Below are 57,671 nucleotides of genomic sequence, written 5' to 3' on the forward strand. Positions count from 1 at the left end.
GCTCGCCGCTCTGCCTGATCGCGACCTCGGACGCGGACGGCGGCTGCGACGTCTCCCCGAAGGGCGATCCGCCGGGCTTCGCCAAGGTCCTCGACGACCGTACGCTCGCGATCCCGGACCGCCCCGGCAACAGGCGGATCGACACCCTCCGCAACATCCTCGCCAACCCGCGCGTCGGGTTGATCTTCCTGATCCCCGGCCGCGGCGACACCCTCCGGATCAACGGACGGGCCCGGATCGTACGGGAGGCGCCGTTCCTCGACGAGATGGTCGTACGGCGCAACCGGCCGAAGCTCGCGATCGTCGTCGACGTGGACGAGGTCTACCACCACTGCTCCAAGGCGTTCCTGCGCTCCGCCACCTGGCAGCCGGAATCCTGGGAGCCGGACGCGATGCCGAGCCGGGCCCGTATCGCCAAGGCGCTGGACCGTCCCGACGAGTCGCTGGAAGCCCTGGAGACGTACTACGGGCCGCGCTACGCGGAGAAGCTGTACGGCTGAGCCGGTCGGGTCGCCCGCGGGGCCGGGGCGACGGCTCCACGGGCCGGGCTCTACCGCTGGGGCGGGGCGCCGGGAGGTGGTTCCAGCAGGGGGAGGTCGGCCTTGGTGAGCGTCGTGGTCACGAGCAGGTCGGTGATCAGGTTGTGGTTGAGGGCGTTGCCGACCGGCTGCGGCACCTCGTCCTCGACCAGTCCCGGCACCCCGTGGTCCCGGCTCAGTCGGGCGCGGACCTTGGAGACGATGTGCGCGGCCCGGCTCGGCCCCCACTTCTCCCCCGGCCGCAGCCCGCCCAGTTCGAAGGCGGCCTGGGCCCACGTCAGGGGCTGCGGCTGCGGGTCGTTCTGGAGGTAGCGGCGGCCGAGGCAGACGAGTACGAGCCGTTCCTCCGGGGTGAGGCGACGTGGCTCGCGGTCGCTGGTGTCCTGCTCGTACGCCTCGGGCGCGCCCGCCGCCCCCGCCGCGCGCGGCTGCGCCGCGACGATCCGCACCTCCAACAGGTGCTCCTGGCGCGGGGAGACGACGAACAGCGGGGTGTAGCCGGACGTCAGCTCCACCCGGTCGCCGTTGAGCACGAGGCGCGAGCCGGGGAAGCGGATGGGCAGCTTCCCGGTGTTGGTGAGCACCCAGCGCGCGTACGTACGGCTGATCACGCCCTGGCGCCTGCTCACGCACGTGTCGCCGACGCCGACGCAGACGTGCACGTCGGGCTCGTTCCGGCCGAAGAGGAGGGTGAAGTCCGTACCGGGGGCGACGCTCATGCCGCCGTTCGCGCCGAGCACGAACAGCGTGCCCGTACGAGCCGGGGGGACCCCTCGGCTGAGCGTGCCGATGTCCTTCGGCAGAAGGCTCACCCTGTGCGCCGTACCGGCCATCGCGTACGTCCCTCCTCCCGGCCCGCGCACCCGCGCGGGGCCCGGTCGCCCCGGACCGCCGTACTCCCGGCGGCCGTTCCGACGCTAACCCGCGCGGCCCGCGAGGGGTCCCGGCCGTACGGCGTCCTCCTCGGTGGCGAGGCCGTCCTTGTCCACGTCGTACGGGTAGCCGGACGTGGGACCCGGCGGGTGGCTCTCGTCGCGGGTACGGACGCCGTCGACCAGGACCCGGTACCTGATCCGGCCCGAGTCGAGCCGCAGGCGGAGCCGCCACTCGGCGGCGCGGGCACCGCCCCGTACGCGGAACGTCCGGCGCCAGGGCAGCGGCACGTCCTCCAGCCGGGTGAAGCGGCCGTCGACCGCGTAGGCCAGGGAGGCGAGCGGGGCGTCGCCGGTGATCACGAACTCCAGCTCCACGTACGGCGGTTCGGCGGGTCCGGACGGGTCCGTCCACGGGTGCGGGAGGCGCCGGGCGAGGACGGCGGCGGAGGCCGCGAGGGCGGACGCCGCCGCGACGAGCAGCGCGCGGCGGCCGGGGCGGACACCGGCGCCCGCGCGCGGGGGCGGTGGCGGTGGCGGCGCGGGTGCGGGGGCGGGGGCGGGGGCGGGCGTGGGCGCGGGTGGAACGGGGTGGACGGGCGGGCGGGGCGGCGGTGGGTCGGCCGCCGCGACGGCCTCCGCCTCGATCGCCGCCGCCACGGCGCGCGGCAGCCACTCGGCGCCGGGCGGAGAGAAGGGCGGCGCGGGCGCCGCCTCCCACGCGGCGGCGAGCCGTACGGTCAACTCGGCGGCGGTGGGCCGTACTTCGGGGTCTGGGCGAGAGCAGGCGGCGAGTACGTCGCGGAGCGCGCGCGGCGTCTCGGGGCCGCCGGGGGCGGCCGTACCGAAGGGGGGCGGGGGCTGGGCGGTCAGCGCGTGGTGCAGTGTCGCGCCGAGGGAGTGGATGTCGCTCGGGGTCCAGGCGTCGCCCGCGACCTGTTCGGGGGACATGTAGTCCCAGGTGCCCGCGTGGGTGCCCACGGGCGCCGCCTGCCCGCCCCGCCCCGACCGCGCGCCGGGCCGCACCTGTCGGGCGCGCGCCGCCGGGCCCGCTCCCGGGCCCGCTCCCGGGCCCGCCACGGCCGCCGAGCCGAAGTCGACGAGGCGCGGTCCGGTGGCCGTCAGCAGCACGTTCGCCGGGTTGACGTCCAGGTGCGCGATCCCCCTGCGGTGGAGCTGGTCCAGCCCCTCCGCGAGCCCGGCGGCCAGCCGCAGCACCGTGCCGCCGGGGAGCGGCCCGAACCGTTCCACGGCCTCGCGCAGCGACAGCGACGGCAGGAACTCCGTGGCCAGCCAGGGCGGTTCGGCGTCCGGCGCCGCGTCCAGCACCGCCGGGCCGTACGTGCCGCCCGCCGCGCGGGTGGCGGACACCTCGGCCCGGAACCGTTCGCGGAAGTCCGCGTCGGACGCCCGCGCGGCGTGCGCGACCTTGACCGCCACCGCCAGCCCGCCCCGGGAGCGGCCGAGGTAGACGACGGCGGAGCCGCCGCTGCCGAGGCGCGCGAGGACGCGGTAGCCGCCGACGCGGCGCGGGTCGGTCCCGTCAAGTGCCTCCACGCGCGCCCCCGTTCGTCCCTCCGCCGCCCGCTCCCCCACCCGCGCCCGTACCGGTACCGGTGTCCCCGGCGGCGGGCGGGTCCACGGCCTCCACCTGCCCGCCCGCCGTACCGACCAACACCCGCCCGCCGACCGCCAGTACGCCCGCGCCGGAACGGGAGGCGGGGCGGTACGTCGCGTCCGCCGCGTACGTCCACAGCACGCGGCCGTCCGACGCGTCCAGCGCGTACACCCGCCGGTCGGGGCCGCCCACCCACAGCACGCCGCCGGACCGGCCGAGCAGGTACGACCCGCCGTGCGGGTCCCGCCCGCCCCGGCCGAAGCGCCGCGACCACGCCTCCGCGCCGTCGCGGGCGCGCAGCGCGCGTACCCGCCCGTCCGCCTCGTCCACGTGCAGCAGACCGCCCGCGGCGGGCCACACGGAGCTGCGGTAGTGGAGCGCCCGCCGCCAGACGGGGCTCCCGTCCCGGGCGCGGAGGGCGTACAGCGTGCCGTACGTGTCGCGGGCCGCGACCAGGTCCCCGCCCAGCACGGCCCGGAGGGGAGGCTCCTCCGTGGCGCGCGTCCAGCGGACGCGGCCGTCCTCCGCGTCCACGCCGGTCAGGACGCCGTCCCCGGCGGCCACCACGAGCCCGTCGTCGGCCGTCAGGTCCAGGCCGGTGACGCGCGCGGTCCAGCGCCGCTCCCCGTCCCCGGCGTCGAGTCCGGCGACCTCGCCCTCCCCGGCCAGGCAGAACACCGGCCCGGCGGCGACCCCGGCCCCTGCCCCGGGGGAGCCGGGCGGCAGCCGGTGGGTCCAACGGGTCGCGCCCGAGGCCGGTTCCACCGCGCGGAGGACCGCCGTCCGTTCCCCGTCGGAGCCGAGGAGGTACGCGGTGTCGGGTCCGACGGCGACCCGGCTCGCCCCGTCCGCGCCGCTGGGGCGGCGGGACCACAGCACCCGGCCGGTGCGGGGGTCGAGGGCGTGTACGCCGTACCGCGCGCCCTGCGCCGCCAGCACCACGCCCCCGGCCGCGTACAGCTCCGGGTTGTCGGGCGGCCCGGGGCTGTCGGACGGGCTGTCCGACGGTCCGCCCCCGGTGAGGACGCGCCGTCGCCAGCGGCGTACGGCCTCCGGGTACCGTCCGGCGTCCGGCACCTCGGCGCCGGAACCGCCGTCGTCCGTACGGCCGTCGCCGGTACCGTCGTGCCCGGGGAACGCCCGCTCCGCGAGCAGCGCCGCCCCCGCGCCCGCCGGTACGGCGACCGCGACCGCCAGCAGCCCGCGGCGGCGGGGCCCCGGGTCCGTCCCCGCGTCGCCCGGCCCCGGTGCCGGTGTCCCCACCGGCCCCTCGGTCGTCTCGTCGGACGGCAGGCCGCCGTCCCCTTCGGACGCCCGCGCGCCGTCCGTTCCCCGTTGCTCCGGCTGCCCCGATCCGCCCTCCCCCGGGGGCAGTCGGGCCAGCTCGGCGCGGCGCGCCGCGACCTCCGCGGCGACCGCCTCCGCCAACGGCGCGGGCAGCCAGCCGGTGCCCCGCACCAGCGCCTCGGGCCCCTCCAGCCGGTCGCGCAGCGCCGCGGCGCGCTCCAGCACCGCGGCGGCGGTGGGCCGCCGTTCCGGCTCCCGCCGCAGGCAGTCCGCGACGAGCGCCCGCAGCCCGGCGTCACCGAGCGCGCCGAGGTCCGGGCGGGCCAGCCGTACGCGTTCCAGCGTGGCGGCGCGGCTCCCGGCCGCGAACAGTTCGCGCCCCGTGGCCGCGTACGCCAGTACCGTGCCGAGCGCGAACACGTCGCCGGGCGGCCCGGCGAGGCCACCGGACGCCTGCTCGGGCGACATGAAGCCGGGCGTGCCGGGTACGGCGCCGGGGAGCGTGAACGCGGTGGCGTGCTCGGCGCGCGCGACACCGAAGTCGATCACGCGGGGGCCGTCGGCGGTGAGCACGATGTTCGCGGGCTTCAGGTCGCGGTGCGCGAGCCCCGCCCCGTACAGGTCGACGAGGGCCTCGGCCAGGGCGGCGGCCAGCCGGTACGCCGTCCCGACGGGGAACGGGCCGAAGCCCGCGACGGCCTCCCGCAGCGTCGGTCCCGGCAGGTGGGCCGTGACCAGCCACGGCACCGCCGCCTCCGGGTCGGCGTCCAGCAGCGGCGCGGTGAACACGCCGGTGACGCCACGCGCCGCCGCCACCTCGCGGGCGAACCGGGCGCGGTAACGGGCGTCGCGGGCGAGGTGCTCCCGTACGACCTTCACCGCGACCGTACGGCCGCCCGGCGAACACCCCAGGTACACGGTGCTCGTGCCCCCGGCGCCCAACCGGGCCAACAGGCGGTGGCCGCCCACCCGGCGCGGGTCCTCTGGCAGCAGCGGCTGCACGAACGTCCCTCTCGTCCCCGTGAGACGGGGCACCGCCGCGCGGGACCGCCGTCCCGCCGCCGTCCCCCGCCCTCCCCCTCACGTCACGCCCCACCCCGGGCGACGCGCACGACTGTAGTCGCACGGGGACGGCGCGCAGGCACACTCCGGCGCGGTACGGGCGGGCGCACGCGGGCTGTCGTACGCGGCCACGTGCGCGCGGGCGGACGTACGGGCGCGGGCGGACGTACGGACACCGCCTAGCCCGGCGTGGTCGGGCCGCCGGGGAGGAGGCCCGCCAGGCCCGCGGCCGCGCCGCCGAAGCGCAGCCGCGCGCGGTCCGCCGCCGCCTCCGCCCGCCGGGCGTTGTCCTCGCGGGGGTCCAACGGGAGCTGGCGGGAGGCGAGTTCGGCGGCGGTGAGGTCCTCGGCGCGCAGTTCGACCGCGCGTACCCGGGCCCGTTGGAGGGCGAACGCGTCGTGCAGCGCGTACGCGGTGGCGGCGAGCAGCGGGGTGTGCGCGGTCGGCTCCGCGAGGCGGCGGGTCCGGGTGAGCACGGAACGGTCCGCGCAGCGGACGGTGAGGGTGAGCGCGCGGGCGACGCGGCCCTCCGTCCGCAGCCGGAAGCCCAGTTCGTCGGAGAGCCCCAGCAGCGCGCGCCCGCGCACGCCCGCGTCCAGCTCGTCCCGGTCGAAGCGGCGCGCGGCACGTACCGAACGCGCGGGCGCGCCGGGCGTGACGGGTGTCGGGTCGACGCCGTGCGCGCGCTCCCGTACGAGGCGGCCGTGGGCCGCGCCGAGGATGCGCTGGAGGGTGTACGGGTGGGCGGCGGCGATCCGGCCGACGGTGTGCAGGCCGTACGCGGACAGCGCGCGGGCGGTCGCCGGGCCGATCCCGTACAGCGCGGCGGCGGGCTTGGCCGCCAGGAAATCCGCCGTCCCCGCCTCCCCCGGGGGCACGCACCGCACCGCCCCCGGCGGCCCGTCGTGCGCGGCCATCCTGGCGAGCAGCGGGTTGACGGCGACGCCGACGGTGCAGTCGGCGTCGTGCAGGGCGGCCGCGCGCAGCCGTACGAGCGCGGCGAGCCCGGCGGCGTCCCGGCGGAAGTAGCGCAGGGCGCCGCGTACGTCGGCGAGGGCCGCGTCGGGGGGCAGGGCCTGGACGACGGGGGTGATGTCGGCGAGCACCTCCAGCAGTTCCGGGTAGCGGGACGCGGCGCGGGCGCCGAAGTGGACGTACAGGACGTGGGGTTCGGCGCCCGGCTCGCACCCCGGCGCGGACGCGGGTCCGCGCCCCGGCGCGGGCTCCGGCCGGTGTTCGGGCGCGCGCTCCGGCGCGTCCGCCGGGTGCGGGTCCGGGTGGGGGCGCGGGCGTACGGGATCGGCCGGGTGCGCGGGGCGTACCGGGGGCACCGGGTCGGCGGGGTGCCGGGGGGCGCGTTCCGTCATCCCGCGCTCCCCGGGCTGGAGTGCCACATCCCGCGCGGGGTCTTCGGGGAACCACCGGCGGGACGGAGGTCGGCCCAGGGGTGCATGCGGTAGCCGTTCGGCATCTCGATGCGGCGCCCGCCGCCGGGGTCGCCGCCGTTCCCGCCACCACCGCCGCCGTCTCCGGGAGCACCGTCGCCGGAGCGGTCCCCCTCAGGGCCCGCCCCGGCGAGCCGGGCGGCGACGGCCTCCAGGCCGCCCGTACGCCGGAGTTCGGCCAGTTCGGCCAGGTCCCAGGCCGCCGCCCCGACCACGCTGAGGCTGCGCGGGCCGCGACGCTGCACCACACCCCGTACGAGCAGCAGCCAGGAGTGGAAGACGGTGTGCGCGCACGCGGCGTGCGAGTCGTCGAAGAAGGCGCAGTCGACGAGCCCCGTGCCGTCGTCGAGGGTGGCGAAGACGACCCGCCGCCCGCTGCGGATGGGCGGCGTCTGGGTGGCCGCCTTGGCGCCCGCGACCAGGACCGTCGCGCCGTGCGGCGCGGCGCGCAGGGCGCGGGCGGAGTACGCGTCCAGCTCGCGGAGGAACTCCGCGTGGTCGCCCATGAGATGGCGGGAGGCGTCCATGCCGAGGACGCCCAGCTCGGCGTCCAGCCGTTCGTCCCGGTCGAGGTCGGGCAGGCCCGCCGGGTCCGGCGCCGCCGCGTCGCCGAGCACCAACTGCCCCGCGCGCCCGCCCGGTCCGCGCTGCCGCCGGTGCAGCTCCGCGATGTGCAGCAGCATGTCCCGCCGGTTGCCGCCGAACGCGTCCAGCGCCCCCACCCGCGCCAGCCCCTCCGCGACGGGGCGGGGCGGCCGGGCCCGGCGCCACAGGTCGGCCAGCGAGTCGTACGGCTGGCCCGCGACGATCCGTTCGGCGTCCGCGGTGCTGATGCCCCGCACCCCACCGAGGGCGAGCCGTACGCCCGGCGCGCCCGCGCCCGTACCCGCGCGGCCCGCGCCCGCGCCCGCACCGGCGCCCGTCCCCGTATCCGCGCCCCCGTCCGTACCCGCGCGACCCTCGTCCCCGCCCGGGACCTCGACCCGGTAGCCGACCCCCGACCGGTTCACGTCCAGCGGCAGCACCGGCACCCCGCGCCGCCGCGCGTCCGCCAGCAGCAGCCGCTTCGGGTACATGCCCGGGTCGTGCTCCAGCAGCCCCGCGTAGAACGCCGCCGGGTGGTGCGCCTTCAGCCACGCCGACTGGTACGTGGGCACGGCGAACGCGACGGCGTGCGCCTTGCAGAAGCCGTAGCTGCCGAACGCCGCCACGATCTCCCAGGTGCGCGCCACCGTCTCCGCCGTGTGCCCGCGCCGTTCCGCCTCCCGCGCGAACCAGGCGCGTACCCGCCCCTGCCGCTCCGTGTCCGACAGCGCCCGCCGCGCCTCGTCCGCCAACGCGCGGTCGCAGCCGGTCATGACGGCGACGACGTCGATGATCTGCTCGTGGAAGACCACCACCCCGTACGTGTCGCGCAGCGCGTCCGCCAGGTCGGGGTGCGGGTAGCGCACGGGACTGCGGCCGTGCCGCGCCTCGATGAACGGCCGCACCATGTCGGCGGCCACCGGGCCCGGCCGGAACAGCGAGATGTCCACCACCAGGTCGTGGAAGTCGGCGGGTTGGAGCCGCCCGATCAGGTCGCGCTGCCCCGGCGACTCGATCTGGAAGCAGCCGAGCGTCTCCGCGGAACGGATCAGCCCGTACGTCTCCGGGTCGTCGCGCGGTACGTCGTCCAGCTCGACGTGTCCGCCGCCCGTCCGCGCGATCTCCCGTACGGCGTGGGCCATCGCGGACTGCATCCGCACCCCCAGCACGTCCAGCTTGAGCAGCCCCAGGTCCTCCACGTCCTCCTTGTCGAACTGCGACATCGGCAGGTGTTCACCGCTGGTCGGTACGACGGGGGTGCGGGCGCGCAGCGAGGCGTCGGAGAGCAGCACCCCGCAGGGGTGCATGGCGACGCCGCGCGGCAGCCCGTCCAGCGCCTCGACCAGCGACCAGAAGCGGTCGCCGTGGCGTTCGGGGTCGATCCCGCGCAGTTCCGGCAGCTCCGCCAGCGCGGTCCGCGCGTCGCGCGCGCGGATGTGCGGGAACGCCTTGGCGAGCCGGTCGGTCTCCGCCGGGTCCATGCCGAGTGCGGCGGCCACGTCGCGTACGGCGTGCCGTACGCGGTACGTCTCCGGCATCGCGACGGTCGCGACGCGCTCCGCGCCGAAGCGGTCGAAGACGGCGCGGTAGACCTCGATGCGGCGGGCGGACTCCACGTCGATGTCGATGTCGGGGAGAACGGCGCGACGCGGGGAGAGGAAACGTTCCATCAGGAGCCCGTGCTCCACCGGGTCCGCCTGCGCGACCCCCAGCAGGTGCACCACGAGCGACCCGGCGCCCGAACCGCGCGCCGCCACCCGTATCCCCAGCTCCCGCACGTCCTCGACGACCCGCGCGACGGTGAGGAAGTACGAGGAGAAGCCGCGCCCCTCGATGATCCGCAGCTCGTGCTCCAGCCGCCGCCAGCGCGCGCCGTCCCGGTCGTGGCCGCGGCGCACCATGCCCGCCGCGCACCGCGAGCGCAGCACGCGGGCGGCCGTCCGCCGCTCCGCGCCCACCAGCCGGGCCTCGGGGAAGTGCACCCGCCCGATGCCGAGGTCGTCCTCCGGGTCCACCCGGCACCCGGCGGCCGTCTCCTCCGTCAGCCGGAGCAGCCGGTGCGCGGCGTTCCGCCGGTGACCGGCGGCCTCCGCGACCCGTACGGCCGCCTCGGCCATCTCGGCCGGGCCCTTCAGCCAGCGCTCGCCGCCGTCCAGTCCCGCGCGCTCGTCGACCGGCACGAGGCGGCGGGCCGCGTCCAGCACGTCCGCGACGGGGCCCTGGCCGGGGTCGGCGTAGCGCACGGCGTTCGTCAGCACCGGGCGTACGCCCTCCTGCACGGCCAGCCCCAGCGTCCGCGCCGCGTCCCGCACCGGGCCGTGGGCGGGTACGGCCAGCCGCAGGTCCGCGCCGAGGACGTCCCGCCACGCGCCGAGCAGCCGCGCCGCCCGGTCGGGGCGACCGGCGGCGAGGGCGCGGCCGACGTCGGAACCGGCACCGAGCAGGACCGTCAGCCCCTCCGGCCCCTCGGCGCACAGGTCCCGCCACTCCAGCAGGGGGCGCCCGCCGTCGGGCGGTGACGTCGGGCCGTCCGGGTACGCCCGGCCCGCGTGCGCGGCCGTCACCAGGCGGCACAGTTCCGCCCATCCGGCGGCGCCGTCCCGCGCGAGGAAGACGACCCGTTGCGCCGACTCGTCGACGAAGGCGCCTCCCCTGGCGGGCGTACGGCGGCGGCGCACGTCGCTCCGCGGCTCCGCCCGCTCCCCCACGGCCAACTCCACTCCGTACAGGGGCCGCACCCCCGCGCGCGCGGTCGCCTTGGCGAACCGGACGGCGCCGGCGAGGGTGTCCCGGTCGGTCAACGCGACCGCGTCCATGCCCCGTTCGGCCGCCCGGCGGGCGAGCAGGTCGGGCGGCGAGGCGCCGTAGCGCATGGAGAAACCCGAGGTCACGTGCAGGTGCGTAAAGCCACCCATCCGCTGCTCCTCGCCCTCCGGCCTCCCCCCGGCCGTTCCGTCCCGTCCGGCTTCCGCCTCTCACCATAGACCAGAAGTCGAATATGTGTTCGACAAGGAGGGCCCGCCGAATCAGCGACGAACAGATACGGAGAGTGACGAAACGAGCGGAAGGGCGAGGGCGCACGGGAGTTGCCACCCCTCGCTATACACCTCGCGTATACACAGTGCGTATAGTGCTGCCCCATGACGGAGACGTACCTGCTGCCGATACGGACCGCGGCGATCCTCTTCCCCGTGCTCGCCCTGCTGACGTTCGTGCCGACGGCCGTCGTCCTCTACCGGCGGCACGGCATCATGACCCGCTGGCGCGTGCTCGCGGTCTACGGCGGCGCGTACTACGCGCTCTCGGCCTTCTGCATGACGGTCGTCCCGCTGCCCTCCCGGGCCGTGGACGTCTGCGCGAAGTACCCGACGTTCGCCGACCCCCAGTGGACGCCGGGGACGGCCTTCGCCGACATCTGGAAGGAGTCCGGCCACAGCGTCACCCTGGGCGCGCTCGTCCTGCACAACTCGGCCGTCTGGCAGACCGTGTTCAACCTCTTCCTGCTGCTGCCGCTCGGCGTCCTCGCCCGCGTCCACTTCCGCCGCGGCCTGCCCGCCACCGTCGCGGCCGGGGCCGCCTGCTCGCTCTTCTTCGAACTCACCCAGTACACCGGCCTCTGGGGCCTGTACGCCTGCCCCTACCGCCTCTTCGCCATGGACGACCTGCTGGTCAACACCGCCGGCGCCGCCGTCGGTTGGGCCCTCGCGGCGCCGCTCGCGCGCGCCCTGCCCGCGCTCGACACCCTCGACGACAGGGCCCTCGTACCGGGCCGGGCCCCCTTCGGGCGGCGGCTGGTCGCGCTGCTGCTGGACATGACGGGCGTGTTCCTGCTGACCGGCGTGCTCACGGTCCTCGCCATGGTCCTGCTCTCCCCCGGTACGGCGGAGTGGGCGCCGTTCGTCGCCTTCCTCCTCTGGTACGTCGTCGAGCCCCGGCGCACCGGCGCGACCCCCGGCAAGCGCCTCCTGCTGCTGCGCCTGGTCAGGACGCGGGACGGCGGACGGCCGCACCCCGCCGCGCTCACGCTGCGCGGGGCGCTGCTCGTCCTGCCGCAGCTGCTGCTGTGGGCCGTCGCCGGGCTGGTCCTGAGCCGCCTGCCCGGCGGCCCGGACACGGTCGTCACCGTCGCCGTACGGGGCGACACCGGCGACACGGGCCAGGCCGTACGGGACGCGGGGCTGAGCGGGTCGCGGGAGTTCCTCTCCACGCTGGCGAGCGACCCGGCCGCCGGGCTGGTCCTGCTCCTCGTCCTGCTCGGCTGCCCGGCCCTGGTGGCGGCCTGTGCCCGCGCGGTGCACCGGCACCCGGAGGGGCTGGGGCCGCACGACGTGCTGTCGGGCGTACGGAACGAGGCGCTGCCGCCCACCCGTACGCGCGCGGCGGACCGGGACGGCACGCGGGACGGGCGTACGGCGGCGGGCGGCGGCGACGCGCACGGGGACGGCGCGTACGGGGACGGCGGGGCGGGCGACGCGCTCGGGGACGTGCCGGACCGCGCGGGGGAACGGGCCGCCGCGCACGCGGGCTCCGGCGTCTGACCGGGGCGCCTCCGCGCCGGGCGGCCCCGGTCAGCGGACCACGGAGACCGCGAACGGCCGGAGGCCGTGGCGCCGTACGAGCGGGGGCACCACGAGGACCATCGCCTCCGTGGCGCGGGCGGTGGCGATGCCGCCGAGGTCCTCCAGCCACGCGGGCGGCCAGCCCAAGTCGCCGAGGAGCCCGGCGACCGTCCGCTTGGCGTCCTCGTCGTCGCCCGACAGGTACGCGGTCGGCGGGGTGGCGAGCTGCCCGGGGTCGGTCATCACCGTGAACAGCATGGTGTTGAGCGTCTTCACCACTCGCGTCTCCGGCAGCGCGGCCTGAAGCTCCTCACCGAGGCTGCCGCCGGGGTAGCACAGCTCACCGAGCGGGCCGTCGGCGGTGGCGCGGGTCGCGTTGGCGACGTCGACGAGGATCTTCCCGGCCAGTTCGGCGCGGAGGGCCGAGAGGCGTTCCAGGGAGGTGTCGCCGGGGGTCGTGTTGATCACGACGTCCGCGACGGCGGCGGTCGCGCGCTGGTCGGCGCGGGCGACGCGGGGGCCGTCCGCGGCGGCGTCGTCCGGCCCGTCGGGCGAGGGTACGCGGCTGCCGAGGGTGACGTCGTGCCCGGCCGCGGCGAGCTTGTGGGCGAGTGCGCCGCCGACGCGGCCGGAGCCGAGGATGCCGATGCTGATCATGGGTGCTGCTCCCTGTCGGGGTGGGTGGTCGGTCCGTGGGTGGGTGGTCGGTCCGCCGACGGGTGATCGCCGGACACGGCGGTCATGGTGCTCGGGGTGGTCGGGCGTCAGGCGAGCGGCGCCAGTACGGCGCGGGCGGCGGCGTGGACGCCGGGCGCCGCGGCGAGGAAGTCGCGGGACGCCGGCGTCCAGGGCGCACCGGCCAGGTCGGTGACGGTGCCCCCGGCCTCCGAGACCAGCAGCGCGCCCGCGACCAGCCCGGACCGTACGTCGGAGAACTGCCAGAACGCGTCCGTCGAACCCGCCGCGACATGCACCAGTTGGAGCGTGGCGGGGACCGAGACCCGTACGACGAGCCCGTTGAGGAGCATCGCCGTGACCGAGTCACCGATCCGGCGGAGGGTGCGCGCGTCCTCCCCCGGCTTGGCCTGGCCGGTGCCGGTGAGGGCGGCGGCGAGGTCCGTACGGGCGGACACCGTCAGGGGCCGCCCGTTGCGGCGGGCACCGCCACCGGCGGTCGCGGTGTACGTGTCGCCGGTCAACGGCAGGTGCACGACGGTGAGTTCGGGCCGGTTGTCGCGGACCAGGGTGGCGGTGACGGCCCAGTCCGCCATGCCGTGCACGTGGTTGATGTTGCCCTCGGCCGGGTCGACGACCCACCACTCGCCGGGCGGGAGCGCCCCGCCCGCCAACTCGTCCTCGGCCCACCGCGATCCCGGGCGCGCCTGGAGCAGGGGCTCCCGCAGTACGGCGAGCACCGCGTCGTCGTTGGCCTGGAGCGCGCCGACGACCTCGGCCAGGCTGACGCCGCGGGCGTGCCGGGTCCAACGGTCGCGGAGGGTCGCACCGGCGTCCTCCACCGCGCGGGTCACGGCGGACAGCAGCGCCGCGTCGGCGGCTTCGGGTACGGGGACGGGCGCGGAGAGGGCTGCGGACACGGGTACGGGCGCGGCTGAGGACATGTTCGGCTCCCTGGGGGTGGTGGTCGGCGCGGCGGGTGGCGCCGCGTCCGTGCCCTTCACGCTAGGCAGCCCGACCGTTAACGACAAGTGCATGCTTCTCACTCGTAGAGTTACTCGCATGCAACTGGATCTGAACCTCCTCACCGCCCTCGACGCGCTCCTCGAAGAGGGCAGCGTCGCCGGTGCCGCCGACCGGCTCCACGTCACCCCGCCGGCGATGAGCCGTTCGCTGGGCCGCATCCGCAAGGCCACGGGCGACCCGATCCTGGTCCGCACCGGCCGGACCATGGTGCCCACCGCCCACGCGCAGGCGATCCGCGCGCAGGTGCACGACGTCGTACAGCAGGCCCACCACCTGCTGTCCGCCCAGCGGGAACCCGAACTCGCCACGCTGGAACGGGTGTTCACGGTGCGCCTGCACGACTCCCTCACCGCCGCGCGCGGTCCGGAGCTGATCACCGCCGTGCACACGCGGGCCCCCGGCGTACGGCTCCGGCTGACCGGCGAATCGGGCACGGACGGGCCGGAGTTGCGGCGCGGCGAGGTCGACCTCGCGTCGGACACGGCCGCGCCGTCCCTGCCGGACCTCCGGCACCGGCTGGTGGGCGAGGACCGGCTGACCGTCACCGTACGGGCGGGCCACCCGCTCACCGAGGGCGGCGGCGAGGGGGACGGCGGCAGCGGCGCCGACGACCTGGCGCGGTACGCCGCCGCCGAGCACGTCACCGTCTCGCGGCGCGGACTGCTGCGGGACCCGGTCGACGCCGTACTCGCCGAGCACGGGCTCACGCGCCGTGTCGTCGCCACCAGCCCCACCACCGACACCGCGCTCCGGCTCGCCCTCGGCACCGACCTCGTCCTCACGCTGCCCGAGGCGGTGACCCGTACGACCCGTGCCCAACTCGGCCTGGTCACCGTGGCGTTGCCGGTGGCGATGCCCCCGGTGCCGCTGTACCTGGTGTGGCACGGACGCTACGACAACGACCGCGCCCACGCCTGGCTGCGCGACCGCGTCGCGGAGGCGCTCCAGCCGCTGTTCACGCCGACGGACGGGCCCGCGTAGGGAGTTGCCGCCCGCGCGCACCCCGGCCCCGGCCCCCGGTCGGCCGTCCGGCGCCCGGGTACGCGCGGGGTACGGGCCCGAACTCCCCTACTCCGTACGGCCGAAGCGCGCCACCGCGCCCGTCTCCAGCGCCGTCCACATCGCGCCGTCCGGTCCCGCCGCGATGCCGTGCGGCTCGGAGGACGGCGTCGGCAGGTCGTACTCGTCGATCCGGCCGTCCGGGGTGATCCGCCCGACGCGGTTCGCGCCCCACTCGGTGAACCACAGCGCGCCGAGGCCGTCCGGCGCGATGGCGTGCGGCCGGGCAGCGCGGTCGGGCAGCGCGTACTCGTCGACGCGCCCGTCGGGCGTCATCCGCCCGATCCGCCCGGCACCGATCTCCACGAACCACAGCGCGCCGTCCGTACCGCACGCGATGCCCACCGGCGCGGCCGGGACGCCGTCCTCCCGCGTCGGCAGCGGGTGGACCTCCACCTCGCCCGAGGGCGCGAGCGCGCCGATCGCGTCGACCCGGTTCAGCGTGAACCACAGGCGGCCGTCCGGGCCCGCCGCGATGCCCGAGGGGAACGAGCCGGGCAGCGGCACCGGGAACTCCGTGATCTCCCCGTCCGTGGTGATCCGCCCGATCCGGTCGGCACCGCCCTCGGTGAACCAGAGCGCGCCGTCCGGCCCCGCCGTGATCCCGAACGGCCCGGCGTCCCTCGTCGGCAGCGCGTACGACGTGACCTCGCCGCCCGTGGTGATCCGTCCGATGCGGCCGCCGCGGAACTCGGTGAACCACAGCGCGCCGTCCGGCCCCGCCGTGATGACCGACGGGCCGCCGTCGGCGGACGCGAGCGCGTACGAGGTGACCTCGCCGCCGGTCGTGAGCCGACCGATCCGCCCCTGGTGGACCAGCGTGAACCAGAGCGCGCCGTCCGGCCCGGCGGTGATCCCGTAGGGCCCGGCCTCCCGGTCGGACACGGTGAACTCCGTGCAGGATCGGCTCGGTCTGTGCGGCATGGCGGTTCCTCGGGGTGGACTGGCCGCGCGGACGGATGGGCCACGGCGGCGACGGGGCTGTGCTGCTACGAGCTGCGGTGTCGCGGGCACGGCCGGGCGGCGGAGGCGGGCCGTACCGCGACTGCGGATGCTAGCCGGGCCACGGCCCCCGCGTCCCCCGAAATCGCGGACCGGGCCGCCCGCCGCCGCCCCGGCGGCGCGTTCCGCGCGCCGAACTCCCCCGCTCCGTACGGGAGTCGGCCTCCCCCGCGCGCCCCGCGCCGTGGGGCGTGCCGGAGGGGTGGAACTCGGCGGCGTCGCCGCCGAGTTCGGTGGCCCGCGTGAGCAGGGCGGCGAGGCGTTCGACCGCCTTCCGGCCGGCCCGCTGCTTGATCAGGCCCTCCTTGGCCACACCGCGGAGGTGGACTCTCGTCCCCGTGTCACCGAGGGAGGACACCGTCATGGTGACCACGGCGGGGTTGAGGTTCAGCGCGCCCGACCCCATGACGAGGCGGACGGCCGCCCGCCCGCCCGTGGCCCCGGACTCCTCCACGACCTGGCCGACCGTGGCGACGAGGGCCCGGATCTCGACGAGGGTGTCCGCCATCGACGTGCGGCAGACCACTTCCCGCTCGTGGACGTCGTCGCCGAGCCGACGGGCGACCCAGGCGCTCGCCGGACCTCCGAGCGCACCCAGCTCCGATGCCAGCAGTTCGTCCTCGCCACCCGTCACAGCCCCCACCTTCCCGTCACGCGGGCACCCCGTCGACCCCGTCAGGACCAGGATCTCGCGCCCCCGGAGGTCCGGCGTCGGCGGCACCCCCGGTCCCGCCGCGCGGTCGGTACGGCGCGGGTCCTCAACTCCCGTACACGTACGGCGTCGTGGTGGCCAGCGGCACGAAGCCGAGCCGCCGCAGCACCGGGCGGCTGTCGTCGGACGCGTCCACGTGCAGGTGGGTGTAGCCGCGTGCGGCGGCGAGCCCGGCGCGGTGCGCGACCAGCGCGCGGTAGATGCCGCGCCCCCGCCACTCCGGGACGGTGCCGCCGCCCCACAGCCCGGCGAAACGCGTGCCGCGCGGCAGCTCCAACCGGGCCGCGCACACGGGCCGTTCACCCGCGAGCACCACGACCGCCTCCAGCGTCTCCGGCGCCTCCGCGAGCTGCCGGAGCAGTTCGTCGCGCAGCCGCAGGCGGCCCGCCCCGAACACCTCGTCGTGCGCCGCCGCCATCAGCTCCACGCCCTCGGCGTCGGCCACGCGCCGCAGCCGTACGCCCTCGGGCAGGACGACCGCCGTCGACAGCCCCGCCACGGCGGCGACCATCACCGTCTCGCGCGGCTCCGCCGTGAGACCGGCCGCCAGCAGGCGCCGGCCGAGGTCGGCGGGCCGGTCGTGGGAGTACAGCTTCCACTCGAAGCCGCGCCCGAGCCCCGCGTAGTGCCGCACCTGCGCGGCGATCGCCGCGTCGGCCGTCCCCGCGTCGAGGTCGGCCCAGACGACGCCGGTCCAGCCGCCGTCCGCATTGGTCTGCCGCACCACGCCGTACGCGTCGCGCTCGACCCGTACGCCCGGCCCGGCCCGTACGCCCCGCCGCAGCTCCTCGTCGTACGCCGCCAGCAGCGCCCCGCCGTCCACCGCCGCCACGCCCACCCCCGCGTCGTCCATGCACCCACCCGAGCAGGGTGGGGGCACGGCGGCAAGCGGGTTTCCACGGGGCGGCCCCGCGCGCGGCGACGGAGTGTGACCGACGTCAAGGGTTTGGCGCCCGTGACCGGCTCAGGGCAGGGTAGGGGGAGAGACGGAAAGCACAAGGACACAAGCAGCACGGACAGCACGGACACGTACAGCAGAAGGAGCCCCATGAGGATCGGGATCGTCGGAGCCACCGGTCAGGTCGGCGGTGTGATGCGCGGGATTCTGGCCGAGCGGAACTTCCCGGTCGAGGAGCTGCGGCTGTTCGCCTCGGCCCGCAGCGCCGGGCGTACGCTGCCCTGGCAGGGCTCGGCCGCCGGACTCGGCGCCGGGGACCTCACCGTCGAGGACGCGGCCACGGCCGACTACACGGGCCTGGACGTCGTCCTCTTCTCGGCCGGTGGCGCGACGTCCCGCGCGCTCGCCGAGAAGGTCGCCGCGCAGGGCCCCGTCGTCATCGACAACTCCTCCGCCTGGCGCCTCGACCCGGACGTCCCCCTCGTCGTCTCCGAGGTCAACCCGGAGGCCGCCCGGAACCGCCCCAAGGGCATCATCGCCAACCCCAACTGCACCACCATGGCGGCCATGCCGGTGCTCCGTCCGCTGCACGCCGAGGCGGGGCTGACCGCGCTGGTCGTCGCCTCGTACCAGGCGGTCTCCGGCAGCGGCCTCGCGGGCGTCGCCGAGTTGGACGGGCAGGCGCGGAAGGCGGTCGAGAGCGACGCGACGCGTCTCACCTTCGACGGCGACGCGGTGGACTTCCCGGCCCCGGACACGTACGCGCGGCCCATCGCGTTCAACGTGCTGCCGCTGGCGGGCTCGATCGTGGACGACGGCCTCGGTGAGACCGACGAGGAGCAGAAGCTCCGCAACGAGAGCCGGAAGATCCTCGGCATCCCGGAGCTGAAGGTGTCCGGCACCTGCGTCCGGGTGCCCGTCTTCACCAGCCACTCGCTCCAGGTCAACGCCCGCTTCGCACGCCCCCTCGACGCGCGCCGCGCGGCCGAACTCCTCGCGGAGGCACCGGGCGTGGAGCTGTCCGACGTGCCCACCCCGCTCCAGGCGGCGGGCCGCGACGCGAGCTACGTCGGCCGTATCCGCGCCGACGAGACGGCGGAGAACGGGCTGTCGCTCTTCCTCAGCAACGACAACCTCCGCAAGGGCGCGGCGCTCAACACCGTCCAGATCGCGGAGCTGATCGCGGCGGAGTAGGCCCGTACGCGCGCCGGGACCGTACGCGCCCGGCCGTACGTACGGGGCACGGAACGGCGGGAACCCCCCGGATCTCTCCGGGGGGTTCCGTTCTGCCTGGGTCGGACGCTACGTCGGTCAGCCGATCTCGGCGCCGAAGGCCTCCAGCGCCTCACCGACGGGCTGGAAGTAGGTCTCGCCACCGGCGGAGCAGTCACCGCTGCCGCCGGAGGTCATGCCCAGCGCCTTGTCCTCGGCGAACAGGGCGCCACCGCTGTCGCCCGGCTCGGCGCAGACGTTGGTGTGGATGAGACCGTCGACCGTGCCCTCGGGGTACGAGACGGACGCGTCGACCGCGAGGACCTCGCCGTCGTGCAGCTGCGTGGTGCTGCCGCTGCGCTGGACGGTCTGGCCGACCTCGGCCTCGGCCGCGCCGGAGATGGCCTGCGTGCTGCCGTCGTAGAGGTTGACCTCGCTCGGGTGGTCGGCGTCGCCGGTGTACTTCGCCAGACCGTAGTCGTCACCCGGGAAGCTGCCGTCCTGCGTGGTGGCGATCTCGCTGCCGCCCTGCGAGTCGGACCAGCTGTCCACCGCGTTGGTGCAGTGCCCGGCGGTCACGAAGGCGGCCTCGCCGCCGACGGTGACGTTGAAGCCGAGCGAGCAGCGGGAGCCGGAGCCCCAGATGGCGTCGCCACCGGCGATCTTGGTGGTGAACTTGCCGTCCGTGTGCTTCAGCACGGCCTTGCCGTCCTGCGCCGCGACCTGCTTCTTCAGCGCGGCGAGCTTGTCGCCCTTGACGGTGCTGTCGGCGGTGACGACGACCTTGTTGGTCTTCGGGTCGACGGAACGGGACGTGCCCACCACGTCGTTCTCCGTGAGCGACTTCTTCACGGTGTTGAGCTGGGCCATCGAGTGCTCGACGACCTTGGCCTCGGCACCCGCGGCCTCGACCTTCGCCTTGGCGCTCTCGTCGGTGACGTTCACGACGAGCTTCTTGGCGTCGGCGTCGTAGTAGGTGCCGCCATTGCCCTTGATCTCGGACGTGAGGTCCTTGGCGAGGGTGCTGGCCTTGGCCACCGACAGGGTGTCAGCGGTCGCCGGCTCGGACGCGTTGGCGTTCGACAGGGTCAGCGCACCCGTGACGAGGGCGGCGACGCTGGTGCCGACAACGGCCATACGGCGCTTGGAAATACGACGGTTGTTCGTCAACTCAATGCCTCCAGTGGGGGTTGGGCCCGCCCGAGTCAGAGCGGTCCCGGAGGAAGAACGGACACAGCCACCCCGTGAGGGGGAGTCGCGTCCATGCCAACTTGCCCGGCGAGTATTACGCGAACGTCAGTTGGCACACAAGGGTGCGAGGTCCGGCTGTCCCGTTATGCCCCGTCAGATGCAGGATTCCGGAGGGATTTCCCCTGAATCGCCCCGGTACGCCGGGCCCATATCGGGCATCTCGCCACGTCCCACGCGTCGCTCCTCCCCCGCCACACGCTCCGTCCCCACGTCCACGCGCCCGCCGTCCGGCACCGTCGCACCGGCTCCCACCTGCGGCGGCGTACCGGCGAGTACGGACCGCTCCGTACGGTCGTCCGCACCGCCACGGCCGCCCTCCTCCGAGCCGCGACCGTCCTCCCCCGGGTCACGTCCCGACGACTCCCGCGGCCACTCGACCGGTTCGCGCTGCGAACGGTCCAGGAAGCGCAGCAGCTCCACGGGGAACGGCAGCACCAGCGTGGAGTTCTTCTCCGTCGCGACCGACGCGACGGTCTGGAGCAGCCGGAGCTGGAGCGCGGCGGGGGTGTCGGACATCGCCTCGGCGGCCTGCGCGAGCTTCTTCGACGCCTCCAGCTCGGCGTCCGCGTTGATCACCCGGGCCCGCCGGTCCCGGGTCGCCTCCGCCTGCCGGGCCATCGACCGCTTCATCGTCTCCGGCAGGGAGACGTCCTTGATCTCGACCCGGTCGATCGTCACGCCCCACTCCACCGCGGGGCTGTCGATCATCAGCTCCAGGCCCTCGTTCAGCTTCTCCCGGCTGGAGAGCAGGTCGTCCAGCTCGCTCTTGCCGATGATCGAACGCAGCGCGGTCTGCGCCATCTGCGAGACCGCGAAGCGGTAGTCCTCGACGCGGATGATCGCGTCCGCCGGGTCGACGACCTTGAAGTAGACGACGGCGTCGACGCGCACCGTGACGTTGTCCCGCGTGATGCCCTCCTGGGCGGGCACCGGGAGGGTCACGATCTGCATGTTGACCTTCTGGAGCCGGTCCACGAACGGGACGACCAGCGTGAAGCCGGGCTGCTTCAGCTCCTGCCGGAGGCGGCCGAGACGGAAGACGAGCCCCCGCTCGTACTGCCTCACCACCCGGGCCGCCGCCGCCACGTAGAGCGCGCCACCACCGAGTCCCGCCGCAACCAACTCCACGACCATTACGGCCCCCAAAGTCCGTTATACGGACAAAGGTAAACCTCGTCCCGACCCGGGGTCGAGGGCCGCGCACGGGTCCGCGCGGCCGTACGTCGCGGCAGCGGTCGACGGCGCCTCAGCAGTCACACGAGCAACACTCGCAGCACTCGCAGCACTCACAGCCGTCGCAGTCGCACTTGTGGCAGCAGCCCTCCCGCGTCTTCCGACTCCACGGCCCCTCGTACTCGTCCTGGCAGCACATCCGGCACGTGCAGCACAGCGCGAGGAAGACGCCGCAGCCCGCCAGCAGCGACCGCTTGGGCGGCACGCCGCCCGGTCCGGGCCCGTGCCCGCCGCCGTACGGCCCGCCGGGTCCGCCCGGCGCCCCGCCGTAGGGGTTGCCGAACGGGTCGCCGCCACCGGGCCCGTACGGCGCCCCCTGCCCGCCACCGCCGTGCGGCCCGCCGTGCGCCCCGTGCCCGTGCTCCCCGGGTCCGCCCGCCGCGCCGTGCGCGCAGGTCGCGCCGAACGCCCGGTCCACGGCCCGCGGCAGCTCGTGCGCGAGCAGCACGTGCGCCAACCCGCCGTCGGTGAACTCCGCGTCCCGCAGCGCCAGCCGTACGCCGCGCACCGCGTCGTCGCACAGCCGCCGCACCTCCGCGAGCGGCGTCGCCGTGGCCACCACCGGGTTCCACGCGCCCGCCGCCTCATCCGCCGTCAGATCCTCGACTGCGTCCAGGAGATGCGCGAGACGGCCGAACAGTCGCCCGGCCTCCGCCAGCGGCGCCGCGTTCCCCGGCCGCCCGGCGAGGACCGCGGTGTGCGCGAACGCGGCGGCCGTCGCCGTCTCCGTCGGCTCCGTGACGGCGAGCAGCGAACCGCCCGGCCGCGCCGCCGCCTCCACCAGCGGCTGCCGGTCCACGGCCGCGGTCAGCACCGCCGTGTCGAAGCCGAGGTCCGCGCCCGTACGCGCGCCCGCCCGGTCCCAGCCCGCCGCCACCCGGCGCGCGGCGGCGGCGAACGGGCGGCGCGCCAGCAGCCCGTCGCCGTCCGCGACGTGGTCCCGCGTCTTGGCCGACGCCAGCACGAGCGAGACGGACGCGGCCAGCCGCGCCCCCTCCCCGCGCGCCACCGACGCGGTCCGCATCCCGCGCAGCGGGCAGGGCCCGGCCGTACGGCGCAACTCCTCCGCGCGCGGCGCCTGTGCCTCGGTCAGCACCGAGACCAGCAGCCCGTCGTAGTTGGTGACCACCCGCGCGAACTGCCCGTGGTCGCCGCGGAGTGCGAGGCAGAGCCCGCACAGGTGCGCCGTCCAGGACGTCAGCAACCCGTCGCCCAGCCGGTGGCGGCAGGGCCGCACGATTCCGAACACGCTTCCCCCGTTCCTTTGTGACGCCGGATCACGTTGTCCGGGTCACGGGTCCCTCACCCGTCCGTCAGCGCCGCCACCCGTACGGCGGGACGTGGCAGAACTTGCGCACCGTCACCACCCCCGTACGGAAAGAGCCCTGATCCGGCGCCATGCGCTCTGCACCAGAACCGTCACGAATCACGGCCTTGGTGGCAATCCGCTTGGCACAACGTCCGCATCATGCATGACCATAGGATTGCGGAACCCGCGGCGGTGCCGCTATCGACAGGTTATCGATGCCGCACGCAGAGGAGAGGAGGCGTCCAATGGGATCGGTGCGCAAGGCGAGTGCCTGGCTGGGCCTCGTCGACGACAGCGAGATGCGTTACTACGACGACGACTACGCCGAGGGGCCGGAGCCCGGAGACGCCGCACGCGAGCCGTGGGTGACGGACCCGCGGGTCCGGGTGACGGCCGAGGCCGCACAGGACCAGGGCGGCCGGATCGCGACGGTCACCCCGTCCGGCTTCCGGGACGCGCGCGGGATCGGAGAGATGTTCCGGGAGGGCGTCCCGGTGATCGTGAACCTCACCGCGATGGACTCGGAGGACGCCAAGCGCGTCGTGGACTTCGCGGCCGGGCTGATCTTCGGCCTCCGCGGTTCCATCGACCGTGTGGCGACGCGGGTCTTCCTGCTGACCCCCGCCGAATACAAGATCGTCAACGGTGAGGACCGCCGCACCGAGGGCGGCTTCTTCAACCAGAGCTGAGCCGGCGGCCTCTCGGCCCCGGCCGGAAGGGGACGGCGCCCGGCTCCTCGTACGGGACCGCCGTGCCCGGCCGCCGGGGTTCCCGCGCGCCCCGGGGGCGGGCGGGGCCGCCGGACCGGTGTGCCCTGCCGCCGCCCGGACCCGTCCGGCCCGGACGGTGCTACGGGCGCCCGCCGCCGGTCGGCACGAGCGACGCCCCGCCACGGCCCGTACGGACACCGTCCGCGCGGCCCGTCGGCACGTCCGCCGCCCGCCCCGGCGCGGCAGCCGTCGCGCCCGCGCCGCCCGGCCCGTCGTGGTCGCCCGGCCCGTCCGCCGCCTCGTCCCGGTCGGGGTCGGCGCACTCCATCGTCCGGGGCAGCCGCAGCGCGGCGAGCGCGCCGAGCAGCAGCAGCCCGGCGCTGACGAGGAGCGTCATGTGCATCCCGTGCACGAACGACACCCGCGCCGCGTGCAGCAGCACCCCGCTGGCCGGGTCACCGAGGTGCGCGGCCACCCCGTACGCCTCCCCCAGCGAGTGGCTGGCGTCGCCGCGCGCGTCGCTGGGCACTCCGGCCACGTCGCGTACGCGCGGCGCGTAGGCCGCGTTCATCACGCTGCCGAGGAGGGCGATCCCGATGCCCGCGCCCAGTTGGTACGCGGTCTCGCCGACCGCCGCGGCGCCGCCCGCGCGGTCCGCCGACGAGTGGCTGAGCATCGACTCGTAGCAGGCGAACAGCGTCGCCTCCAGCCCGAAGCCGAGCAGCACGAAGCAGCAGGCGAGGAAGGCGGGGCGGTCCTCCTGGCCCGACGTGGTCAGACAGAGCACCGCGAACGTGGTGAGCGCGAAGCCGGACGCGACCATGCGGCGCGGCCCCAGCAGCCGGAGCAGCCGCGCCCCGGTGAGCCCGGCGGCGACGGCGGCCAGGGACAGCGGCAGCAGTCGCAGCCCGGTCTCCAACGGGGACAGGCCGAGCACCAGTTGCAGGTACTGCGCGGCGATCAGCGCCAGCCCGACCAGCGCCAGCACGGTGAGCACGATGCAGCCGACGGCGGTGCCGAAGGCGGGGCGGGCGATCGCCGCGATGTCGACTAGCGGGTACGGGCGCCGCCGCTGCCGCCGTACGAAGCGCGCCAGCAGCACCGCGCCCGCCGCGAGCGCCAGCACCGCGCGGACGGACAGCCCCTCGCCCGCGCCCGCGGCCTTCACCCCGTAGATGACGCCGATCAGGCCCGCCGCCGCCATGACGGCGCCGAGCACGTCCCACGGGCCCTCGCCCCGGCTGGTGGACTCGGGCAGCAGCAGACGGCCGGCGAGCAGACCGGCCGCCATCAGCGGGATGTTGATCAGGAAGACGGAGCCCCACCAGAAGTGCTCCAACAGCAGCCCGCCGAAGAGCGGCCCGACCGCCGCGCCGACGGCCGCGACGGCGCTCCAGACGCCGACGGCGACCGCGCGTTCCCGGCGGTCGGGGAAGACCTGCCGGAGGATCGAGAGGGTCGCGGGCATGATCATCGCGCCGCCGACGCCGAGCAGGGCGCGGGCGGCGATGAGGAGCACGGGGGTGTGGGCGTACGCGGCGACGCCCGAGGCGAGCGCGAAGAGGGCGTAGCCGAAGAGCAGCACCCGGCGGCGCCCGACGCGGTCTCCGAGCGTGCCGAAGAGGATGAGCAGGGAGGCGCAGACGAGCGGGTAGACGTCGACGATCCACAAAAGCTGCTGCGGTCCCGGCCGCAGGTCCGCCGCCACGGCGGGGACCGCGACGTGCAGCACGGTGGCGTCCAGGGCGACGAGCAGGAGGCTGGCGCAGAGGACGACGAGGACGGTCCAACGGTTCGGGTCACCGGCGGCGGCACCCGTTCCGCGCCCGCACCCGGCGCCCGTACCCACTCGCTGTGCGGGGACGTCGGCCGCCTGGGGGGAGCGGGCCGCGTTCGTCCCTGACATGTCGTACGCACCTTTCTGTCGCCACCGGCCCCGCCGCGGCAGGGGGAAGGCCGGACGCTCCGGGACGGCGTCCGGCCAGGTTGCGGCGCGGGACGAATGGGCGCCAGGGTACGCGACGCCCCGGGACGCCCCTGTGGCACGTCTCACCGGCCCCGGGTCCCGTACGGGGTCCGGCGGGGGCGGGCCGGGGCGGGAAGCGAGGAGGGAATTCCCGATTAAGCGGCGGTGAACGGAATACGGATCGACCGCGAAACGCCCCCGTTAACCGACGCCTAAACGTGTGAACGGGTGCCATCGAATAAGCGCGCGGAATACGCGGGATAAAAGACCGGAGGAGACACGGCCCACATCACATCGTCATCACAAAGGCGGTGACGAGCACGTTCACCTCTCGGACGCGCGGTAACGTCGATTGGGTGCGTACCGAGCGATTCCTCGCCAGGCTGGAACAGGAGCCTGAGCGACCGAGCAGCCGCGATGTGCCGCGGATGAGCCGACACCGCAGGGTGCTCTTCGGCGCAACCGTGGTGCTGTACGCGGTCATTGTCGCCGCGGTCCTCGTGGAGAGCGTTCTCGTACGGGTGGACTGGCAGGTGATGTTGTTCCGGCCGTACAAGCAGTGGCCGGAGTACCACCAGTTCCTCGACTACTTCGTGGTCCTCGGGCAGCGCGCCCCGACCGCCGTGCTGGTCGCGGCCTGGCTCGGCTGGCGCTCCTGGCGGCAGCGGACCCCGCGCCCGCTGCTGGTGCTCGCCACGGCCCTGCTGCTGCTCAACGCGTCCGTGGGCGCGGTCAAGATCGGGCTGGGCAGGCTCGGCCCCCACTACGCCACCGAGGTCGGCTCCGCCGAACTCTTCGCCGGCGGCGACATATTCCCGTCCGGCCACACCGCCAACGCCGTGGTGACCTGGGGCATCCTCGCCTATCTGGCGAGCACCCCGCGCGCCCGCCGACTGCTGTCGCTCGTCGCCGCGTTCGCGGCCCTGGGCGTCGGCGCCACCACCGTCTACCTCGGCACCCACTGGGTCAGCGACGTGCTCCTCGGCTGGGCCGCCGGGCTGCTGATCCTGCTCGGCCTGCCGTGGTGCGAGCCCGTCATCGGGCGCGCGGAGACGCTGGTCCTCGCCTACCGCGAGCGGGCCCGCCGCCTCCGCGCACAGCGCGCGCCCCTGCCCGTACCGGCCGGGGAGCCGGTGGCGGCGGAGCGCGCGGACACGGCGTACGCGGCTGCCGGGCAGCGGTCCGGCGGGCAGCCGTCCGGCGGGCACGCGCGGCGGTACGCGGACGCGGGCACCGGCTCCGGTGCCGCCGCCGACGGGGAACCGGCGGCCGAACACCCCGACGAGGACGCGCACTCGGAGGCGTGCCCGGACGAGTCGCTCTGGGCCGACGAGCAGCCGGGCGACGCCGACGCCGTCCCGCCGGTCCCGGGCACGCCCGGCGCCCCGCCCGCGCGGCTGCACCACTCGGCGCGCCCCCACCCCGTACGGGGCACGGAGCGGGCCTCCGCGGCCACCGGCGTCGGCGGGCGCCGCGCCCCGGGCGCGGACCGTACGGCGCCGCAGCGCACGGCGCCGCTCGGCCCGCGCGCCAAGTGACGCGGGGCCGGGCGCGCGGGGCGGTCAGCCCTTCCAGCAGCGGACCACCTCGCCGTCGCGGACGGCGAGGTTGAGCCGCCCGTCCAGGTACTCCATGGTGATGATCGCGTCCGGCGCGAGCACCCGGACCGTGGACCAGCCACGCGCGCGGGCGTGCTGCTCAGCGGCCTCCGAGGAGAGTCCGACGTACCGTGCGGGGTCGTCCGGGGAGGAGTCCGGAGCTGCGGGTTCGGGTGCCATGCCCGCCACCGTACGGCGCCCGGGGCCGCGCCCGGAAGCCCCGCCCGTACGGTGCTCCCCTCGCGGCTCCCGTCACGCTTGTGTCACGGGCACGGCGTGCTGTTCGGAGTTGCGTTCGTCACCCGAACGTGGCTATTCGGCGGCGCCTATTCACTCGCCCGGGAAATGGTCCGGCGGGCGGGCGGCGAATTCCACGGTCCGCGTAATTCCGCCCTCCGTTCACCTCTCGTCCATCTCCGCGCGCCGCCCGGAATAACGCCGTACGGGAACGGCCGGACTATCCGGCGCGTCCGTCGGAGCGGGCGGATTCCTCCCCATCGGTCCCTGGGAATCCCGGTTCGGGACGGCCTGTTCCGGTCTCCCCCGCCCTGCCCGCACCCGTCGCGCCCGCCCTCGTCACGGGTCCGGACGCGGGCGCCGAGGCGTCCACGGCGCGGGTCAGCCGGTCCCGGGCGCGCGCGAGGCTGTCGACGAGCGCGGCGGGCTCCCGTACCTCGAAGTCGACGCCCAGCATCAGCAGATGGACGACCATGACGTCCGTCGAGTGCGCGCCCGTACGCAGCAGGCAGGTGTGCGCGTCGACCTCCTCCAGCGTGCCCGTGCTCGGTGAGACGCGCGCGGCCGCCTCCTCCACGGGGAGGCGCAGCAGTACGGTCGCCTGCTCCGGGTACGCCCGCGTGGACACGCCCTCCGAGACCCAGGCGGCGAGGTCGTCGGCGGGCGGCGTACGCGGGGTGAAGCGCGGACCGTGCGGCGGGCGGAGGGTGATGCGGTCGGCCCGGTACGTACGCCAGTCCTCGCGGTCGGTGTCCCAGCCGACCAGGTACCAGCGCCGGTGGGTGCGCACCAGCCGGTGCGGTTCGACGACCCGCCGCGACGCCGTCCCCTGGTGCGTGCGGTACTCGAAGCGCAGCCGCTCGTGGTCCCGGCAGGCGTGCGCCAGCTCCGTGATGGTGCGCGGGTCGGCGGCGGGCCCGTGGTGCCCGTACGTCATGGACACGGTGTACGCGGTGAGGGCGCCGACCCGGCGGCGCAGCCGGTGCGGCAGGACCTGTTCGAGCTTGGCGAGGGCCCGTACGGACGACTCCTCGATGCCGGTCACCCCGCCGTGCGCGGCGCTCTGGAGGCCGACGGCGACGGCGACGGCCTCCTCGTCGTCCAGCAGGAGCGGCGGGAGTTCGGCGCCCGCGCCCAGCTGGTAGCCGCCGGAGGTGCCGGTGCTGGAGTGCACGGGGTAGCCGAGGGCGCGGAGCCGGTCGACGTCGCGGCGCACGGTGCGGGTGGTGACGCCGAGGCGTACGGCGAGGTCGCCGCCGGACCATTCGCGGTGCGCCTGGAGCAGCGAGAGCAGGCGCAGCAGCCGTGCCGAGGTGTCCAACATGGCGCAAGTCTCGCAGCGCTCGCGGACAGCTACAGTCCTCAGACGGGCGGCCGTTCCAGGCGTACCGCGAGGTCGTTGTCGCGGGTGTAGTACGGGGTGGCCGTGCCGTCCGCCGTACGGTGCGGCGGGTGCGGGCACGTCCGCTTCTTGTCGGGCACGTCGTCGAGGATGCGGCCGACCCGTACGGGCGCCGCCCCCTCCGCCGGGCGCAGCCACACGTCCCGTACGGCCGGGCCCGCGCGGTCCTCGCCGCCGCTTCCGGGGACGGTGGCGAGGAGGGTGTCGAGGCAGAGGGTCGCGGTGAAGTCCGGGCCGCCCGCGCCCCGTACGCCCGCGGTGACGCGCTCCCCCGCGCCGCCCCGTGGCCACGCCTCGACCCGGGCGCCGTCGTCGAGTGCCGCGCCGAAGAGCCGCCCGCGCAGCCGGAGTCCGCCGTCCGCGACGGACAGGTCCGCCAGCTCGGCGTGCGGCCAGCGCAGCCAGGCGCGGACGGCCAGACCGCCGTTCCGGGAGGCGTACGGGATGCGCACGCCGAGCCAGGTGCGGTGCGCGCTGGGGTCGCGGTCACCGAGCGGGCGGAGTTCGAGCGCTCCCGGCAGCAGGCGTCGCGGGGTCTCCTCACCGAGGGCGACGTACGCGTCCCAGCGGCCCTCGGCCAGCGTCATCGTGCTGGGCAGCGCGGCGCGGAGGCGGTCGTCGCCGGAGGGGAAGAGGGGCAACCGCACCCAGTGGTCGGCGGCGTCGGTGACCTCGCCGGGCGCGAACGGGTCGGCCGGGCCGTCCCCGAGGTCGTACGGGTCCCCGTCGCCGTACGGCGGCCCGTCGCCGCCGGGCCCACGGCGCTCCAGCAGCAGCGCCGCGTCCCAGCGGTCCCCGGCGGAACCGTCCCGGAGGGCGACGTCGAAGGTCAGGCCGCCCGCCGAGTCCGCGGTGCAGTCGGCCCGCAGCCGCGCGCGGGGACGGCGGCGCGCGGCGGACGCGGGTGAGGGGGCGGGCGGGATGCCGCCGGACGTGCCGCCGGCGCCGGGAGTCCTCGGCGGGGTCATGCTGAGCGTCCTCCGGGCGTACGGGGTGGAAGGTGCGGTCTCGTGCGGCGGAGCGCGTGGCTCTCCCTCGAAGGACTCCGAAAGGGCGTGCCGGGTTGGCCCGATTCACCACCTTGTTCGGTAAGTGGTGCGACATCGTGCGGCACTTCCGGGAAACCGCACGCCCTTCTCCCGCACATTCCGATCGAAAGGCGTCGAGAACTCCCCGCGCCCGGGCGGCTCGCGCCCCTGTTCCGGCCATCCGCCGGAGCAGGGGCGCGGGCGCGGGCCGACCGGCGCTCAGTACGTCACGCCGGGTCGACGTTCAGCGGGGTGCCGATGGCCAGTACGTCCGGTTGGGGCCCGACGACCCGACGGTTCGCCTCGTACAGCGCGGGCCAGCCGCCGGGCAGGCCGTACCGCTGGGCGATCGAGTACAGCGACTCCCCGGCCCGTACGACATGGGTGCGCGAGACGCCGTCCCGCGTTCGGGGGCCGTCCGCGGGGCGGTCGCCGCCGGTGGCGTCACCGCCGGTGCCGTCGCCGGGGTACGGCTCGGCGCCCGTGCCCGCGTCGCCGCTGCTCCCCGCCTCGCCGGACGGCACGCCGCCGTCGCTGTCGCCCGCCGGGGCGGCGCTCCGCCCGTGCAGTCCGTAGCGCGCGGAGCAGACGGGCCACGCGCCCCAGCCCTGGTCGGCGGCCACCCGTTCCGCGACCTCGATCTGCTGCTCCCGGGTGGCCAGGTCGGCGCGCGGGGCGTGGCGCAGCCCGCCGTACGCCTCCCAGGTGGACTGGGTGAACTGGAGGCCCCCGTAGAAGCCGTTGCCGGTGTTGGTGTCCCAGCGCCCGTCGCTCTCGCACTGCGCGACGCACCCCCACGGCCAGCCGTCCGACGCGCAGTCGGCCGCCGCGGGAGGTGGCTCGGCGGGGGTCTCGGCGGAGGTGAAGGTGGTCGAGGTGGTGGGGGTGGGGGTGGCCTGGGCCGGGGAGACGGGCAGCAGCACAGCGGTCACTGCGGCGGCGGTAATGGCTCCGGCTCGCATACGAACACGCATCTGAGGCATCCGCGCACGCTAGGTGCGCGCCGCGGCGCGTCCCGTCCAAGCGCGCCCGCCCCGGCGCCCCCTCCCACCCGACCGGACCAGACCGGCGCCGGGCCCCTGACCTGTATGGCCCCGTGCCGCGACCGGTACGGGCCGGGGCCGCGCGCCACCCCGTACGGGCGCGGGCGTGACCGGGAGCCGTGACCGGGAGCACCGCACGCCCGTTAGCCCTGTGGACAGGGCGGGCGCCGACCGGTTCACCGGCCTGACCAGGCCGGGACCACGACCGCGCCGGTCCCGCGGCACCCGTGGAAACGGGCGGGCGCGGAGCCGGAAGCGGTCGGAACAGACCGGCACCCGTACAGCACCAGCCCCGTCCCGAACGCAAGCAGTCACCAGAAGCCACAAGAAGCCAGGAGTCCCCCGTGCCCCCCATGCTCGACGTCAGCGAAGACGTACGCGCCGAGATCGGCGAAGACGAAGCCACCCGGCTGCTCGCCGGGGAGAACGCCCCGGGCAGCTACGACTGCACCTCCTGCCGCACCCCGGGCGACACCGAGCGCGAGCGCACCAGCACGGTGCTGTTCGTCGGTGAGGAGACGGCCGTACTCGCCTTCGCGCACGCCGCGTGCATCCCCTCGCAGGTCGTCACCGTCTCCGAGGACCAGATCCAGGGCGCCGTACGCTCCATCACCGGCCAGCAGACCGGCGCGACCGCCTCCGTGGACGTCGGCGCCGCGCCGCAGCAGGCGGTGCTCAGCGTGACCTGCGGCCAGGTGCTGCTCGGTGACACGCTGCACCCCGCCGTCGTCGTCGAGCCGAACGGGCCGATCGCGCGGCCCGGTTCGAACGGTCCCGGCGACGACTTCCTGCCGCTCCTCATCGAGCAGGGCTTCCACCCCGTCATGGACGTGAACCAGGCGCCCGCGCCCATCGAGGGCTGGTCGGTGCTGCTGGCGATGGGCCAGCTGCACGGCATCCTCCAGCCCGCGCCCGGGGGCAGCGGCCAGTCCACCTCGTGGTGGCAGGCCCACCACCCGCTGGAGGTCACCGACGCCTGGCGCACGGTCGCGAACAAGACGCAGAAGGTGCTGGTGTACGCGGCGCCCGTCGGCTCGATCGGTCAGCAGCCGCGCGAGGACCTGCTGCGCGGTGCGCTGGAGAAGGCCGCGGCGCAGGGCAGCCTGGTGGCGGGTTCCATGCCCCTCGCCGGGACCTGATCCCGGCCCGCCGGACCGTACGCCGCCCGCGTACCCGGGCGAACAGGTCATTCACCGCGCCGCCCGCATCCGCCGGGCGGCGCGGTCGTTTGACCAGTCGTGCACCCCTACGAACCCTCCTCCCCCGTACGGAACCACCTCGTCCACAGCCGCTTCCCCGGCACGTACGGACCCGACGCGGCAGCCTCCGGCGGCTCGAACACGCCGATCTACGACGCGCTCTACGCCGAGTACGGGCGGCTGTTCCGGGCGCTGCCCGGGGACCGTTCCGGCGAGGAGGAGTTCCGGTTCGAGCGGTTCGGCACGGTGCACGGCACCGGTACGGGCCTGTGGGGCGGCACCCCTCGGTACGCGCGGGGCGGCGCCCTGCCCGCCGCGCTGCCACCGGCGCCGCGCGACGGCCACCGCTACGGGCTCTGAGCACGACGACACAGGGCGACGGCCCCCGGAGATCCACTCCGGGGGCCGTCGCCCTGTCCACCCGCCGCCGCTACTTCTTCCGCGACCGCTTCTCGCGCACCCGTACCGACAGGTGCACGGGCGTGCCCTCGAAGCCGAACTGCTCGCGCAGCCGCCGCTCGACGAACCGCCGGTAGCCCGCCTCCAGGAAGCCGGAGGCGAACAGCACGAACCGGGGCGGCTTCGTGCCCGCCTGCGTGCCGAAGAGGATGCGCGGCTGCTTGCCGCCCCGCACCGGGTGCGGGTGGGCGGCGACGATCTCGCCGAGGAAGGAGTTCAGCCGCCCCGTCGGGACGCGCGTCTCCCAGCCCGCCAGCGCGGTCTCGATGGCCGGTACGAGCTTCTCCATGTGGCGTCCCGTACGCGCCGACACGTTGACGCGCGGCGCCCACTGCACCTGGACCAGATCGCGTTCGATCTCCCGCTCCAGGTAGAAGCGGCGCTCCTCGTCGAGGGTGTCCCACTTGTTGTACGCGAGGACGAGCGCCCGGCCCGCGTCCACGGCCATGCTGATGATCCGCAGGTCCTGCACGCTGATCGACTCGCTGACGTCGACGAGGACGACGGCGACCTCGGCCTTCTCCAGCGCGGCGGCCGTACGCAGCGAGGCGTAGTAGTCGGCGCCCTCCTGGAGGTGGACGCGGCGCCGGATGCCGGCGGTGTCCACGAACTTCCAGGTCCGCCCGCCGAGTTCGATCAGTTCGTCGACCGGGTCGCGGGTGGTGCCCGCCACGTCGTGGACGACGACGCGGTCCTCGCCCGCGACCTTGTTCAGCAGGGAGGACTTGCCGACGTTCGGGCGGCCGATGAGCGCGACGCGGCGCGGGCCGCCGAGCACGGCGCCGAAGGTGTCGGCGGGCGCCTCGGGCAGCACCCGCAGCACCTCGTCCAGCATGTCGCCGGTGCCGCGGCCGTGCAGCGCGGAGACGGGCTGCGGCTCACCGAGGCCGAGCGACCACAGGTACGCGGCGTCCGCCTCGCCGGAGGGCCCGTCGACCTTGTTGGCGCACAGCACCACCGGTTTCCCGGACTTGCGCAGGAGCTTCACGACGGCCTCGTCGGTGTCGGTCGCGCCCACCTTGGCGTCCACGACGAAGACCACCGCGTCGGCCGCCTCGATCGCGAACTCCGCCTGCGTGGCCACCGACGCGTCGATGCCGAGCACGTCCTGCTCCCAGCCGCCGGTGTCGACGAGCTTGAAGCGGCGGCCCGCCCACTCCGCCTCGTACGTCACGCGGTCGCGGGTGACGCCGGGGCGGTCCTCGACGACGGCCTCGCGGCGGCCGAGGATGCGGTTCACCAGTGTCGACTTGCCGACGTTCGGGCGGCCGATGACGGCGAGCACCGGCAGCGGGCCCTGGCCCGCCTCGTCCAGCGCGCCCGCCACCTCGTCGGCGTCGAAGCCCTCCTCGGCGGCGAGCTGCATGAACTCCGCGTACTCGGCGTCGCCGAGCCCACCGTGCTCGTGGCCGTCGCCGGTCTGGGTCTGGTCGTTCATGAAGTCTCGTCCTCGTTCACTGTCATGGTGTCGCTGGTCCGGCCGCCCGTGCGGCGCCGGTCATCCGGCGGGCTGCTGCTCCCTGACGAGGGTCACCACGCACTCGACGACCTGCTCCAGGGTCAGTTCGGTGGTGTCGACCTCGACCGCGTCGTCCGCCTTCTTCAGGGGCGACGCCTTGCGGCCCGAGTCGGCCGCGTCCCGCTTCAACAGCGCCGCCCGCGTCGTCGCGAGGTCCGCGCTGTCCTTGCCGCGCAGTTCGCCGCTGCGGCGCGCGGCGCGCGCCTCCGGCGAGGCGGTGAGGAAGACCTTGAGGTCGGCGTCGGGCAGGACCGTCGTACCGATGTCCCGGCCCTCGACGACGATGCCCCGGGACGGTGCGGCCACGTCCGCCGGGTCCGTGCCCTCCGCCGTCCCCGCCGCGATCGACCGCTGCAACTCGGTGATCCGGCCCCGGACCTCCGCCACCGCGCTGACCGCGCTGACCGCGGCCGTCACCTCCTGCGTACGGATCGGCCCCGCCGCGTCGGCGCCGTCCACCATGATGGTGGAGCGGGCCGGGTCGGTGCCGGACACGATCACGGGCTTGCCCGCGGCGGCGGCGACGGCCGTCGGGTCCGCCACGTCGATGCCGTTGCTCAGCATCCACCAGGTGATCGCGCGGTACTGCGCGCCCGTGTCGAGGTAGCGCAGGCCCAGTTCGGCGGCGACGGCCTTGGACGTGCTGGACTTGCCCGTGCCGGAGGGGCCGTCGATGGCGACGATGACGGGAGCCGGTGCGGTTTGCACGGTGGGAGCCTTTCTCGATGCGCGGGCACGGGGAGCCGCCGCGTGTCCACGGGTACGGCGTGCGGTGGGCGGGCCGCACGGCGGCCCCGCACCAGGCTACCGGCTGCCGCCGGGCCTCCGTCACTCCGTGCGCAGCGCCCAGCCGCGTTCGCGCAGCGCCGCCGCGAGGGGCTGCGCGGCGCGGGACTCGACCATCAGCTGTACGTGACCGGCCTGACGTCCCGTGGCGTGCTCGATACGGACGTCCTCGACGTTGACGCCGACGGCGCCCGCGTCCGCGAAGATGCGGGCCAGTTCACCGGGGCGGTCGCTGATGAGCACGGCCACCGTCTCGTACGCCGCCGGTGCCTGCCCGTGCTTGCCCGGTACGCGCGCGCTGCCCTCCCGGCCGCGCCGCAGCACGTCGGAGAGGGCGAGCGCGGCCTTCCCGTCCTCGTCCGCCGCCCCCGCGTCGGCCGCCGGTACGGACTCCAGCCCGCGCAACGCCCGTACGGTGCCCGCCAGATCGACGGCCAGCTCCTCCAGCACGTCGGCGACGGGGCCGGGGTTGGCGGACAGGATGTCCAGCCACATCCCGGAGTCGGAGGCGGCGATGCGCGTGACGTCGCGGATGCCCTGGCCGCAGAGGCGTACGGCCGTCTCGTCGGCCTTCTCCAGCCGGGCGGCCACCATGCTGGACAGCAGCTGCGGGGTGTGCGAGACGAGGGCGACGGCGCGGTCGTGGGCGTCGGCGTCCATCACGACGGGGACGGCGCGGCAGAGCGAGACCAGCTCCAGCGCCAGGTTCAGCACCTCGGTGTCGGTGACCGAGGTCGGCGTGAGCACCCAGGGGCGGCCCTCGAAGAGGTCGGCGCTGCCCGCGAGCGGCCCGGACTTCTCGCTGCCCGCCATGGGGTGCGTACCGAGGTACGTCGTCGGGTCGCAGCCGTGCGCGTCCAGGTCGGCGCGGAGGGCGCCCTTGACGCTGCCCACGTCCACGTAGGCGCGGGCCAGGTCCTGGCGCTGCGCCGCCGCGACGGCGGCGGTGATCCGGGCGGGCGGCACGGCGACCAGCGCGAGGTCGACCGGTCCGGGCGGCTCGTCGTCGGTGCCCGCGCCGAGCGCGGCGGCCGTACGGGCCCGCTCCGGGTCGTGGTCGCGCAGGTGGACCCGTACGCCGCGGGAGGCGAGGGCGAGCGCGGCGGAGGTGCCGATGAGGCCGGTGCCGATGACGAGAGCGGTGCGCATCTACTGTGCGATGTCCTTGCGGAGAGCGGTGGCGGCGCCGAGGTACACGTGCTGGACCTCGCCCCGTGCGAGGTCGGTCTCGACATGGGCGAGGATACGCACGACGCGCGGCATCGCGCCCTCGACCTCCATCTCCTGCGCGCACATCAGCGGCACGTCCACCACGCCGAGTCCGCGCAGCGCGGCCGCCGGGAAGTCGCAGCGCAGGTCGCGGGTGGCGGTGAACCACACGCTGATCAGGTCGGTGGGCTCCAGCCGGTTGCGGCGCAGCACCGCGCAGATGAGCCCGGAGACCCGTACTCCCATGTGGTCCGACTCGTCCCGGTCCAGCTGCACCGCACCGCGTACCGCCCGCACCGTCACCCGTGCACCTCCGCTCGGAGCCGTTCCGGCCCGTACGGTGCTCGCCGTACGGCGCCGCCTGCCGGGAACGCCCCGCCCGTTCCCACCCCGCGAGGGATGTCCGGACAGTCGCGTACATCCCGCTACGTCCGCCAGCGTAGCCCCGGCGCGGGCCGCGCGCCCGTGCGGGCACCGCTGCCGCCGGGGCGGGGCGGCGCGGCGCCTCCCGCCCGACGTGCGCCGCGCGTCAGCCCGCTTCGGCCGACGGCGGGGGCGCCGTGGCCGTGAGGTGTTCGAAGGTGCCGGTGACCGTCAGCATGCGCTCCAGCCCGGTGCTGCGGTGGTCGAGGCGGAAGCGGACGCCGCGGGCCGTCGCCGCGCGGTGCGCCCGCAGCAGGGCGGACAGGCCCATGGAGTCGACCAGCTCCAACCCCCGGCAGTCGAGGAGGAGTTCCCGCAGGTCCGGCTGCCCGTTGAGCGCCTCTTCGACCTGCCCGACGAGTTCACCGGAGGTGTCGTAGTCGAGTTCGCCGGACAGGGCGAGGACGACGGTGGACGGTCCCTGCCACCGCACGGTGACGTGGAAGTCGTTGTCGACGGGCTCGGTGATCATGGGCTTCCTCGTCCGGCGGTGGGTCAACGGTGGTCACGGAGGGCCGTACGGCCCGCCCGGAGGACGCGGGGGGCCCGCAGGAAGTCGCGGACCTGCTCCTCCAGGAGGTCCAGGGCGGGCAGGAGCGAGTCGGCGGGCACCCCACGGGCGGTGAGGATCTCCGCGGTCCAGCCGAGGAAGTCCACGAAGAGCCCGTCCTCGTCGAGATAGAGCGCCGTGGTCAGCGCCTCGACGATGTGCCCCAGGTCCTCCGCGGTCCGCTCGAGCTGCTCCTCACCGTACGCGCCCACGGACGGGTGGCGCGCGCGGAGGCCGGTGAGGGTCTCCCGTACCAGGCGGCGGCTGTCGCGGCGCAGCAGGGTGTACTCCTGGTCGGCGAGGTGCGGCAGGTCGTGGACCGTCTGGTGCGGCGGTGGCGGCAGCGGCAGCCCCGCGGCGAGCCGGTCGGCCGCCGTACGCGCGTCGGGGGCCCAGGCGTCGGCGCCCAGCGGCCGGGCGTAGCGCCCGTCGTGCCCGAAGGCGAGACCGCCGACCATCACGGGCACCCCGGCGGCCTGGCAGGCGGTCAGCGCGGCGTGCGCGAGTGGCAAACGGGCGGACAGCGACGAGGAGAGGCACACCGCGGACGGCCCGGTGCGGTGGATGTGCCCGACCAGGTGGGGTGTGGGCGTACGGGCGCCCAGGTAGTCGACCTGCCAGCCGCGCAGGCGCAGGGTCTCGGCCAGCAGGCGCGCGGGCAGGGCGTGCCACTCCTGGTCGACGCAGGCCACGAGGACGCGGCCGCGCCGCTCGCCCTCGGGGCGGTGGCTCAGGGAGAGGGTGGCGACGGCCCGCTCGTTGAGCGCCGTCGCGGCGTGCTCCTGGGCCACGCTGAGCCGGTCCGCCGCCCACTCGACGCCCACCTTGTGCTGCACGGCCCCGATCACGTCGAGCAGGACGGACTCCGCGTCGACGCCGGAGTCCAGCGCGCCGGTGACGACGTCGGCGGCGGCGTCCTCGTCCAGCGCGATCACGGCGTCCCACAGCTTGCGGGCCCACGGCTCCGCGGTCGACGGGGACGCGCCGGCGCCCATGCGCGCGCCGATGCGGTGGCGGGCGGGGACGCCGGAGGGCGTACCGGCGCCCGAGGGCGCGGTCACGCGCCGCCGTCCCGTCGCGGGGACGGCGCGTCCGCCGCCGCGTGCCCGGCGGCACGGTGGCCGCCACGGGGCGCCGTGACGGCGACCACCGCCATGTCGTCGTGCGGTTCGGCTCCGGCCCACTGCCCGGCGAGCATCTGGACGCGCTCGACGACGGCCTCGGCGGGCAGGCCCGCGCACTCGCCGAGCGCGCGCCGGAGGCGTTCCTCGCCGTACATCTCGCCGCCCAGTGGCCCGCCCCTGGCGTCGGTGATGCCGTCGGTGTAGAGCAGGCACGTTTCACCGGGGGCCAGCGTGACGTGGGCGGTGCGCGCGGTCACCTCGGGCAGTACGCCGATGAGGGAGCCCCGCGTGTCGGCCTCCTCCACGGTCCCGTCGCGCCGCACGATCAGCGGCGGCGCGTGTCCGGCGGCGGTGAGCCGGAGCCGTACGCCCTCGGGCGTACGCCGCGCGGAGGCCAGGACGAGCGTGGCGAAACGGGTGCTGTCCCCGGTGAGCAGGGCGTTGTTCAGCAGGTGCAGCACGCGCACGTGGTCGTCCGCGAGGGGGCGCAGCGCGTGCAGGGTGTTGCGGATCTTGCCGGTGAGGACCGCGGCCTCCAGCCCCTTGCCGCAGACGTCCCCCAGCACCGCGAACGTGTCGCTCCCGGCGCCGTCGCCGGGGTGGACGTCGTAGAAGTCGCCGCCCACCCGTTCGGTGTCCGCGCTGGGGCGGTAGCCGCCCGCGAAACCGACGCCGGCGACGTCCGTCAGGCGCGGCGGCAGCAGCTCCCGCATCAGGGTGTCGGAGATCGAGTTCTGCTCCGCGTACAGCCGGGCGGCGGACATGGCCGAGCCCGCGCGCGCGGCGAAGAGACCGGCCAGGTGCTCCTCGGACTCGGTGAAGGCGGCCGGTTCGGCGTGGCGCAGCAGCACCAGGGCGCCGCCGGGCACGCCGTGGCCCGGGAGCGGGACGATCACGACGGAGCCCACGGTCCCGAAGCCCTCGGGCGGCAGCCACGGGGGCAGCGTCGCCGGGTCGATCCAGCGGGACGGTACGGGCGGGAACCCCGTGAGGGCCTCGGACAGGCCCGGCACCCCGTGGAGTCGACTCGCCCGCAGGGTACGGGCGGTCGGCTCGCCGCCGTCGCTGGAGATGACGGGGAGGCTGCGGCGGGCGGAGGGGGCGATCACGACGGCGGCGTCGGCCAGGTGCTCGACGGCGAGGCGCGCGGTGACGCCCATGCAGCGTTCCAGGTTGAGCGAGGCCAGCAGCCGACTGGACGCCTCGGTCAGGAACCGCGTACGGCTCCGCTCCGTGTCCAGTTCGTCGACCGCCGTACGCAGCGCGGTCTCGTCCACCAGCCACCACGCCGCGCGGCCCGCCGACAGCGTGCTCGGGTGGGCGGCGAAGGAGCGCCCGTCGAGCGGCCCACCGGAAGGACGCCGTTCCGGGTCCGCGAGCGCGTCGGCCAGCCACCGCGGCGCCGCCAGCCGCTCGCCGTGGCGCGCGCCCGGGAGCAGCGCGGCGGCGGCGCCGTTGAGCCGCACCGGGAGCCCGGCCGCGTCGACCACGACCACCGGGTACGGGGCGGCCTCGGCGGCCGGGCCCAGTACGGCTTCGGCGGCCGGGTCCAGCACGGCCTCCGTCACGGGACGGACCGGGGAATCTGTCACGATCGCGGCTCCGCTTGCGCGCGGACCCTCCCACCTCACTGCACGAAGATCGGTCACGGGCCCCGGAGCGGCGAAGGGCCACCTCTCCCGGGGCACTGGCGTCGTACGCGGCCAAGGCCACTCTCCACCACAGGGCACACCCCGGACGCGCCGGGTTCCCCTGTTCGGCCCGTCCAATCCCACTCCCGGGCGGGCGTTTCCCGCCGCCCCGGCGCACCGTCCCGGTACGCCCCGCGTGGGGCCGCGCCCGTACGGGACCGGGCCCCCGTACGGACCCGGCGGCCCGTACGGGACTACGGCACGGCTGTCAGAGACCGACCTCGTGCATCAGCATGCCGACCTCGGTGTTGGTCATCCGGCGCAGCCAGCCCGACTTCTGGTCCCCCAGCGGGATCGGCCCGAAGCGCGTCCGCACCAGCCGGTCCACCGGGAAGCCCGCCTCGGCGAGCATGCGGCGGACGATGTGGCGACGGCCCTCGTGGAGGGCGACCTCGACCAGGTAGTTCTTGCCGGTGTTCTCGACGACCTTGAAGCTGTCGGCGCGGGCGTACCCGTCCTCCAGCCGGATGCCGTCCTTCAGCTGCTTGCCGAGGTCGCGCGGGATCGGGCCCTGGATCGCGGCGAGGTACGTCTTCACCACGCCGTACCGCGGGTGGGTGAGACGGTGCGCCAGCTCGCCGTGGTTGGTGAGCAGGATGATGCCCTCGGTCTCGGTGTCGAGGCGGCCGACGTGGAACAGGCGGGTCTCCCTGTTCTGCACGTAGTCCCCGAGGCACTGGCGGCCGTCCGGGTCCTCCATCGCGGAGACGACCCCGGCGGGCTTGTTGAGCGCGAAGAAGAGGTACGACTGGGTGGCGATCGTCAGCCCGTCGACCTTGATGTCGTCCTTCGCCGGGTCGACGCGCATGCCCTGCTCGCGCACGATCTCGCCGTTCACCTCGACCCGCGCCTGCGCGATCAGGTCCTCGCAGGAACGGCGCGAGCCCATGCCCGCGCGGGCGAGGACCTTCTGGAGGCGCTCGCCCTCCTCCTCCCCGAACGTCTTGGGCAGCTTCAGCGCGGGCTTGCTGTGCCGCTCGCGGTTGCGCTCCTCGATCTGCGCCTCGTACTCGCGGGGACGCGCGGGCGCCGACGCCCGACGGGCGCGCGCCTTCGGGGCACCGCTGCCGGTGACCGTACGGGGGCCGCCCGTACGCGCGCCGCCCGCCTTGCCGCCGGACGCGCCGGGACCGGACGGCTTGCCCGAACCCGGCCTGCCCGCGCCCGCCTTGGGGCCGCCGGGCTTGGCGCCCGCCCGGGGGCCGGTCTTCGGGCCCGGCTTCTGCCCGGCCTTGGCACCGGTCCTCGCGCCGGGCTTGCCGCCGGGCTTCCCGCCGCCGCTGCCGGAGCCCGTACGGGAGCCCGCACGCGAGCCCGCGCCGGACCCGGACCGGCCGCCCGACCCGCGGTCCGCGGAGTCCCCCGGGCCGTCGGTGTCGCGGAAGCCGCCCGTACGCCCGGAGCCCGCGCCCTGCCCGCCCGTCGGCCTGCCGCCGCCGGGGCGCGCCGTGGGGCGCCCGCTCTTCTCGTGGCGCCGCTCCTCCGGCCGTGGCCGCCCGGTACCGGCGCGCTTGCCGCCGTCGCTCCCCCGGGACGCGCCGCCGCGCGCACCCTGCCTGCCTCCGCCCCTGCTGTCTCGATTGCCGCCGGATTTACCGGTGTTGTCGCCGCTGCTTCGCATCAATGGTCCGTCGTCTGGGGGTCGCCGCTGTCGTCTACGTCGAACGACGGCATTCCCTCCTGCGTGTCCGCCTCCACCGCGTCCGCCTCGGGGAGGAAGGGCGCGAGTTCGGGGAGTTCGTCCAGGCCGCGCAGGCCCATCCGTTCCAGGAAGTAGTTCGTCGTCCGGTACAGGATCGCACCTGATTCGGGTTCCGCGCCCGCCTCCTCCACCAGACCCCGCTGGAGGAGGGTGCGCATGACGCCGTCGCAGTTCACCCCGCGTACGGCCGAGACCCGGGAACGGCTCACCGGCTGCCGGTACGCGACGACCGCCAGCGTCTCCAACGCGGCCTGCGTGAGGCGGGCCTGCTGGCCGTCCAGGACGAAGCGTTCGACGGCTGCGGCGTACGCGGGCCGCGTGTAGAAGCGCCAACCGCCCGCGATCAGGCGCAGGTCGAAGCCGCGCCGCTGGCGCGCGTACTCGTCGGACAGCTCGCGCAGCGCGTCCGCTACCGCCCGCCGGGGCCGCTCCAGCACCTTGGCGAGGTGCTCCTCGGTGACCGGCTCGTCGACGACCATGAGGACGGCCTCCAGGGCCGGGCGCAGGTCGAGGGCGGCGACGCCGTGCGGGTCGTCGCCGGGCGCAGCGGAGTCCGCCCCGGGTACGGTCTCCGGCGCCGGTGGTGACGCCGGGTGCGGTACGGCCCGTGCCGGCGTCTCCGGGGCCGCTTCCCGTTCCGCTTCCCCGGTCGCCTCCGGCGCGGCGTACGACTCTTCGCTCACGGTGCCTCCTCCGCTTCGGTCTCCCGCCGCCCGGCGGGGGCCGCCGACTCCTGGTCGAACTCGTCCGTCACCACCGGCCGCGCCACTTCCCCGCCGCTCCAGCGGACGGTCAGCGGGCCCAGCGGCTCGTCCTGGTCGAGACCCACCACCCGCTCCCGGTACAGCTCCAGCAGCGCCAGGAAGCGTGCCACGACGGTGAGCGGGTCGGGGGCGTCCTCGACCAGCTGCTCGAAGCTCGCCTCGCCCAGCTCCCGCAGCCGGGACACCACGACCTCGGCCTGTTCCCGCACGCTGACGAGCGGCGCGTGGATGTGGTCCACGTACACCTGCGGCTTCGGGCGCGGCTGCATCGCCTTCACCGCCAGCCGCGCGAACCCCTCGGGCCCGATGCGCAGGGCCACCTCGGGGAGCAGCTCGGCGTGGTGCGGTTCCAGGCCGACCGTACGGGGGTGACGGCTGGCCTCGGCGGTGAGCCGGGCGGCGAAGATGTCGGCGATCTCCTTGTACGCGCGGTACTGGAGCAGCCGGGCGAACAGCAGGTCCCGCGCCTCCAGCAGCGCGAGGTCCGCCTCGTCCTCGATCTCGGCGGCGGGCAGCAGCCGCGCCGCCTTGAGGTCGAGCAGGGTCGCCGCGACGACCAGGAACTCGGTGGTCTGGTCGAGGTCCCAGTCGGGGCCCATCGCCCGGATGTGGACCATGAACTCGTCCGTGACCCGGGACAGCGCGACCTCGGTGACGTCGAGCTTGTGCTTGGAGATGAGCTGGAGGAGGAGGTCGAAGGGGCCCTCGAAGTTGTCGAGCACGACCTTGAACCGGCCGTCGTCGGGGGCGGGTCGGTCGACGGCCGCTTCCGGCTCGGGCACGGGTGACGGCCCCGGCTCCGGCGCCGACTCCGGCTCCGGCTCCGTACGGAGTTCGGGCTCGGGCTCCGGCTCCGGCTCGGGTTCCGGCTCCGGCGCTTCCGGCTCAGGTACGGGGGCCACCTCCGGCCCCGGCGCCGGTACGGGTTCCCGCTCCGGCTCCCCCGTACCGACCGGCCCGCCCGTCCCCGGGCCACGGCCCAGGGGCCGACGCGCGGAGCGGGGCGGAGGGGCGTTGTCGTCAGATGTCGGCATCGCGGGGCAGCGTACTGGTCCGGACGCCCGACGGACGTCCGGGATCACCCCACCGGACGCCTGCGATTTTCCGCGGGTACGTGCCGCTCAGCGGCTCAACGGCCCCGGAGGCGGCGTACGAGGATGCTCGCGTCGCCCCGCGACTCCAGGTCCGCGAGGACCACGGCGACGGCCTCCCGGACGATGCGGCCGCGGTCCACCGCGAGGCCGTGCTCGCCGCGCAGGACGAGCCGCGCGTGTTCGAGGTCCATCAGTTCCTCGGCCGACACGTACACGGTGATCTTCTCGTCGTGCCGCTCGCGCCCGCTGGGCCGCCGGTTCGCGCCACGGCCTCGGCGGCCCGAAGCGCCCGTGTCCTGGCGGCTCTTGGCCTCGCCGCGGCTCTGCCCGCCGGAGGCGGTCGCCGTCTGCGCCGCCGCCGGGCGAGTCGCCGTACGGACGCCGTCGGGCTGGTCGCCGCCCGCGTACTGCGCCGTGCCCGGCCCGTCCGCCGCGCCCTGGCCGCCGTGCGCGTCGCGGCCGTCGGGCTCCGCCGTACCGCGTACGGTGCCGGGCGCCTGCTGCTCGCGCCCCTTGTGCTCCCCGGAGCCGGTGCCCGCCGGGCCCTTGGCCGGGGTGCTGGCGGCGGCGGACGGCGTGCCGTTCGCGCCCGCCGTGGCGTGCTCGCCGGAGCGGCCCGTGCGCTCCTGCTCGGGCTCGCCCGCGGGCGAGGGCACGCGGGGTTCGCCCTGGGACTGCTGCGGGGCTGCCGACGGCTGGACCGCGGAGCCCCCCGTCGTACGGAAGAGTTCATCGGCTGCCGGGAGACTCACTCGGCGTGGCACCGGGCGAGCACCTCCCTGGCCAGCTGTCGGTAGGCCGCCGCGCCGACGGAGTTGGAGGCGTACGTCGTGATGGGCTCGCCCGCGACCGTGGTCTCCGGGAAGCGGACGGTGCGGCCGATGACCGTGTGGTAGACGTTCTCGTCGAACGCCTCGACGACACGGGCCAGCACCTCGCGGCTGTGCACCGTGCGGGAGTCGTACATGGTGGCGAGGATGCCGTCCAACTCCAGCTCGGGGTTGAGCCGTTCCTGCACCTTCTCGATCGTCTCGGTGAGCAGCGCGACACCGCGCAGCGCGAAGAACTCGCACTCCAGCGGGACGATGACCTTGTGGGCGGCCGTCAGCGCGTTCACCGTCAGCAGGCCGAGCGACGGCTGGCAGTCGATGACGATGAAGTCGTAGTCGGGCAGCAGCGGCGCCAGGGCGCGCTGGAGCGTCGACTCGCGCGCGACCTCGCTGACGAGCTGCACCTCGGCGGCCGACAGGTCGATGTTGCTGGGGAGCAGGTCCATGCCCGCGATCGCCGTCTTCAGCAGCACCTCGTCGGGCGCCATCTGGCGCTCCATCAGGAGGTTGTAGACGGTGAGGTCCAGCTCCATCGGGTTGACGCCGAGGCCCACGGAGAGGGCGCCCTGCGGGTCGAAGTCGACGAGCAGCACGCGGCGGCCGTACTCGGCGAGTGCCGCGCCCAGGTTGATGGTCGAGGTCGTCTTACCGACCCCGCCCTTCTGGTTGCACATCGCGATGATCTTCGCGGGGCCGTGCTCCGCGACGGGTCCCGGGATGGGGAAGTACGGCAGCGGGCGGCCGGTGGGGCCGATGCGCTCGCGGCGCTGCCGCGCCGCGTCGGGCGCGAGGGTGGCCGCGTACTCGGGGTCGGGCTCGTACTCGGCGTCGGGGTCGTAGAAGTGCCCCTGGGGTAGTTCGCCGTAGTTGGGGTCGTAGTCGGCGAGTCGGTTCGCGGACTGACCGTCCGCAGGGTCGCCGGCCATGGCGTTCACGTGGTGGCCGTCCATGCTCTGGTGGGCTGTCGTGCTCGGTGACGTGCTCTGACGGGAGGTGAAGGTGCGGACAGCGACGGAGCCGACAGCTTCGGGCCCCGCGGGGCCCTGGCCCCGTACCGGCGCTCCTGGTTGACCACCCCCGGGAGTAAATGTCGACTCATTCACAAGTCGTCCTACCTCCTTGGCGACCAGGAAACATCCAGACAGGTCAGCGTTGCACTATGCCGACGTTTGGCGACTCTATGGCGTGTCGGTGGTTCGCAGCAACACAATCCACCGGACGCGGCCCGATGTGTCGACAACGGAACACCCCGCTGTCAAGGTCGTAACGGGGGTGTCACCGGGGTTCGATGGGGGCGCGAATCGGCCAAGCGGTGACGTATCAGGCGAGTTGACTTGCGATTCCGCCGCCCGACCCCGCGCACGCCGACGTCACCGTCCGCGCCTCGGACGTCAAGGCGCGGACGGTGACGTGATGTTGCCTACGTTGACGAGCGTCGGTGACGGGCGTACGGACGCCCCCACCGGGGCCCGCAAGGTCGACTTGTCAGCCGATCAGCGTGCCCAACTCCCGTACGGGCAGCCCGTGCGCCTCACCGACGGGGCCGTAGACGACCTCGCCCTCGTGGGTGTTGAGGCCCTTCGCCAGCGTCGCGTCGCGGCGCAGCGCGTCGCGCCAGCCGCGGTTGGCCAGTTCCACGATGTACGGGAGCGTGGCGTTGGTGAGCGCGTACGTCGAGGTGTTGGGCACCGCGCCCGGCATGTTCGCGACGCAGTAGAAGACCGACTCGTGGACGGTGAAGGTCGGTTCGGCGTGCGTGGTCGGGCGCGAGTCCTCGAAGCAGCCGCCCTGGTCGATCGCGATGTCGACAAGCACACTTCCCGGCTTCATCCGGGACACCAGCTCGTTGGTGACGAGCTTCGGCGCCTTCGCGCCCGGGATGAGGACGGCACCGACGACCAGGTCGGCCTGGAGCACGGCCTGTTCGAGGGCGTACGCGTTGGACGCGACCGTCTGCACGCGGGTACCGAAGATACGATCCGCCTCGCGCAGCTTGTTGACGTCCTTGTCGAGCAGCGTGACGTGGAAGCCCATGCCGACGGCGATCTGCGTCGCGTTCCAGCCCGAGACGCCGCCGCCGATGATCACCGCGCGGCCCGCGCCCGTACCGGGCACGCCGCCCGGCAGGACGCCGCGGCCGCCCGCGGAGCGCATCAGGTGGTACGCGCCGACCTGCGGGGCGATCCGGCCCGCCACCTCGGACATGGGGGCGAGCAGCGGCAGCGCGCGGGAGGCGGTCTCGACCGTCTCGTACGCGATGGCCGTGGTGCCGGAGGAGAGCAGCGCGTCGGTGCACTCGCGGGAGGCGGCGAGGTGCAGGTACGTGAAGAGGGTCTGGTCCTTGCGCAGACGGTGGTACTCCTCCGCGATCGGCTCCTTGACCTTCAGCAGCAGGTCGGCGGTGGCCCAGACCTCGTCGGCGGTGTCGTGGAGGAGGGCGCCCGCGCCGGTGAACTCCTCGTCCGGGATGGAGGAACCGACCCCGGCGCCGCGCTGGACGTGCACCTCGTGCCCGTTGCGCACCAGCTCGTGCACCCCGGCGGGGGTGAGGGCGACGCGGAACTCGTTGTTCTTGACCTCGCTGGGGATGCCGACCTTCACGTGGATCACGGTCCTTGACTGGGAGAGTGCGGTGGGAACCCGGCGCACCCCACCGCATCACCGTTCGTACGCCATGTGCGCATACGTCGGATGCCGTTGGACTGCACGCAGTGGGGCCAGTCTAATGAAGGAGTGCGACGTGTCTAGCCTTGCAAACACATAATCTTTCTTGAATTGACCGCTAGTTTCTTAGGCCTGGACCGCTCAGGACCCCTGGTCGGGGCCCTTCTCCGCACCCCCGGTCGCCGCCTCCGCACTCTCGGTGTGCCGCAGCAACCGCTCCGCCGCCGCCCGGTGGGCGCGCGCCGCGCGCTCGTCGCCGAGGCGCGCGCAGGCGTCGGCGAGCCGCACCCGCAGGGCCGCCTGGAGCGGCCGGTCCTCCGTAGGTTCCGCGACGGTCAGCGCCTCCCGGCACGCGCGGTACGCCTCCTGGGGCCGCCCCGCGTACTCCTGCACCCGCGCGAACTCCCCCAGCGCGCGGGCCTGTCCGGCCCGGTCCCGCAGCCTGCGGTGCGTCGCCGCCGCCGAACGCCACTCGCGCAGCGCCGCCTCCAGCCGCCCCGACCGGGTGTGCGCCGCGGCCACGCGGGCGTGCAGCCGTGCCACGCCCACCAGGTCGTCGTGCGCCTGCCGGAGCGCCAGCGCGCGGGCGTACCAGTCGGCGGCGCGCGCCCAGTCCGCCAGGTCCGCGTACGCGCCGCCCAGCGACTCCAGCGCACGGCCGGTCGCCGCCGCGTCGTCCGCCGCGCGGGCCGCGTCGAGCGCGGCGCGGTAGCGGCCCGCGGCCTGCCGCAGGCGGCCCGCGCGGGCGTCCAGGTCCGCGAGTTCGAGCAGCGCCGCGGCGCGCTCGCGGGGGCGCCCGGCGCCGCGTCCGGCGATCTCCAGGACGAGTTCGTGCAGCCGGTACACCTCCGGCGCGGACTCCTCCGGGTCGCGGTACGTGTCGTACGCGCGCGACACCGCGTGGATCAACCGGCGCGCCAGCGTGTCCAGTTCGCCGCCGCCCTCGGCGACCGCGAGCCGTACGGAGGCGAGCACCGCCGGTTGCCGCAGCGTCAGCCAGCGGTGGGCCTCGGCCGCGTCCGCGAACCGCAGGTCACGCGGCAGCCCGGCGAGCTTCCGGCGCGCGGGCGACCCCTCCGGCTCGCCCGCCGCCCAGCACGCGCGCAGCTGCCGTACGGTCCGCTCCAGCATCCGGGCGCGCGCCAGCATCACGTCGGCGGGCCGTTCCGCCGCCGTCAACTCCGCGCGCAGCAGCGGGTCGAGGCAGCCCGGCACCGTCCAGCAGCCGGGTGCGACGGGGTGCAGCAGGCCCAGCTCGGCCAGGCCCTCCAGCGCGGCCCCGGCGGCGGGCACCGTGCAACCGGCCAGCGCGGACGCCGTGTGCCGGTCCACGAACCCGGCCGGGGCGAGGGCGAGCAGCCGCGCCAGCCGGGCGGCGGGCGGCGGCAGCGTCGAGTGCACGAGCCGGAACGCGCGGCCGAGGAAGTCCGGGTTCCGCCCGTCCAACGGGGGCGGGACCTCCTCCAGCCGCGCCGTCGCGTCGGACACCGACAGCTTGGGCCGGGACGCCAGCCAGCCGCCGACTAGGCAGAGCGCGGCCGGGAGGTCGCCGCACGCCTCGGCCAGCGACTCGGCGCGGCGCGGGTCCACGGTGATCCGGGGCGCGGCGCCCGCGCGGGCGCGCAGCAGCTCCACGGCGGCGGCCCGGTCGAGCCCGCCCAGGGTGCAGGGCCGTACGTCCGAGACGCCCTTCAACGGGCCCGACGCCACGGCCACCACCAGGCAGTCGCGGTTGTCGGGGAGCAGTTCCAGGAGCTGTTCCGGCTCGGCCACGTCGTCAAGGAGCAGCAGCGCGCGGCGCCCGGCGAGGGCCGTACGGAGCGCCTCCGTCAGCTCGTCCCGGTCCGCCCCTGCGACGACGGGCCCGGCGTCGAGGGCGGCCAGCAGTTCCCGCGCGGTCCGCTCGGCGGGCACGGGTACGCCGCCGGGGCCGGTCAGCCGGGCCCGCAGCACACCGTCCGGGTAGTCGGCGGCGAGCCGTTCGGCCAGCTCCTCCGCGAGCGCCGTACGGCCGGAGCCGGGGCGGCCGACGATCAGCAGGACGCGGCTGTGCGGGGCGGGGCGGCCGGAGAGGGTGTTGAGCCCGGCGCGTGCGATGTCCGCGCGGAGGGCGCGCAGTTCCCGTTCGCGCCCGACGAACCGGCGGACCGGTACGGGGTGGTCGTCCGGCCCGCCGTCGTCCGGTACCGGCGCGTCGTCCCGTACCGGCCCGTCGCCGTCCCGTACGGGCCCGCCGTCCTCCCGTACCGGCCCGCCCCGCACCGCCGCCTGATCCGCCACGGGTCACGCTCCCGTCCACCTGAGCCTGTGCGTACGTGCTCCCCGTACGCCGCGGCACGCGGGCCGGGGGCTGCCGGGCGCGGGCGGGCGGCGGGGACGCACCGAGCGTAAGTCACCGGGCCGGTACGGACGGGCGGCGCGCGACGGGCGCACGGAGGGAAGATCACCGCTTCGGGCCACGCGGGCGGGCCGTGGCGCGCCCGGCGGTCGGGCGGGCGGCGGCCGTCAGGCGTCGAACGGGCGCGCGGGCCACGGCGCGTCCGCCGGACGCAGCGCGTCCAGCCCGTCGCCCGCCAGGGCGGCGGAGAGCGCCATCACCCCGACCACGAGCACGTTGTTGTGCAGGTCGCCCGCGAGCACCGCCCGTACGAGCCGGGGCAGCGGCACCCGCGCCTGCTCCATGTCGGCCTCCTCCTCCGTCGCGGCGTAGCGGTCGCCCTCCGCGTCGGAGATCCGCCGCGCGAGGAAGACGCGTACGGCCTCGTCGGAGCCGCCGGGCGTGGTGTAGACGTCCGCGAGGACGCGCCAGTCCTCGGCCTCGACGTGCGCCTCCTCGTACAGCTCGCGCCGGGCCGCGTGCAGCGGGTTCTCACCGGGGACGTCCAGCAGGCCCGCCGGGATCTCCCAGAGCTTCTGCCGTACGGGGTGCCGGTACTGGCTGAGGACCAGCACCCGGTCCTGCTCGTCCAGGGCGACGACGGCGACGGAGCCGGGGTGCACCTGGTAGTCGCGGTGGACGACGGTGCCGTCGGGCATCTCGACCTCGTCCGTGCGGACGCTGGTCTTGTTGCCGCGGAACGGGGTCTCGCTGGCGGTGATCCGCCACTCCTGGGGCTCGTCGGTGAGCTGTCCGGCCATCGGTCAGCCCTCCTTCGGCACGGTCGTACCGGCGGCGCGGCCCTGCCGCTCGACGGCCGCCTTCACCAGCCCGGCGAACAGCGGGTGCGGCCGGGTCGGCCGGGACCGCAGCTCGGGGTGGGCCTGCGTCGCGACGAGGTACGGGTGCACCTCGCGCGGGTACTCGACGTACTCCACCAGCTTGTTGTCGGGGGACGTGCCGGAGAACACCAGCCCGGCCTTCTTCTCCAGCTCGGAGCGGTACGCGTTGTTGACCTCGTACCGGTGCCGGTGCCGCTCCTCCACGTACTGCTCGCCGCCGTACACCTCGCGCACGATCGAGCCCTCCGCGAGCTTCGCCGGGTACAGGCCGAGCCGCATCGAGCCGCCCATGTCGCCCTCGCCCGCGACGATGTCGAGCTGCTCCTCCATCGTGGAGATCACCGGGTGCTCGACGGCCCGGTCGAACTCGGTCGAGTCGGCGCCCGCGATGCCCGCGAGGTTGCGGGCGGCCTCGATCACGACGCACTGGAGGCCGAGGCAGAGGCCGAGCAGCGGTACGCCGTTCTCGCGGGCGTACGTGATGGCCGACAGCTTGCCGTCCACGCCGCGCTCGCCGAAGCCGCCGGGCACGCAGATCGCGTCGGCGCCCGCGAGTTCACGCGCGGCGCCCGCGGGGGTGCGGCAGTCGTCGGAGGTGACCCACTTGATGCGCACGCGCGCGTTGTTGGCGAAGCCGCCCGCGCGGATCGCCTCGGTCACCGAGAGGTACGCGTCGGGCAGGTCGATGTACTTGCCGACGAGCGCCACCGTCACGTCGTGGTCCGGTTGGTGCACGCGGCGCAGCAGGTCGTCCCACTGCGTCCAGTCGACGTCGCGGAACGGGAGGTCGAGGCGGCGCACCACGTACGCGTCGAGGCCCTCGCCGTGCAGCACCTTCGGGATGTCGTAGATCGACTTGGCGTCGATGGCGGCGACGACGGCGGCCTCGTCCACGTCGCACATCAGCGAGATCTTCTGCTTGATGGACAGCGGCACCTCGCGGTCGGCGCGCAGCACGATCGCGTCGGGCTGGATGCCGATGTTGCGCAGCGCGGCCACCGAGTGCTGGGTGGGCTTCGTCTTCAGCTCGCCGGACGGACCGATGTACGGCAGCAGGGAGATGTGCACCACGAAGACGTTGTCGCGGCCGACCTCGTGCCGGGTCTGCCGTACGGCCTCCAGGAACGGCAGCGACTCGATGTCGCCCACGGTGCCGCCCACCTCGGTGATGACCACGTCGACGTCGTCGGTGGCCATGCGCCGGACGCGGTGCTTGATCTCGTTGGTGATGTGCGGGATGACCTGGACGGTGTCGCCGAGGTAGTCGCCGCGCCGCTCCTTGGCGATGACGGACGAGTAGACCTGGCCCGTGGTGACGTTCGCGGAGCCGTCGAGGTCGACGTCGAGGAAGCGCTCGTAGTGCCCGATGTCGAGGTCGGTCTCGGCCCCGTCGTTGGTCACGAAGACCTCGCCGTGCTGGAACGGGTTCATGGTGCCCGGGTCCACGTTGAGGTACGGGTCGAGCTTCTGCATGGTGACGCGCAGCCCGCGCGCCTTGAGCAGCGCGCCGAGGCTGGAGGCCGTCAGCCCCTTGCCGAGGGAGGAGGCCACACCGCCCGTCACGAACAGGTGCTTGACGGTCGCGGACGACGATCGGTTCGGCATGGCCAAGGCGGGGCTCCCGTGGGTCGCGAGGTGAGTGGCGCACCGGCAGCCCGGGGCGTTCCTCGGAAGTGCCGTCGCTGCGGTCGGGAGGGCCGCCGCACCGTCGACGAACGACGACCGCGGGCCCCACCGTTCCACGGGCCACCAGGTTATCAGCGAACCCGGACGCACGTACCGGGCGTATCACCCGCGGGTGGGTGCCCGCGTAGGGAAGCGACCAGGAACCGTCGACGGGCGGAGATCGTCGGTCCGTACAGGACGTATCGTGCACGGATAGTCGACCGCAGACGTAGGTTTCCGGGCGTCCCTCGGGGGGCGTAGCCGCAGGTGGGAGTGGAGATTCGGGTGGCTGGGCGCATCGAGGATTACGCACTGGTCGGGGACATGCAGACGGCTGCCCTGATCTGTCGGGACGGCAGCGCGGACTGGCTGTGCCTGCCCCGGTTCGACTCGCACGCCGTGTTCGCGGGGCTGCTGGGCACGGACGAGCACGGGTTCTGGCGGCTGGGGCCCGCGCACGCCACGGGGGGCGAGCCTCCCCCGGCGAACCGCCGCCGCTACCGCGGGGATTCACTCGTCCTGGAGTCCGAGTGGGACACCCCGCGCGGTACCGTCCGTGTGATTGATTTCATGCCTCCGCGCGGCACCGACGCCCCGCAGCTCGTACGGATCGTGGAGGGCGTCAGCGGCCGGGTGCCGATGCGTTCGACGCTGCGGATGCGCTTCTCGTACGGCTGGGTCGTGCCGTGGGTGCGCAAGGTCGAGGACCGCACCGTCGCGGTGGCCGGACCCGACTCCGTCTGGCTGGACACCGACGCCGACACGTACGGCCGGAACCTCACCACCTACTCGGACTTCACCGTCGGCCCCGGCGACCGGGTCGCCCTGACGATCAGCTGGCAGCCGTCGCACAAGGACGCGCCACCGGTGCCGGACGCCGAGGCGGCGCTGACCCAGACCGAGGACTTCTGGCGGGAGTGGGTCGGGCACTGCACGTACCACGGGCCGTACCGCGAGGCCGTCGTCCGCTCGTTGATCACGCTCAAGGCGCTGACGTACGCGCCGACCGGCGGCATCGTCGCCGCCCCGACGACCTCGCTGCCCGAGGAGATCGGCGGCTCCCGCAACTGGGACTACCGCTTCACCTGGCTCCGCGACGCCGCGATCACCCTCTCCTCGCTGCTGCGCACCGGCTACCACGAGGAGGCGCGCGCCTGGCGCGAGTGGCTGCTGCGCGCGGTCGCGGGCGACCCGGAGCACCTCCAGATCATGTACGGCATCGCGGGCGAACGGGACCTGGGTGAACGGGACCTGACCTGGCTGCCGGGATACGAGGGGTCGAAGCCCGTACGCATCGGCAACGAGGCCGCGGGCCAGCTCCAGCTCGACGTGTACGGCGAGGTCACCGAGGCGCTGCACCTCGCGCACATGACGGGCCTCGCCCGGAACGACTACGCGGCGCTGCTCCAGGTGAAGCTGATCGGCTATCTGGAGAAGCACTGGGACGAGCCGGACGAGGGCATCTGGGAAGTACGCGGCCCCCGCCGCCACTTCGTGCACTCCAAGGTGATGGCGTGGGTGGCCGTCGACCGCACGGTGAAGCTGATCGAGTCCGGCGAGGTGGACGGCCCGCTGGAGCGCTGGCAGAAGCTGCGGGACGAGATCCACCGGAACGTCTGCGAGAAGGGCTACGACAAGGAACGGAACACGTTCACGCAGTCGTACGGCTCGAAGGAGCTGGACGCCTCGCTGCTGCTGATCCCGCAGATGGGCTTCCTGCCGCCGGACGACAAGCGCGTCATCGGCACCGTGGAGGCGATCCAGCGGGAGCTGTCGACACCGGACGGCTTCGTGCTGCGTTATCCGACGTCGGGCGCGGACCAGGGCGTCGACGGGCTGGAGGGCGACGAGGGCGCGTTCCTGGCCTGCTCGTTCTGGCTGGCCGACGACCTGGCGATGATCGGGCGGGTCGAGGACGCGCGGAAGCTCTTCGAGAAGCTGCTCGCGCTCCGGAACGACCTGGGGCTGCTCGCGGAGGAGTGGGACCCGCGGCTCCAGCGCCAGGTGGGCAACTTCCCGCAGGCGTTCAGCCACGTGCCGCTGATCGACACGGCGCTGCGGCTGACGACGTCGGGCGCGTACGGCGGCTGAGCCCGCGCGCCGGGACGCGCGTCCGCCCCGGGACGGACGGGCGGGGCGGACGACGGCACACACCTGCCGTCGTACGCCCCGCCCATGGTGCCCCGGGCGCGTACGCCCTTCCCTTACTTCAGCGGGTCCAGCGAGAGCGTGATCTCGGTCGGGGCGCCGTCCTCGATGTACGCGGCGAAGCCCGCCACGTCGTCGAAGGCGAAGCCGTACGCCTTGCCGTCGTCCGCGATCTCGTGCATGACCTTGACGTACTCGTGCACCGTGTCGCCCTGGTAGAACCCGCTCGGGTCGTCCGTGGGCTGGCTGGCGAGCGCCGCCAGGCTCGTACGGTTCAGCGCCGCGCCGACGATCGCCGCGACCGGGCCGCCCATCGCGTCGTTCGGGGCGGCCAGGGCGCCGTCGCAGAACAGCACGTCACGGGTGCTCGGCTTCTCGATGGTGACCTCACCGGGGCCGGTGAAGCCGAGCGTGTTGCCGCTCACCCGGCCCTTGAACTCGCCCTGGTTGGTGGTGACGACGAGGTCCTTCGACGAGTAGACGCTCCACACCTCGTCGATGTACGCGTCGAGGTAGTCCGCCGGGAACCTGCCGGAGTCGATGCCGTGGCTCGGCGCGATGATCCGCTTGTCCTCGACGATCAGGTCCCCGAAGGGGCCGCCGGCCAGCTTCTCGAACGCCTGGGCGCGGCCACCGGACTTGAGCTTGCCGGTGGTCTGCTCCTTCTGGCCCTTGAGGGTGATCGACAGCGGCACGCTGAACATGTCCACCGCGGTGGTGTTGCAGTACATGCCCGAGTCCTTGAACGTGAACTCGGCGCAGTCGTGCAGCACACCCCAGTTGGGGTCGGACTCGACCCATCCGGCCGGGTAGGCGAGCGCCGCGTTGCCGTTGCCGTCCTCGACCGCCTTGAACTTCAGCTTGTCGCCGAGCCCGGTGTAGATGCGGCCGCCGTCCATGTACGGCAGCTGGAGGTTGCCGGCGTCCGACAGCGAGATGGCGTAGTCGGTGAAGCCGTCACCGCCGTTGTCGCCCATCTCGACGGGCTTCGCCTCGCCCTCCGGCGTGACGTGGACGCGCTTGCCGTCCACCTCGCCGAGTATGTAGAGGAAGATCGAGGCGTCGTCGAACTGGCCCGTGTTGTTGACGACCTTGAGCGGCAGGGACGCCGCCGCGCGGGCGGAACCGTTGCTGGAACCGGCGAGCGCGCGCCCACCGGCCAGCGAGATTCCGGTCGCCGCCGCCGCGGCCGTGGCTCCACCGAGGAACTTCCGTCGCGAGATCACTTGCTCGTCCCCTCCTTGCTGTCTGCACCCTTGCGGTGCGCGGCCTGTCCGCCTTCCACGGACACGGCCACGTGGTCGACCATCATCGAAGCGCCCGGCTTGGTGGCCTCGGTGGGCGTGGCGTGACCCGCGACCTTGTCGGGGAAGGCGCCGCCCATCGCGAGGTTGAGCAGGATGAAGTGGCCGTGGTTCGTGGCGTTCGCCCAGGTCTCCGCGTCGAGGTCGGACTCGCTGACGGAGTGGAACTCCTTGTCGTCCACGTACCAGCGGAGCGCCTCGGTCTCACCGGAGCGGTCCAGCTCCAGCGCGTACGTGTGGAAACCGGCCTGGCAGGCCGAGCCGGGGCACTCGGTCGAGCCGCTGATGCCCTCGGTCTCGTTGCACGGGCCGCCGGGGTTGACGCCGCAGTGCAGCACGCCCCAGACGGAGTTGATCCCGTTGATGTTCTCCATGATGTCGAACTCGCCCACGCCGGGCCAGTTCCAGTAGTTGCCGCGGTACTCGTCACCGAGCGTCCAGAACGCGGGCCAGTAGCCCAGCGCCTCGTCGCCGCCGATGTCCGGCATGCGGACGCTGGCCTCGATGCGCATCTTGCCGCCCTCGGGCGCGGCGAAGTCCGAACGCTGCGACTCGATACGGCCCGACGTCCACGTGTCGCCGTTCTTCTGCGCCGTGATCTTCAGGTGGCCTTCGCCGTCGAGCTGGATGTTCTCCGGGCTGTCCGTGTACTCCTGGATCTCGCCGGTGCCCCAGTTGTCCGGGCCGCCGGGGTAGCCGTGGCCCTTGTCGATGATCCACTCGTCGCCGGACGGGAGCGAACCCGCGTCGCCGTCGAAGTCCGAGCGCCAGACCTCTTCCATCGCGGTCGCGTCCTTCGCGTCCGCGCCGCCCTTGGCCTGCTGCGAGGACGCGGGCTTCGCGGACTCGTCGGCCTGGGCGGCGGGCAGGGCGTACGCCCCGAACGCGGTGACCGTGGCCACGGCTGCGAGGAGCCATCGCCGTCTCATATTCTTCATAGTCATGCTGCGCGCTCCAGATGTGGGGGGGGTGGTGAGAGCGCTCTCACGCCATGGCCAAGCACAGTGCCGGGGAAGGAGGAGTAGCGTCAACCCCCTTCCGGCGGAAAAGAAAAGAGGAGTGCGAAGTGAGCGGTGGCCACGGGTCCCGTCCCACGCTCGAAGCCGTCGCGGCACACGCGGGGGTCTCGCGCGCCACCGTGTCGCGGGTGGTCAACGGCGGTGCGGGCGTACGGGCGGAGGTCCGCGACCGGGTCCAGCGTTCCGTGGACGAGCTGGGGTACGTGCCGAACAGCGCGGCCCGCAGCCTGGTCACCCGCCGGACCGGGGCCGTCGCGGTGGTCATCGCCGAGCCGGAGACCCGCGTCTTCGCCGACCCGTTCTTCGCGCAGCAACTACGCGGGATCAGCCGCGAGTTGTCGGAACGTGACATGCAGCTGCTGCTGCTCCTCCTCGAACAGCGCCGGGACCACACCCGTATCGGCCGCTACCTCTCGGGCGGTCACGTCGACGGCGCGCTGATGTTCTCCCTGCACACGCACGACCCGCTGCCCGCGATGGCCGCCGAATCCGGGCTGCCGACGGTCTTCGGCGGCCGCCCCGGCTGGCCCGGCTCCGAACGCGAGCCGCGCCCGCTGTATGTGGACACCGACAACCGCGGCGGCGCCCGGCAGGCCGTGGAACACCTCCTGGAACGCGGCCGGAGACGCGTCGCCGTCATCACCGGCCCCCTCGACCAGACCTCCGCGCTGGACCGGCTGCACGGGTACCGCGACGCCCTCGGCGTCGTCGAGGCCGACCCCGCGCTGGTGGCGCACGGCGGCTTCACCGCCGAGGGCGGCGAGCGCGCGATGGCCGAACTCCTCGACCGCACGCCCGACCTGGACGCCGTCTTCGCCGGTTCCGACCTGATGGCCTCGGGCGCGATCCGCACGCTGCGGGCGTACGGCCGCCGCGTGCCCGACGACGTCGCGGTCGTCGGCTACGACGACCTGGAGCCCGCCGCCTGGGCCGATCCCCCGCTCACGACCGTGCGCCAGGACGTGGAGGGCATGGGCCGGATGATGGCCGAACTCCTCATGCGCCGCCTCGGTCTGGGCCCGGAGCCCGCGACCCCGGAGGGCGTGCCGACGTCGGTGGTGACCCCCGCGCGGCTGATCGTGCGGGCGTCGAGCTGACGCCACCGGGGCGGCGGGCGCGTACGGGACAGGGCGGGCGTACCCGGACGGGGCGCGCGTACGGGGTGGGGCGGGCGGGGGCCGGAGGTACCCGGAGGTAAAGGAGTCGGAAAGATTGACTCAAAAGAAGCCCTGGATCTGACCGAATCCCTTCGCTTCGGCGGATCTTGTGCCCACCCGCACGCCGACCCGCGCGAGGCGGCGGAGGACCCGCGCGCGGTCCGTACGGAGAACCCCCGGCTCCGGCTCCGGCCCCGGACGAACCGCCACCACGCGGACCCGGCCCGTACGGCGGAACGGTCGCGCGTCGAACGCGCCGCCCGCTGAAGGACGTTCGGGACCGGCCGGGCAGGCCGTACGGCGCGTACGACGCGTACGGCTCTAGTCCGCCGTCACCAGCTCGTCGTAGACGCTGAGGACGTGCGCCACCGTGTCGTCCACCGTCGGCAGGCACGCGGCACGGGCGCGGCCCGCCGCCGCGAGCGCCGCACGGCGGTCCGGGTCCCGCAGCAGGGCGGTGACGGCGCCCGCGAGCGCCTCGGGGTCCGCGTACGGCACCAGCAGGCCCGCGTCGCCGACGAGTTCGGGCAGCCCGCCGACGGCGGTCGCGACCAGCGGCACCCCCGCGCGCAGCGCCTCCTGCGCGACCAGGGAGCGCGCCTCCCAGCGCGCGGGGACGAGCGCCACGTCCGCGGCGGCCAGCAGCTCGAACGCGTCGTCGCGGCGGCCCAGCAGCCGTACGGGCAGGTCCTCCGCCTCGATCCGCGCCTGGAGCGCCGCACGGTGCGGCCCCTCCCCCGCGATGGCCAGCAGCGGCGGCGGCTCCAGGTCGCGCCAGGCGCGCGCGGCGGTCAGGGCGGTGGTGTGCCCCTGGAGC

The 57,671-nt window shown here is 74.9% G+C and carries 47 protein-coding genes (2 of these 47 only partly in view); 10 read left to right on the plus strand and 37 right to left on the minus strand.

Annotated elements, in window-relative coordinates:
- Positions 1-500, plus strand: the 3' portion of a protein-coding gene (locus D7M15_RS03505; protein ID WP_240649114.1) for a pyridoxamine 5'-phosphate oxidase family protein. The gene continues 127 nt to the left of window position 1, outside the view; 500 of the gene's 627 nt are visible here — the last part of the coding sequence; its start codon lies beyond the left edge, outside the window; it ends in the stop codon at positions 498-500.
- Between the two features lie 50 nt (positions 501-550).
- Here D7M15_RS03505 and D7M15_RS03510 read toward each other — a convergent pair whose 3' ends face one another.
- The 5 genes from D7M15_RS03510 to D7M15_RS03530 form a co-directional block, all read right to left on the minus strand.
- Positions 551-1,351, minus strand: coding sequence for a hypothetical protein (locus tag D7M15_RS03510; protein WP_240649115.1), 801 nt, complete (start codon positions 1,349-1,351; stop codon positions 551-553).
- A gap of 105 nt (positions 1,352-1,456) precedes the next feature.
- Positions 1,457-2,968 (minus strand): serine/threonine-protein kinase, encoded by a 1,512-nt coding sequence (locus tag D7M15_RS03515; RefSeq protein WP_165906190.1) that lies wholly within the window; start codon positions 2,966-2,968, stop codon positions 1,457-1,459.
- Positions 2,955-5,318, minus strand: coding sequence for a PQQ-binding-like beta-propeller repeat protein (locus tag D7M15_RS03520; protein WP_165906191.1), 2,364 nt, complete (start codon positions 5,316-5,318; stop codon positions 2,955-2,957). Before D7M15_RS03520 ends, D7M15_RS03515 begins: the two co-directional genes overlap by 14 nt.
- A gap of 239 nt (positions 5,319-5,557) precedes the next feature.
- Positions 5,558-6,745, minus strand: a complete 1,188-nt coding sequence (locus D7M15_RS03525) for a hypothetical protein (protein WP_121520151.1) — start codon at positions 6,743-6,745, stop codon at positions 5,558-5,560.
- Positions 6,742-10,323 carry a DNA polymerase III subunit alpha gene (locus D7M15_RS03530; protein WP_121516140.1) on the minus strand — a complete coding sequence of 1,194 codons (3,582 nt, stop codon included), beginning with the start codon at positions 10,321-10,323 and terminating at the stop codon, positions 6,742-6,744. Before D7M15_RS03530 ends, D7M15_RS03525 begins: the two co-directional genes overlap by 4 nt.
- Before the next feature lie 225 nt (positions 10,324-10,548).
- Between D7M15_RS03530 and D7M15_RS03535 the strand changes: the two genes are divergently transcribed.
- A complete protein-coding gene (locus tag D7M15_RS03535) occupies positions 10,549-11,946 on the plus strand; it encodes a VanZ family protein (protein WP_121516141.1) in 1,398 nt (465 codons plus the stop codon).
- Between the two features lie 30 nt (positions 11,947-11,976).
- Here the strand turns inward: D7M15_RS03535 and D7M15_RS03540 are convergent, their stop codons facing one another.
- On the minus strand, positions 11,977-12,624 hold the full coding sequence (locus D7M15_RS03540) for an NAD(P)-binding domain-containing protein (protein WP_121516142.1): 648 nt from the start codon (positions 12,622-12,624) through the stop codon (positions 11,977-11,979).
- Positions 12,625-12,731: 107 nt separating this feature from the next.
- On the minus strand, positions 12,732-13,586 hold the full coding sequence (locus D7M15_RS03545) for an inositol monophosphatase family protein (protein WP_121520152.1): 855 nt from the start codon (positions 13,584-13,586) through the stop codon (positions 12,732-12,734).
- A gap of 118 nt (positions 13,587-13,704) precedes the next feature.
- On the opposite strand from D7M15_RS03545, the gene D7M15_RS03550 reads away from it, so the two are divergent.
- On the plus strand, positions 13,705-14,649 hold the full coding sequence (locus tag D7M15_RS03550) for a LysR family transcriptional regulator (RefSeq protein ID WP_121516143.1): 945 nt from the start codon (positions 13,705-13,707) through the stop codon (positions 14,647-14,649).
- Between the two features lie 87 nt (positions 14,650-14,736).
- Here D7M15_RS03550 and D7M15_RS03555 read toward each other — a convergent pair whose 3' ends face one another.
- From D7M15_RS03555 to D7M15_RS03565, 3 genes are all read right to left on the minus strand, one after another.
- Complete coding sequence (locus D7M15_RS03555; RefSeq protein WP_121516144.1) at positions 14,737-15,651, minus strand: virginiamycin B lyase; 915 nt, start codon at positions 15,649-15,651, stop codon at positions 14,737-14,739.
- A 130-nt stretch (positions 15,652-15,781) separates the two neighbouring features.
- Entirely contained in the window at positions 15,782-16,363 is a 582-nt protein-coding gene (locus D7M15_RS03560) for a hypothetical protein (RefSeq protein ID WP_121516145.1), read from the minus strand.
- A gap of 124 nt (positions 16,364-16,487) precedes the next feature.
- A complete protein-coding gene (locus D7M15_RS03565) occupies positions 16,488-17,294 on the minus strand; it encodes a GNAT family N-acetyltransferase (protein ID WP_240649116.1) in 807 nt (268 codons plus the stop codon).
- Between the two features lie 195 nt (positions 17,295-17,489).
- Between D7M15_RS03565 and D7M15_RS03570 the strand changes: the two genes are divergently transcribed.
- The gene (locus D7M15_RS03570) at positions 17,490-18,533 is read left to right on the plus strand and encodes an aspartate-semialdehyde dehydrogenase (RefSeq protein WP_121516146.1); all 1,044 of its coding nucleotides are present in this window, start codon (positions 17,490-17,492) and stop codon (positions 18,531-18,533) included.
- Positions 18,534-18,650: 117 nt separating this feature from the next.
- On the opposite strand, the gene D7M15_RS03575 is transcribed toward D7M15_RS03570, so the two are convergent.
- The 3 genes from D7M15_RS03575 to D7M15_RS03585 form a co-directional block, all read right to left on the minus strand.
- Positions 18,651-19,688, minus strand: coding sequence for a S1 family peptidase (locus D7M15_RS03575; RefSeq protein WP_121516147.1), 1,038 nt, complete (start codon positions 19,686-19,688; stop codon positions 18,651-18,653).
- A 207-nt stretch (positions 19,689-19,895) separates the two neighbouring features.
- Positions 19,896-20,936, minus strand: coding sequence for a slipin family protein (locus D7M15_RS03580; protein ID WP_121516148.1), 1,041 nt, complete (start codon positions 20,934-20,936; stop codon positions 19,896-19,898).
- A 112-nt stretch (positions 20,937-21,048) separates the two neighbouring features.
- Positions 21,049-22,284 (minus strand): DUF5685 family protein, encoded by a 1,236-nt coding sequence (locus D7M15_RS03585; RefSeq protein WP_121516149.1) that lies wholly within the window; start codon positions 22,282-22,284, stop codon positions 21,049-21,051.
- Between the two features lie 305 nt (positions 22,285-22,589).
- On the opposite strand from D7M15_RS03585, the gene sepF reads away from it, so the two are divergent.
- On the plus strand, positions 22,590-23,033 hold the full coding sequence (sepF, locus tag D7M15_RS03590; protein WP_121516150.1) for a cell division protein SepF: 444 nt from the start codon (positions 22,590-22,592) through the stop codon (positions 23,031-23,033).
- A gap of 160 nt (positions 23,034-23,193) precedes the next feature.
- Here the strand turns inward: sepF and D7M15_RS03595 are convergent, their stop codons facing one another.
- Complete coding sequence (locus D7M15_RS03595) at positions 23,194-24,960, minus strand: MFS transporter (protein WP_121516151.1); 1,767 nt, start codon at positions 24,958-24,960, stop codon at positions 23,194-23,196.
- A 416-nt stretch (positions 24,961-25,376) separates the two neighbouring features.
- Here D7M15_RS03595 and D7M15_RS03600 point away from each other — a divergent pair, with 416 nt between their 5' ends.
- Positions 25,377-26,558: a phosphatase PAP2 family protein gene (locus D7M15_RS03600; protein WP_121516152.1), complete on the plus strand. Its 1,182-nt coding sequence runs from the start codon at positions 25,377-25,379 to the stop codon at positions 26,556-26,558.
- Positions 26,559-26,582: 24 nt separating this feature from the next.
- On the opposite strand, the gene D7M15_RS03605 is transcribed toward D7M15_RS03600, so the two are convergent.
- The 4 genes from D7M15_RS03605 to D7M15_RS29490 all read right to left on the minus strand — a co-directional run bounded on the left by D7M15_RS03605 (position 26,583) and on the right by D7M15_RS29490 (position 30,217).
- A complete protein-coding gene (locus D7M15_RS03605) occupies positions 26,583-26,798 on the minus strand; it encodes an I78 family peptidase inhibitor (RefSeq protein ID WP_121516153.1) in 216 nt (71 codons plus the stop codon).
- A gap of 277 nt (positions 26,799-27,075) precedes the next feature.
- A complete protein-coding gene (locus D7M15_RS03610; protein ID WP_121520154.1) occupies positions 27,076-28,179 on the minus strand; it encodes a YafY family protein in 1,104 nt (367 codons plus the stop codon).
- 38 nt (positions 28,180-28,217) lie between these two features.
- Entirely contained in the window at positions 28,218-29,225 is a 1,008-nt protein-coding gene (locus D7M15_RS03615) for a hypothetical protein (RefSeq protein WP_121516154.1), read from the minus strand.
- Between the two features lie 287 nt (positions 29,226-29,512).
- The gene (locus D7M15_RS29490; protein ID WP_346428780.1) at positions 29,513-30,217 is read right to left on the minus strand and encodes a transglycosylase family protein; all 705 of its coding nucleotides are present in this window, start codon (positions 30,215-30,217) and stop codon (positions 29,513-29,515) included.
- Positions 30,218-30,681: 464 nt separating this feature from the next.
- Here D7M15_RS29490 and D7M15_RS03625 point away from each other — a divergent pair, with 464 nt between their 5' ends.
- Together D7M15_RS03625 and D7M15_RS03630 are read left to right on the plus strand one after the other, a co-directional pair.
- Complete coding sequence (locus D7M15_RS03625) at positions 30,682-31,467, plus strand: hypothetical protein (protein ID WP_121516155.1); 786 nt, start codon at positions 30,682-30,684, stop codon at positions 31,465-31,467.
- Positions 31,468-31,566: 99 nt separating this feature from the next.
- Positions 31,567-31,887, plus strand: a complete 321-nt coding sequence (locus D7M15_RS03630; RefSeq protein ID WP_346428781.1) for a hypothetical protein — start codon at positions 31,567-31,569, stop codon at positions 31,885-31,887.
- 70 nt (positions 31,888-31,957) lie between these two features.
- Here the strand turns inward: D7M15_RS03630 and der are convergent, their stop codons facing one another.
- The 16 genes from der to D7M15_RS03710 all read right to left on the minus strand — a co-directional run bounded on the left by der (position 31,958) and on the right by D7M15_RS03710 (position 51,166).
- Positions 31,958-33,424, minus strand: a complete 1,467-nt coding sequence (gene der, locus D7M15_RS03635) for a ribosome biogenesis GTPase Der (protein WP_121516156.1) — start codon at positions 33,422-33,424, stop codon at positions 31,958-31,960.
- Between the two features lie 60 nt (positions 33,425-33,484).
- Positions 33,485-34,213 carry a (d)CMP kinase gene (cmk, locus tag D7M15_RS03640; protein ID WP_121516157.1) on the minus strand — a complete coding sequence of 243 codons (729 nt, stop codon included), beginning with the start codon at positions 34,211-34,213 and terminating at the stop codon, positions 33,485-33,487.
- A gap of 120 nt (positions 34,214-34,333) precedes the next feature.
- Positions 34,334-35,440: a prephenate dehydrogenase gene (locus D7M15_RS03645; protein WP_121516158.1), complete on the minus strand. Its 1,107-nt coding sequence runs from the start codon at positions 35,438-35,440 to the stop codon at positions 34,334-34,336.
- A complete protein-coding gene (aroH, locus tag D7M15_RS03650) occupies positions 35,441-35,803 on the minus strand; it encodes a chorismate mutase (protein ID WP_121516159.1) in 363 nt (120 codons plus the stop codon).
- Positions 35,804-36,029: 226 nt separating this feature from the next.
- A complete protein-coding gene (locus D7M15_RS03655; RefSeq protein ID WP_121516160.1) occupies positions 36,030-36,395 on the minus strand; it encodes an STAS domain-containing protein in 366 nt (121 codons plus the stop codon).
- Positions 36,396-36,418: 23 nt separating this feature from the next.
- On the minus strand, positions 36,419-37,468 hold the full coding sequence (locus D7M15_RS03660; protein ID WP_121520156.1) for a B12-binding domain-containing protein: 1,050 nt from the start codon (positions 37,466-37,468) through the stop codon (positions 36,419-36,421).
- A 62-nt stretch (positions 37,469-37,530) separates the two neighbouring features.
- Complete coding sequence (locus D7M15_RS03665; RefSeq protein ID WP_121520157.1) at positions 37,531-39,093, minus strand: SpoIIE family protein phosphatase; 1,563 nt, start codon at positions 39,091-39,093, stop codon at positions 37,531-37,533.
- 403 nt (positions 39,094-39,496) lie between these two features.
- A complete protein-coding gene (locus tag D7M15_RS03670) occupies positions 39,497-40,909 on the minus strand; it encodes a pseudouridine synthase (RefSeq protein ID WP_121516161.1) in 1,413 nt (470 codons plus the stop codon).
- Complete coding sequence (scpB, locus tag D7M15_RS03675) at positions 40,909-41,496, minus strand: SMC-Scp complex subunit ScpB (protein WP_121520158.1); 588 nt, start codon at positions 41,494-41,496, stop codon at positions 40,909-40,911. Before scpB ends, D7M15_RS03670 begins: the two co-directional genes overlap by 1 nt.
- A gap of 173 nt (positions 41,497-41,669) precedes the next feature.
- Entirely contained in the window at positions 41,670-42,788 is a 1,119-nt protein-coding gene (locus D7M15_RS03680; protein WP_121516162.1) for a segregation/condensation protein A, read from the minus strand.
- A gap of 95 nt (positions 42,789-42,883) precedes the next feature.
- Positions 42,884-43,600 carry a hypothetical protein gene (locus D7M15_RS03685; RefSeq protein WP_121516163.1) on the minus strand — a complete coding sequence of 239 codons (717 nt, stop codon included), beginning with the start codon at positions 43,598-43,600 and terminating at the stop codon, positions 42,884-42,886.
- The gene (locus tag D7M15_RS03690) at positions 43,597-44,781 is read right to left on the minus strand and encodes a ParA family protein (protein ID WP_121516164.1); all 1,185 of its coding nucleotides are present in this window, start codon (positions 44,779-44,781) and stop codon (positions 43,597-43,599) included. Before D7M15_RS03690 ends, D7M15_RS03685 begins: the two co-directional genes overlap by 4 nt.
- 382 nt (positions 44,782-45,163) lie before the next feature.
- Positions 45,164-46,279, minus strand: coding sequence for an alanine dehydrogenase (gene ald / locus D7M15_RS03695; protein WP_121520160.1), 1,116 nt, complete (start codon positions 46,277-46,279; stop codon positions 45,164-45,166).
- A gap of 204 nt (positions 46,280-46,483) precedes the next feature.
- Entirely contained in the window at positions 46,484-48,460 is a 1,977-nt protein-coding gene (locus tag D7M15_RS03700; protein ID WP_121520162.1) for an NB-ARC domain-containing protein, read from the minus strand.
- 387 nt (positions 48,461-48,847) lie between these two features.
- A complete protein-coding gene (locus D7M15_RS03705; protein ID WP_121516165.1) occupies positions 48,848-49,480 on the minus strand; it encodes an NUDIX hydrolase in 633 nt (210 codons plus the stop codon).
- 3 nt (positions 49,481-49,483) lie between these two features.
- Entirely contained in the window at positions 49,484-51,166 is a 1,683-nt protein-coding gene (locus D7M15_RS03710) for a CTP synthase (protein ID WP_121516166.1), read from the minus strand.
- A gap of 345 nt (positions 51,167-51,511) precedes the next feature.
- On the opposite strand from D7M15_RS03710, the gene D7M15_RS03715 reads away from it, so the two are divergent.
- On the plus strand, positions 51,512-53,317 hold the full coding sequence (locus D7M15_RS03715; protein ID WP_121516167.1) for a glycoside hydrolase family 15 protein: 1,806 nt from the start codon (positions 51,512-51,514) through the stop codon (positions 53,315-53,317).
- A 113-nt stretch (positions 53,318-53,430) separates the two neighbouring features.
- Here D7M15_RS03715 and D7M15_RS03720 read toward each other — a convergent pair whose 3' ends face one another.
- Both D7M15_RS03720 and D7M15_RS03725 read right to left on the minus strand, forming a co-directional pair.
- Positions 53,431-54,600, minus strand: coding sequence for a beta-1,3-glucanase family protein (locus D7M15_RS03720; RefSeq protein WP_121516168.1), 1,170 nt, complete (start codon positions 54,598-54,600; stop codon positions 53,431-53,433).
- Positions 54,597-55,607, minus strand: a complete 1,011-nt coding sequence (locus D7M15_RS03725) for a glycoside hydrolase family 16 protein (RefSeq protein ID WP_206337315.1) — start codon at positions 55,605-55,607, stop codon at positions 54,597-54,599. Before D7M15_RS03725 ends, D7M15_RS03720 begins: the two co-directional genes overlap by 4 nt.
- Positions 55,608-55,744: 137 nt before the next feature.
- On the opposite strand from D7M15_RS03725, the gene D7M15_RS03730 reads away from it, so the two are divergent.
- Positions 55,745-56,794 carry a LacI family DNA-binding transcriptional regulator gene (locus D7M15_RS03730; RefSeq protein ID WP_240649117.1) on the plus strand — a complete coding sequence of 350 codons (1,050 nt, stop codon included), beginning with the start codon at positions 55,745-55,747 and terminating at the stop codon, positions 56,792-56,794.
- Positions 56,795-57,175: 381 nt separating this feature from the next.
- Here the strand turns inward: D7M15_RS03730 and D7M15_RS03735 are convergent, their stop codons facing one another.
- On the minus strand, positions 57,176-57,671 hold the 3' portion of the coding sequence (locus tag D7M15_RS03735) for a glycosyltransferase family 4 protein (RefSeq protein WP_276314420.1). It continues 830 nt past the right edge of the window; only the last 496 of its 1,326 coding nucleotides appear in the window; its start codon lies beyond the right edge, outside the window; it ends in the stop codon at positions 57,176-57,178.

Source organism: Streptomyces sp. Z26 (assembly GCF_003665095.1).
Lineage (GTDB): Bacteria > Actinomycetota > Actinomycetes > Streptomycetales > Streptomycetaceae > Streptomyces > Streptomyces phytohabitans.

Bases quoted from the DNA above. Each gene is read 5' to 3' on its own strand.
- D7M15_RS03705 (WP_121516165.1), bottom strand. From the start codon at position 49,480: ATGGCCGGACAGCTCACCGACGAGCCCCAGGAGTGGCGGATCACCGCC.
- D7M15_RS03680 (WP_121516162.1), bottom strand. From the start codon at position 42,788: ATGCCGACATCTGACGACAACGCCCCTCCGCCCCGCTCCGCGCGTCGG.
- D7M15_RS03670 (WP_121516161.1), bottom strand. From the start codon at position 40,909: ATGCGAAGCAGCGGCGACAACACCGGTAAATCCGGCGGCAATCGAGAC.
- D7M15_RS03725 (WP_206337315.1), bottom strand. From the start codon at position 55,607: ATGAGACGGCGATGGCTCCTCGCAGCCGTGGCCACGGTCACCGCGTTC.
- D7M15_RS03565 (WP_240649116.1), bottom strand. From the start codon at position 17,294: ATGGACGACGCGGGGGTGGGCGTGGCGGCGGTGGACGGCGGGGCGCTG.
- D7M15_RS03655 (WP_121516160.1), bottom strand. From the start codon at position 36,395: ATGATCACCGAGCCCGTCGACAACGACTTCCACGTCACCGTGCGGTGG.
- D7M15_RS03525 (WP_121520151.1), bottom strand. From the start codon at position 6,745: ATGACGGAACGCGCCCCCCGGCACCCCGCCGACCCGGTGCCCCCGGTA.
- D7M15_RS03550 (WP_121516143.1), top strand. From the start codon at position 13,705: ATGCAACTGGATCTGAACCTCCTCACCGCCCTCGACGCGCTCCTCGAA.
- D7M15_RS03605 (WP_121516153.1), bottom strand. From the start codon at position 26,798: ATGGCACCCGAACCCGCAGCTCCGGACTCCTCCCCGGACGACCCCGCA.
- D7M15_RS03615 (WP_121516154.1), bottom strand. From the start codon at position 29,225: ATGACCCCGCCGAGGACTCCCGGCGCCGGCGGCACGTCCGGCGGCATC.
- D7M15_RS03625 (WP_121516155.1), top strand. From the start codon at position 30,682: ATGCTCGACGTCAGCGAAGACGTACGCGCCGAGATCGGCGAAGACGAA.
- D7M15_RS03580 (WP_121516148.1), bottom strand. From the start codon at position 20,936: ATGGTCGTGGAGTTGGTTGCGGCGGGACTCGGTGGTGGCGCGCTCTAC.
- D7M15_RS03545 (WP_121520152.1), bottom strand. From the start codon at position 13,586: ATGTCCTCAGCCGCGCCCGTACCCGTGTCCGCAGCCCTCTCCGCGCCC.
- D7M15_RS03610 (WP_121520154.1), bottom strand. From the start codon at position 28,179: ATGTTGGACACCTCGGCACGGCTGCTGCGCCTGCTCTCGCTGCTCCAG.
- D7M15_RS03540 (WP_121516142.1), bottom strand. From the start codon at position 12,624: ATGATCAGCATCGGCATCCTCGGCTCCGGCCGCGTCGGCGGCGCACTC.
- sepF (WP_121516150.1), top strand. From the start codon at position 22,590: ATGGGATCGGTGCGCAAGGCGAGTGCCTGGCTGGGCCTCGTCGACGAC.
- D7M15_RS03645 (WP_121516158.1), bottom strand. From the start codon at position 35,440: ATGCGCACCGCTCTCGTCATCGGCACCGGCCTCATCGGCACCTCCGCC.
- D7M15_RS03575 (WP_121516147.1), bottom strand. From the start codon at position 19,688: ATGGCCGTTGTCGGCACCAGCGTCGCCGCCCTCGTCACGGGTGCGCTG.
- D7M15_RS03535 (WP_121516141.1), top strand. From the start codon at position 10,549: ATGACGGAGACGTACCTGCTGCCGATACGGACCGCGGCGATCCTCTTC.
- D7M15_RS03555 (WP_121516144.1), bottom strand. From the start codon at position 15,651: ATGCCGCACAGACCGAGCCGATCCTGCACGGAGTTCACCGTGTCCGAC.
- D7M15_RS03710 (WP_121516166.1), bottom strand. From the start codon at position 51,166: ATGCCGAACCGATCGTCGTCCGCGACCGTCAAGCACCTGTTCGTGACG.
- der (WP_121516156.1), bottom strand. From the start codon at position 33,424: ATGAACGACCAGACCCAGACCGGCGACGGCCACGAGCACGGTGGGCTC.
- D7M15_RS03595 (WP_121516151.1), bottom strand. From the start codon at position 24,960: ATGTCAGGGACGAACGCGGCCCGCTCCCCCCAGGCGGCCGACGTCCCC.
- D7M15_RS03570 (WP_121516146.1), top strand. From the start codon at position 17,490: ATGAGGATCGGGATCGTCGGAGCCACCGGTCAGGTCGGCGGTGTGATG.
- D7M15_RS03660 (WP_121520156.1), bottom strand. From the start codon at position 37,468: ATGGGCGCCGGCGCGTCCCCGTCGACCGCGGAGCCGTGGGCCCGCAAG.
- D7M15_RS03530 (WP_121516140.1), bottom strand. From the start codon at position 10,323: ATGGGTGGCTTTACGCACCTGCACGTGACCTCGGGTTTCTCCATGCGC.